A 52,541-nucleotide genomic window follows, 5' to 3' on the forward strand; every position below is an offset into this window, starting at 1 on the left:
CGCGCCACGTCGACGAGGTCGTCGAGCTGCTGCAGACGCTGCGCAACGGCTGGCAAGGCCTGCAGGCGCGCCATGGCTGAGGCGCAGGCGATGGACCGTCTGGGCGCCGCGCTGCGCCAGGCCGCCGACAGCGGCGACTGGGACGCGCTGGCCGCAGCCGACGCCGCCACCGCGGCGCTGCTGCGCGAGCGCCTGGCGCGGGGCGCCAGCGACGACGCCGCCGCGCTGGCACGGCTGCGCGCCGCCCACGCCCACGCCCAGCGCCGCTGCGCCGAAGCCACGGCCGAGGTCGGCCGGCGGCTGCTCGAACTCGCCCGCCAGCGCGACGCCGCGCGGGGTTATGCGGCGCTGGACGCCGAGGAGGCCGCATGATCGTCGACACCCTGCCGGCGGCGCCGGCCGTCACCCCTGCCGACACGCCGGTGCGCCCGGCCGCCGCGCCCGTCACCCCGGCGGCGGCCCCGGCCACGCCGGGCGAGGCCGCGCCGGCCCTGCCGGCCTGGAACGACGCGCTGCTCGCTGCGGCGCTGGCACCGGCCATGGCCGCCGACGCGCCGGCCGTGACCGACGCCGCTGCGCCGGAGCACGACGACAGCCCCGACGCCGCCGAAGCCGCGCCCGCCGACTGGGCCGGCGCCCTGCAGGTCGACGTGCTGGCGACGCTGTGGCGTGCGGTGCAGGCGCCGCAGCCGGCCGCACCGACCGACGGCAGCACCGCGGCAGGCGCCACCTCCGCGGTGGCCGCTGCCGCGACCGAGGCGCTCGCCGCGCCGGCCGCGGCGCCGCTCGTGCCGCCGCCGGCCGTGCCCGTCGCCAGCGCCGCCGCGCCCGCGTCGCCGGCCGTGCAGCCCGAGTCGCTGCCCTCGACGCCCGCCGCGAGCACGGCCGCGAGCACGGCCGTGGCCGACATCGCCCGGCCGCCGGCGGCCGCCACCCCGGCGCGCAACCCCGAGGCCGCGCCGGCGATCGACGCCGCCGACCTCGCCGCGCTGGCCGCCCAGGCCCCGGCCGCCGGCCGCGGCCCGGCGGCGGCGCCCGATGCGGCCCCGGCGCTCAAGCTGCCGGCCTCGCGCGACGCCTGGAACCAGCCGCTGGTTCAGGCCCTGGGCGAGCGCCTGCGGCTGCAGCTCGGCCACGGCGTCGAGCAGGCGACGATCCGCCTCGACCCGCCCGAGCTGGGTTCGATCGAGATCGTCGTGCGCCGCGAAGCCGGCGTCGTGCACGTGCAGCTCAGCGCCAGCCATCCCGACGTGCAGCGCCAGCTGCAGCAGCTCGGCGAGCCGCTGCGCCAGGAACTCGCCCAGCGCCAGGGCGCCGAGGCCAGCGTCGAGGTCGCGCGCCACGGCGCCGACGCCGACGGCCGCGGTGCGCGCGAGCAGGCGCAGCGCGAGGCCGAGGTCGGCCGCGCGCTGGCCGAAGCCGGCGACGAAGACGCCGCCCCGTTCAACTTCCCGACCCGCAGCCCCGCATGAAGAAGCCTCTCGTCATCGCGCTGGCCGCTGCCGGCGCCGTGCTGATCGCCGCCGCCGGCGGCGCCTGGTGGTGGCATTCCCGCCAGGCCCCGGCCGCGGCCGACGGCAGCGCCGCGCCGGCACCGCGCCACGACGTCGAGTACCGCTACGTCACGCTGGACAAGACCATCGTGATGCTGCGCCCCGACACCGGCGGCAACCACTACCTCGCGCTGGACCTGGTGTTCAAGACGCCGGTGAAGAAGGAGCGCGAGACCAAGGACCACCTGCCGCTGCTGCGCACCATCGTCGTCAAGGCGATGTCGGCGCACACGGTGGAAAGCGCCAACAAGCTCGGCGTCGAGGACTTCACGCGCGAGATCAACGACGCCTTCCGCAAGAGCTACGCCGCCGAGCAGGCCGAGCCGCCGTTCGACGAGGCGCTGATCGCCAAGCTGATCATCGAATGAGCGCGCTGCCCCAACTCCGCTACGACGCGTACGGCGAGCCGCCCGCGGCGGCCGCCGGCGCGCTCGACGAGCAGCGCCTGCTGCTGGCGCATGCGGCCATCGTCAAGCGCGTGGTGCGCCAGTTGCACGCCCAGGTCGGCGGCGTGATGGGCCGCGAGGACATGGAGCAGGTCGGCCTGATGGGCCTCTTGGAGGCGCTGCGCCGCTACGGCCCGCCCGACGAACGTTTCCCGGCTTTCGCCGCGGCGCGCGTGCGCGGCGCCGTGCTCGACGAGCTGCGCCGCCAGGACTGGCGCCCGCGCAGCGTGCGCCAGGAAAGCCACCGCGTGCGCGACGGCGTGCGCGAGCTGCGCCGCCGCCTGGGCCGCGAGCCCAGCGACGGCGAAGTCGCCGCGGCGCTGGGCATGACGCTGCAGGCGCTGCAGGAGGCGCAGCGCGCCGAGAACGCCGAGGAGCTGGCGAGCTTCGACGAGCTCGTCGCCGAGATGGCCGAGATCCCGTCGGACCAGCGCTCGCCCGAGGACGCCTACGTCGCGCGGCGCAGCCTGGAGCAGGCGCTGCGCAGCCTGGACGAGCGCGAGCAGCGTGTCGTGCAGCTCTATTACGAGTTCGACCTCGGCCTGCGCGAGATCGCCGCGGTGCTCGGCCTGACCGAGGCGCGCGTCTGCCAGATCAACAAGGGGGCGCTGCGGAAGATGAAAGTCTTCCTGCAGGCCGCCTGACAGCGAAAGACCGTCATGCAATCGATCGTCGGCGTCCTCATCATCCTCGGCTGCGTCTTCGGCGGCTTCATGCTGCACGGCGGGCGCTTCGAGGTCATCTGGCAGCCGGTGGAGCTGCTGATCATCGTCGGCGCCGGCGCCGGCGCCATCGTGCTCGGCAACCCGCGCCACGTGCTCGCCGAGATGTGGCTGCAGGTGCGCAAGGTGATGCTGCGCAAGAAGCACGGCGACGAGTTCCACCGCCAGCTGCTGCTGCTGATGTACGAGCTGCTGCAGACCGCCGCCGGCGGCCTGAAGGCGCTGGACGCGCACGTCGAGGCGCCGCACGAGAGCGAACTCTTCAAGCGCTACCCGCTGGTGCTGCACGAGCCCAAGCTGCTGCACTTCATCGTCGACAACTTCCGCCTGATGGCGATGGGCAAGATCAACGCCCACGAGCTCGAGGGCGTGCTCGACCAGGAGCTCGAGGCGATCCACGAGGAGCTGTCGCAGCCGGCGCGCTCGCTGGCCAAGATCGGCGAGGCGATGCCGGGCTTCGGCATCCTGGCCGCGGTGCTGGGCATCGTGATGGCGATGAACGTCGTCGCCGACGGCGCCTCCACCGGCGAGATCGCGGTGCGCGTGGCCTCGGCGATGGTCGGCACCTTCATCGGCATCTTCTTCTGCTACGGCGTGCTCGACCCGATCAGCAACATGATGAAGCAGCTGGTCGACGAGGACCTGAGCGCGCTGGAGTCGGTGAAGGTGGTGCTGGTGACGCACGTCTCGGGCAAGCCGCCGCTGCTGGCCATCGACGCCGGCCGCCGCCTGGTGCAGCTCAACGCCAAGCCCAGCTTCGCCCGCCTGGAGGGCTGGATCGACAAGATGCAGAACCCCGGCGACCCCGACGCCGTGCCGCAGCGCCGAGCCGGAGACAAGCGTGCCCAGCAAGCCTGAAGCCCTGGTCGCCAAGGGCGGCGGCCACGGCGAGACCATCGTCAAGCGCGCCGCGCGCAAAGGCCACGAAGGCGGCCACGGCGGCGCCTGGAAGGTCGCGTTCGCCGACTTCTGCCTGGCGCTGCTGTGCCTGTTCCTCGTGCTGTGGCTGATCGCCGCGCGCGACAAGGAGAAGGCCGAGGACGCGCTGCGCGCCAGCGGCGCCGGGCTGCTGGCCGACGGCGCCGGCGCGCGCCCGGTGGGCATCGGCGACCGGCCCTCGGGCAGCCTGATCGACCGCACGCCGGTGCCCTGGCAGAGCAGCGCCGAGCGCCGCAGCGAGGAGCCCGGCGATCAGGAACCGCTGATCGGCAAGCGCCGGCTGGAGTCGCCCGAGGACCTGCGCGAGCTGCAGCAGACGCTGGCCAAGCTCGGCGAGAAGGCCGGGCTGTCGAACAACCTGCAGAGCGTCATCACGCCGGCCGGCCTGCGCATCCTGCTGCACGACACCGACCGCCAGGGCCTGTTCGAGCTCGGCAGCGCGCGCCCCGGGGCGCGGCTGCAGCAGCTGCTGCAGGAGATGGGGCCGCTGTTCGGGCAGCTCGAGAACCAGCTGCTGATCGTCGGCCACACCGACGCCGTGCCCTATGCCGGCGACGGCATGGGCGCGCTGTCGAACTGGGGCCTCTCCAGCGGCCGCGCGATGGCCGCGCGCACCTGGCTGCGCATCGGCGGCATGCCCGACCGCAGCGTGCTGCAGGTCGTCGGCATGGCCGACAGCGCGCCGCTGGAGCCGGAGAACCCGCGTGCCGCGGTCAACCGCCGCATCGAGATGCTGCTGCTGACCGGCGCCCAGGCGCGCGCCATCGAAACGATGTTCGGCGCACCCGTCTCGCGCGTGCCGCTGACCGAAGGCTCGGACGCTGCCGGCGGCCCGGGCGAGAGCTCGATGCTGCGCCAGCTGCTGCCGGCGCGGCTGGGCACGCGCTGAACGGGACCCGGCGATGAGAACCAGAACGAGAGGAAGCACCATGAGGATCGTCAGCAACGGCGTCGGCCCGGTGGCCCCCGCCGCCGCCACCAGCGCCAGCGAGCGCGTCGAGACCACGAGCGCGGCCGCCCCGGCCGCCGCCGCCGTCGTCGCCCCGGCCGCGGCGCTGGAGTCCGACGTGCTCAAGCCCGCTGCCGCGGCGCTGGCCGCGATGCCCGAGATCGACGAGGCGCGCGTCGCCGAGCTGCGCGACGCGATCGCGCGCGGCGAGATCGGCTTCGACGCCTCCAAGCTCGCCGGCCTGATCCTGCGCTACCACGGGGGCCGCGGGTGACCCGTCGCGACGCCTACCGTCGCCTGCTGGCCGGCATCAACGCCGACCTGGGCGCCTACGCCGCGCTCGCGGACCTGCTGGAAAAGCAGTTCCACGCGCTGCTGGCGCACGACGCCAGGACGCTGCAGGCGCTGGGCGCGCGCATCGAGGCCCTGGTCGCCGACCTGGACCTGCGCCGTGCCGAGCGCGTCGAGCTGGTCGCCGCGCTGGGCGCCGGCGACGCGCCCAGGCCGGTCGAACGCGTGCTCGAGCCGCTGCCGGCGGCCACGCGCGAAGCCGCGCTGCAGGCCTGGCGCACGCTGGAGACGCGGCTGCAGGCCTGCCGCCGCAAGAACACGCGCAACTGCGAGCTGCTGATGGGCCAGCACGCGCACCTGGTGCAACTCAAGGGCGGCGAGGCCGACACCTATGCTCCGGCCTGAAGCCTGGTTCGCCTCGCCGGCCAGCCCGGCCCTGCCGTCCGCCATCGCCCCGGCGGGCGACGGCCTGCCCTCGGCCGAGTTCCGCTCGCTGCACGAGGAGATCGTGCGTTATGTGCGCGACGGCGAGAGCGCCGCCGCCGAGCCGATGACCGCCGGCGCCGCGACTTCGCTGGGCGCCGAGGCGCGCGCGCTGCTGCTGCGCAGCGGCGGCGACGACGACACGGCCGGCGAGGGTGCCGATGCCGAGCAGCGCCGCCGCTTCGTCGAGCAGGTCGCGCCGCTGGCGCGCGAAGCCGGCGCCCGCCTGGGCGTCGCGCCCGAGATCCTGACCGCGCAGGCGGCGCTGGAGTCCGGCTGGGGCCAGCGCCCGCTGCGTGCGGCCGACGGCAGCGACAGCCACAACCTCTTCGGCCTGAAGGCCGGCGCCGGCTACGGCGGCGCCAGCGTCGCCGCGGCGACCACCGAATACGGCGCCCAGGGCGCCTACGCCACGGTCGAGAGCTTCCGCCGCTACGACAGCGCCGCGGAGTCCTTCCGCGACGTCACCCGGCTGCTGCAGAGCCCGCGCTACCGCGCCGTGCAGGGCACCGGTGCCGACGTCGGCGCCTATGCCGCGGGCCTGGTGCAGGGCGGCTACGCCACCGATCCGCGCTACGCCGAGAAGCTGCAGGCCGTCGTTCGCGGCCTGCGCCAGCGCTAACGCGACGAGGACGACATGCTCTCCGGCTCCACCTGCCCCGTTTCCACGACACGCGCCCGGATGACGCTGCCGTTGGCGGTGTTGCGCACCCGGATCGTCTGGCCGCGCCGGCCGGCGTCCAGCGCCTGCCCGGGCACGACGACCTCGACCGATTCGCGCCGGGCGCGGATCTGCACGCTGTCGCCGCGGCGCACCAGCAGCGGCTCGACGAGCACCCGTGGGCCCAGCGGCTGGCCGGCGGCCAGCGAGCGCTGCGCGACGCGGCCGATCGCCTCGTCGGCCTCGGCGAAGAGCTCGGCACCGGGCGTGACCTCGCGGCGCTCGAAGACCACGTCGTCGGCGGCCAGCACGTGCCCCGAGGCCAGCGGCAGCGCCGCCACCGGCAGCTCGGCGCTGAGCCGGGCGCGCACGACGAACACCTGCCCCGGCGCGTCGGAGCCCGGGCAGGACAGCTCGAAGCGCATGCGCGAGGGCATGCGCGTGTCCAGCGCGCGCACCTCGGGCGCGGCGCAGGCCGGCGGCCGGCTGGCCGTCGCCGCGCGCGCCTCGGCCTGCACCTGCGGTTCGCGCCAGCCGGCGCGCTCGGCCTGCTCGAGCAGCAGCTTGCGCGCCGCAGCCGACACCAGCGCCTCGCCCGAAGGCGCGGCCACCGCCGCGGCGGCGAGCGCGGCACCGATCAACAAGGTATTCGTCAAGCGGAGGACATGCATGGCAATCGATTTCACGAAGGCGCTCGGGGTGCACCCGCAGGCGCTGGCCCTGCGGGCCCGGCGCACCGAGGTGCTGGCCTCGAACATCGCCAACGAGAGCACCCCGGGCTTCCAGGCCCGCGACCTCGACTTCGCGCAGGCGCTCTCCCAGGCCGCCGACGAGGCCGGCGACGGCCCGGCATTAGACACCGACGACGCGCTGAAGTACCGCGTGCCGTACCACGCGCGCCTGGACGGCGGCACCGTCGAACTCGGCGCCGAACAGGCCGCGTTCTCGCAGAACGTCTCGGACTTCCAGACCAGCCTGACGTTCGTGAACATGAAACTCAGAGGCCTCGCGAAGGCCATCGAAGGGCAATCGTGAGCTTCCGTCAGATCAGCGACATCGCCGGCTCGGCGATGGCGGCGCAGACCGTGCGCCTGAACACCATCGCCAGCAACCTGGCCAACGCCCAGTCGGCCGCCGGCAGCGAGGCCGAGGCCTACCACGCCCGCAAACCGGTCTTCGCGGCGGTCGCCCACGGCGGCGACGGCGGCCAGCGTGTGCAGGTGCTCGACGTCGTCAAGAGCACCGAGCCGCTGCGCAAGGTGCACGAACCCGACAACCCGCTCGCCGACGAGGAAGGCATGGTCTATTACCCGAACGTCAGCCCGGTCGCCGAGATGACCGACATGATGGCCGCCTCGCGCGCCTTCGAGACCAACGTCGAAGTCATGACGCGCGTGCGCGGCATGCAGCAGTCGCTGCTGCGCATGGGCAAGGAGGGCTGACGCGATGGCCGGCCTCTACACCGACGCCGCGGCCACCGCCACCAAGGCGGGCTCCGGCTCCACCGTCGCCGCCAACGGCAGCACCTCGGACATGTTCACCTCGCTGCTGGTGGCCCAGATCCGCAACCAGAACCCGCTGGAGCCGACCGACGCCAGCCAGTTCGTCACCCAGCTCACCCAGCTCAGCCAGATGGAGTCGCTGCAGACCCTGGCCACGCAGGGGAGCGCCACCGCCGGGCTGATCACCGGGCTGCAGGCGCTGGGCTTCGGCGGCATGGTCGGCCACGAGCTCGGCGTCACCACCGACAAGCTGGTGCTCGACGGCCAGCACGGCGTCGCCGGCCGCTTCGAGCTCGCCGAGCCCAGCAGCACGACGAAGCTGCAGCTGACCTCGGCCAGCGGCAAGACCTACACCGTCGACCTGGGCAGCCAGCCCGCCGGCGAGGTCGCGTTCGAGCTCGACCCCGCGAAGACCGGCGTGCCCGCCGGCAGCTACACGATCGCCGTCGCCACCAGCGGCGGCGAGAAGCCCGCCATCGAGGTGACGGGCAAGCTGAACTCGGTTCGCCTCTCGGCCGCCGGCACGCTGGTGCTCGACGTCCAGGGCGTGGGCCAGACCGATCCCGACGCCGTCACGACCTTCTCCGGCCGCAGCGCCGCCACCGCCATCTGACCTTCCAGGAGACCGCCATGAGCTTCTCGATCGCCCTGTCCGGCATCGCCGCCGTCACCTCCGGCCTCGACGTCATCAGCAACAACATCGCCAACGCCGGCACGCTGGGCTACAAGTCCGGCCGCGCCAACTACAGCTCGGTCTACGCCGGCGGCGAAGCCGTCGGCGCCGAGCTCGGCTCGATCACCCAGAGCATCACCGACGGCGGCAACACCACCGCCACCGGCGGCGCGATGGACGTCGCGCTGTCCGGCCGCGGCTTCTTCACCTCCAAGGACTCCGCCGGCCAGACGGTGTTCACCCGCGTCGGCATGTTCACCGTCGACAAGACCGGCTACGTGCTCGACGCCAACGGCCGCCGTGCCCAGGGTTATGCCGCGACCAACGGCGGCGCGCTCGGCGCCATTGGTGACATCTTGGTGCCCAACGGCCAGATCGCCGCAGCCGCCACGACCAAGGTCAGCTACGTCGGCAACATGTCCTCGGACTGGACCGCGCCGGCGGTGACGCCGTTCGACCCGACCGACTCGCTGAGCTTCAACGGCTCCAACGTGACGCTGGTGCACGACTCGCTGGGCGCGCAGCACACGCTGACCCAGTACTTCGTCAAGGGCACGGGCTCGACGGTGAACGTGCACTACACGCTCGACGGCGCGGTCGTCGGCGGCACCCAGACGCTCAGCTTCGGCACTGTCGGCGAGCTGCTGACGCCGGCCGCGCCGGTGGCGCTGACGCTGGGCACGCCGACCGGCGCGCAGCCGCTGGCGGTGACCGTCGACTACGCCGGCTGCTCGCGTTCGGCCGGCGACGCGACGACGACCAAGAACGAGGCCGACGGCTACGCCTCGGGCACGCTGGTCGGCACCTCGATCGACGCCAAGGGCCAGGTCATCGCCAAGTACAGCAACGGCAAGTCGCAGACCGTCGCCACGCTGGCCATCGCCACGCTGCCCAACGAGCAGGCGCTGACCGCCGTCGGCGACACCAGCTGGGTCGCCAACGACGCCACCGGCGCGCCGCTGTACTTCGCCGCCGGCCAGGGCATGGCCGGCACGCTGAGCACCGGCCGCGTCGAGGCGTCCAACGTCGACATGACCAGCGAGCTCGTCTCGCTGATGTCCTCGCAGCGCAACTACCAGGCCAACAGCAAGGTCCTCTCGGCCGAGAACGAGATGATGCAAGCGCTGATGCAGGCGCTCTGACGGCGGCGGACACGACGTCATGGACGCCTTGATCTACACGCTGATGAGCGGCGCCGAACGTGCGCTGCGCTCGCAGCAGATCCACGCCAACAACCTGGCCAACGCCGGCACCGACGGCTTCCGTGCCGACCTCGAGGCCGCCGACGCGCGTGCCGTGCAGGGCTTCGGCTACGACGCGCGCCACGTCACCGAACTCACCGACACCGTCGTCTCGACGCGTTCCGGCCCGCTGCGCGAGACCGGGCGCGAGCTCGACGTCGCGGTGCAGGGCGGCTACCTCGCGCTGCGCCTGGGCGACGGCGAGGCCTACACGCGCGCCGGCGCGCTGCAGCCCGCCGCCGACGGCACGCTGCAGATCAACGGCCGCGACGTGCTCGGCGAGGGCGGGCCGATCGTGCTGCCGCCGTACGAGCGCGTGGCCATCGGCAGCGACGGCAGCGTCATGGTGCAGGCCGCCGGCGAGACGGCGATGCAGGTCGTCGACCGGCTCAAGCTCGTCGCCCCCGAGGCCGCGACGCTGACCAAGAACGCCGACGGCCTGCTCGTCGCCCGCGACGGCCGCCCGTTCGAGACCTCCGACGCCGCCAGCGTGCGCGCCGGCCACCTGGAGGGCAGCAACGTCTCGGCGGTCGAGGAGATGGTGGCCACGCTGTCGCTGAACCGCGACTTCGAGATCCAGATGAAGTTCTACAAGGCCGCCGACGACATGGTGCAGGCCGGCAACCGCCTCGTGCGCGAGTGACCCCAGAAAGGATGACCCGATGAATCCCGCGATGTGGATCAGCAAGACCGGCGTGCAGGCGCAGGACGCCAAGCTGCAGGCGATCGCCAACAACCTCGCCAACGTCAACACCGTCGGCTACAAGCGCGACCGGGTGATGTTCGAGGACCTGTTCTACCAGGTCGAGCAGACCCCGGGCGCGCAGCGCGCCGACGGCACGACCTCGCCGACCGGCACGATGCTGGGCAACGGCACGCGGCTGCTGGGCACGCAGAAGGTGTTCACCACCGGCAACCTGCAGAACACCGGCCAGTCGCTGGACGTGGCCATCGTCGGCGGCGGTTTCCTGCAGGTCGCGCAGGCCAACGGCGACACCGCCTACACGCGCGCCGGCCAGCTGCAGGTCAACGCCGACGGCCGTCTGGTGACGATGCAGGGCCTCTCGATCGTGCCCGAGATCAACGTGCCCAACGGCTCGAAGGAGATCACGATCAGCGAGAGCGGCGTCGTCAGCGCCATCGTGCCGGGCGCCACCGCGCCCAGCGAGCTGGGCCAGCTGCAGATCGCCGGCTTCGTCAACCCGGCCGGGCTGCGTCCGACCGGCGAGAACCTGTTCGTCGAGACCGCCGCCAGCGGCACGCCGGCCGTCGGCAACCCCGGCAGCGACGGCCTGGGCAAGCTCAAGCAGGGCTCGCTGGAGGCGTCCAACGTCCAGGTCGTCGAGGAGATGGTCGAGATGATCGCCGCGCAGCGCAGCTACGAGATGAACACCAAGGTGCTCTCGGCCGCCGACAACATGCTGCAGACGCTGGCGCAGGCCGCACGATGAGAGCCGCCGCCGTCGCCCTCGCCGCGGCCGTGCTGTCGGGCTGCGCCGCGGTCTCGCCGCCGCAGGCGCCGCTGGTGCCGGCCGGCGACCCGATGCCCGCGCCGGTGCGCGCGCGCGGCCAGGCCGGCGGCGTGTTCGTCGCCGACTCCGCCTGGACGCTGCACAGCGACACGCGCGCCTTCCGCGTCGGCGACGTGCTGACCGTGGGCCTGGACGAGACGACCCAGGCCAGCAAGACCGCCGGCACCCAGTACGGCAAGGAAAGCAGCACGACGGTCTCGCCGCTGGTCGTCGGCGGCAAGTCGCAGAAGACCGGCGTCGAGTTCGGCGCCGACCGTTCGTTCAAGGGCAACGCCACCAGCACCCAGCAGAACGCGCTGACCGGCTCGATCACCGTCGTCGTGCTCGAGGTGCTGCCCAACGGGCTGCTGCGCATCTCGGGCGAGAAGTCGCTGTACCTGAACCAGGGCGAGGAGTTCGTGCGCCTGGCCGGCTACGTGCGCGCCGGCGACATCGACACCGACAACCGCGTGTCCTCGCAGCGCGTGGCCAACGCGCGCATCGTCTATTCCGGGCGCGGCACGCTCGCCGACGCCAACAGCGCCGGCTGGCTGACGCGCTTCTTCAACAGCCCCTGGATGCCGTTCTGACCATGACCCTCCGCGCCCGATCCGCCGCCTGGCTGCTGGCCCTGGCCGCCACCGTCGCCGCCGCCGCGCCCGCGCGCACGCCGCCGCAGGAGGCGCCGACGCGGCCGCTGCGCAGCCTGGTGCACGTCGAAGGCGTGCGCGAGAACCAGCTCGTCGGCTACGGCATCGTCGTCGGCCTCAACGGCTCGGGCGACAGCACCCAGGTCAAGGCCGCCGGCCAGTCGGTCAGCAACCTGCTCAAGCAGTTCGGCGTCAAGCTGCCCGAACGCACCGAGAGCAAGTCCAAGAACGTCGCGACGGTGATGGTCAGCGCCGTGTTCCCGCCGGGCTACCGCAAGGGCCAGCAGATCGACATCACCGTGTCCTCGCTGGGCGACGCGAAGAGCCTGCGCGGCGGCACGCTGCTGCTGACGCCGCTGCGTGCGGCCGACGGCGAGGTCTACGCGCTGGCCCAGGGCAACGTCGTCGTCGGCGGCGTCAGCGCTGCCGGCGCCAGCGGCTCCAGCGTCACGATCAACACGCCGACCTCCGGGCGCGTGCCCAACGGCGCCACCGTCGAACGCGAGATCGAGACCGATTTCGACGCCGGCGGCGCCGTGCGGCTGAGCCTGAAGCGGCCCAACTTCGAGACCGCGACGGCGGTCGTCGAGGCCATCAACCGCCGCTGGGCCGGCGCCGCGACGACGCGCGACGGCACCACCGTCGAGGTCGCCGCGCCGCGGGACCCGACCGAACGCGTGGCCTTCGTCGCCGCGCTCGGCCGCCTGCCGATCGCCACCGGCGCCGAGGTGCCCAAGGTGGTCTTCAACTCGCGCACCGGCACCGTGGTCATCGCCGAAGGCGTGCGCGTGCGGCCGGCGGCGGTGTCGCACGGCGCGCTGCGCGTCGTCATCTCCGAGACGCCGCAGGTCAGCCAGCCGACGCCGTTCTCGCGCGGCGGCGAGACCGCCGTCGTGCCGCGCAGCGACGTCCAGGTCGACCAGCAGGGCGGCGGACGCATGTTCCGCTGGCCGGCGTCGACCAGCCTGCAGACCATCGTCGACGTCATCAACGCCACCGGCGCCACGCCCGACGACGTGATGGCCATCCTGCAGGCGCTGGACGAAGCCGGCGCCATCGACGGCGAACTGGTCGTCATCTGAAGAAGGAGCCGACGATGGACGCGATCGACCCGCTGCGCCGCAGCCTGGCCGCCGAGCTGCCCGAGGCGGCGCCGGCCCCGGCGATCGACGCCGCGACCCGCGCCCGCGCCGAGAAGGCGGCGGTGCAGTTCGAGGGTTACATGATCGGGCAGATGCTCAAGCAGGCGCGCAGCGGCCTGCGCGAGCTGAACGACGACGAGAGCCGCAGCCGCATCCACGACGACATGCAGGACATCGCCGACCGCGCCGTCGCCGATGCGATGGCCGGCAGCCGTGCCTTCGGCATCGCCGACGCGCTGCTGCGCCAGGTGCTGCCGCCCGAGCCGCTTAAGCCGCAGGCTCCGGCCGTCGCCCAACCTGCAGGACAGGGCCATCCGGCCCGACCCGCCAACCAAGACCCCCGATGAGCCTCATCAGCATCGCCCTGTCGGGCACCCAGGCGACGCAGATCGCGATGGCCACCGTCGGCCAGAACGTCGCCAACTCGATGACCGACGGCTACACCCGCCAGGGCACGCTGCTGGTCGCGCTGGGCACGACGCGTGTCGGCGTCTCGGCGGGCGACGGCGTGCAGGTCGGCTCGCTGCAGCGTTTCAGCGACGGCTACAAGAACCTGCAGCTCTGGCAGGCGGCCTCCGAACTCGGCCGGCGCGAGTCGGCGCAGCCCTACCTGACCCAGCTCGAGCGCGTGATGGGCGACGAGGCGGGCGGCATCGGCGGCGGCATCGACGAACTCTTCGCCGCCTTCAACGCCGCCAGCGTCGAGCCGACCTCGACGCCGCTGCGCCAGCAGGTGCTGAGCGCCGCCGACGGGCTGTCGCAGCGCTTCGTCAACCTGCAGCAGATGCTGGCCAACCAGCGTTCGGCGATCGAGCAGCAGCGCGGCACGCTGACCTCGCAGGTCACGACGCTGGCCGGCGGCATCGCGACGCTGAACAAGCAGATCGCCGCGGCCCAGGCCTCGGGCAGCAACGCCTCGGCGCTGCTCGACGAGCGCGACCGCAAGATCGACTCGCTGTCCTCGCTGGTCGCGGTGCAGGTCGTGCCGCAGTCCGACGGCAGCAGCAGCGTCTCGCTGCGCAACGGCATGCCGCTGGTCGTCGGCGGGCGCGCCGCGGCGGTGGCGATGGACCACGGCACGCCGCCGGCGGTGACGCTGTCTTTCGCCAACCAGGACTACACGGTCGGCGACGACGTGCTCGGCGGCCAGCTCGCCGGGCTCGGCGAGTACGTCGGCAAGGTCTTGAAGCCGATGTCCGACAGCGTCGCCTCGCTGGCCTCGCAGATCGCCTCGGCGGTGAACACGACGCTGGCCACCGGTTTCGACCTGTCGGGCAACCCCGGCCAGCCGCTGTTCCAGTTCGATGCCGGCACCGGCCGCATCGCCGTCAACGGCACGCTGACCGCCGACCAGCTGGCGTTCTCGTCGGACGCCGCCAAGCCCGGCAACAGCGACGTGCTGCAGACGCTGATCGGCCTGCCCAACCAGAGCGTCTCGCTGCCGCTGCTGGGCTCGGTGCAGCTGCGCGACGCCTGCTCGCAGCTGCTCGGCGACCTCGGCAGCCGCAGCGCGCAGAACAAGGCCGCGCTGACGACGGCCGAGACGGTGCGCGACCAGGCCGAGCAGAACTGGAAGTCGACCAGCGGCGTCAACCGCGACGAGGAGGCGGCCAACCTGCTGCAGTACCAGCAGATGTACCAGGCCAACCTGAAGGTGATCGCGGTGGCCGGCGAGCTGTTCGACGCCGCGCTGCAGATGTTCTGACGGACGCGGAGACGACGATGCGCATTGCCAGCAACCAGTTCCACGGCACGATGACACGCGCGCTGCAGCAGGCCGATTCCCAGGTCGGGTCGCTGCTGGAGCGCATCGCCACCGGCGAGCGCCTGGCCGTGCCCTCCGACGACCCGGTGGCCGCGGTGCGGTTGTCGCGCCTGTCGCGCGAGCAGTCGGCGATCAAGCAGTACCAGGACAACATCGGCGCGCTGCGTTCGCGGCTGCAGCAGAACGAGGCGCTGCTGGGCTCGCTGAACTCCGACCTGCTCGACGCGCGCGACCAGCTCGTCTGGGCCGCCGACGGCGCCAACACGCCCGACGACATCCAGGCGATGAGCAGCACGCTCACCTCGCTGCGCGACAGCCTGCTCTACACCGCCAACAGCCGTGACCAGGAAGGGCGCTACATGTTCTCCGGCACGCTGAGCACCACCGCGCCGATCGCCTACGACGCCTCGCAGCCGGCCGGCAGCCGCTACAGCTGGGCCGGCAACGGCGAGACGCAATGGGTCGTGGTCGGCAACGGCGTGCGCCAGCCGGCCAACGTCTCGCTGACGACGATGGCCGGCCTGCTGAACAAGCTCGACCTCGCCGCCGCCACCGCCGACACCGGGCCGGACGTCAGCGCGCCCGCGGTGCGCGCGGTGTTCGCCGGCGCGCTGGACGGCATCGACGTCGAACTCGGCAAGGTCAGCGGCCTGATCGCCCGCCAGGGCGGGGCGATGAACCTGCTGCAGACGCTGGGCGACAACCATGCCGACGTCAGCCTCGCCAACGAGGAGGCGAAGACCGAGTACGGCGCGCTGGACTATGCCGACGCCGCCGTCCGCCTGGACGGCTACAAGAGCGCGCTCGAAGCGACGCAGAAGTCCTATGCCAAGGTGGCGGGGCTGTCGCTCTTCGACGTGATCTGAACGCGGGAGCGACGCGCAGGTGCAGGTCCAGAACACGATCCCCGGCGCCCAGCCGACGCGCGGCGCTCGCCGCGACGAGGCCGGTGCCGCCACGGCGGCGCGTGGCGCGGCGACGTCGGCCTCCGGCGACTCGACGCCGGCCGCAGCCCCGGCCGCCGCCGAACGCGAGGCCGCGCCGCTGCGCGCCGCGCGCCAGCGCGAGCAGGGCCTGTCCAACCGCACCGTCGCCGGCGCGCAGCGCACGCTGAACTACCTCGACGAGCTGCAGCAGCGGCTGAAGGTGCTGCAGGAGCGGTTGTCCCGGCGGGGCGCCGACGGCGCCTCCAAGGCCGCGACCGACGGCGCCCAGGACGATCTGCAGGACGCGCTGGCCGCCGCCGCCGAGGCCTGGCAGGCGCGGCGCGACGAGACCTCGGGCTTTCTCGACGACGCGCTGCGTTTCGACGCCGACGGCCGTTCGCGCGTGCGCTTCCGCATGCGCGGCCTGAGCAGCGCCGCGCTGGACGGCGGGCGTGCCGAGACGCTGTCGTTCCAGACCCGCAGCGCGCGCCGCACGCTGAGCGTCGTGCTGCCCGAAGGCGGCGACGCCGAGAGCGCCGTGCGCCAGCTCGACCGCACGCTGGCACCGGCCGGCGTGCGCGCCTCGATGGACGCCGGCGGCGAGCCGGTGTTCAGCGTCGCCGAAGAACAATGGGCCACGCTGCAGACCTCGCTGAGCGTCAGCGGCGGCGGCATCCGCTACCCGGCCGGCCAGTCGCAGCCGGTGCGGCTGCAGCGCCAGAAGGAGGCGCTGGACCCGGCGCAGTGGGGCGTCGCCGACAGCGAACAGGCGCGGCGCACGCTGCGCGAGGTCAGCCAGGCGCTGGAACGCGTGCAGCGTGTCGCCGAGTCGCTGCGCCGGCTGCTCGCCAGCGAAGCCTCGGCCACGGCGCAGGACGGCGACTGGGCCAGCCAGTTCGCCGGTGACCTGAACCTGGCGCTCAACAGCGCCAGCTACGAGACCTATGTCGCGATCGCACCGGCGCTGGGCGGCATCAGCCGCAGCCGGGTCGTCGAGCTGCTGAGCCTGGGCTGAGCTCTTTAATGCTCTGCAGTTATAAGCAGAGTCATTTTGTTTCGTTGTGCGCATGAACGGCTTGGGCGAGCATGCACTCGACCCAAAACGAACACCGGCTCCACGAGCTGAGGACGACACGACGATGAGCGAACAGAACCCGCGCGCCGGCTGGCGCTTCGAGACCCTGTCGGTGCACGGTGGCTACAGCCCCGACCCGACGACCAAGGCCGTCGCGGTGCCGATCTACCAGACGGTGGCCTACGCCTTCGACAACGCGCAGCACGGTGCCGACCTGTTCGACCTGAAGGTGCCGGGCAACATCTACACGCGCATCATGAACCCGACGACCGACGTGCTCGAGCAGCGCGTCGCGGCGCTCGAAGGCGGCATCGCCGCGCTGGCGCTGGCGTCGGGGCAGGCGGCCGTCACCTACGCCATCCAGACCATCACCGAGGCCGGCGACAACATCGTCGCCTCCAGTGCGCTCTACGGCGGCACCTACAACCTGCTGGCGCACACGCTGCCGCAGTTCGGCGTCACGACGCGTTTCGCCGACGCCAACGACCCGGCCAGCTTCGAGCCGCTGATCGACGCCAGGACCAAGGCCATCTTCGTCGAGTCGATCGGCAACCCGGCCGGCAACGTCACCGACGTCGCCGCGATCGCCGCCATCGCCCACCGCCACGGCGTGCCGGTGATCGTCGACAACACCGTGCCCAGCCCCTACCTGTTCCGCCCGATCGAACACGGCGCGGACATCGTCGTGCACTCGCTGACCAAGTACCTGGGCGGCCACGGCACCAGCCTGGGCGGTGCGATCGTCGACTCGGGCAAGTTCCCGTGGGCGAAGTACCCGGAGCGTTTCCCGCGCCTGAACACGCCTGACGTCAGCTACCACGGCGTCGTCTACACGGAAGCGCTGGGCCCGGCGGCCTACATCGGCCGCGCGCGGGTCGTGCCGCTGCGCAACACCGGCGCGGCAATCTCGCCGTTCAACGCCTTCCAGATCCTGACCGGCATCGAGACGCTGGCGCTGCGCATGGAGCGCATCAGCGACAACGCGCTGGCCATCGCCCAGCACCTGGCCCAGCACCCCAAGGTGGCCTGGGTCAACTACGCCGGCCTCGAAGGCCACCCCAGCCACGCGCTGATCCGCCAGAACTACGGCGGCCGCGCCTCGGGCCTGCTGACCTTCGGCCTGAAGGGCGAGCCCGGCCAGGGCCGCGAACGCGGCGCACGTTTCCTCGACGCGCTGCAGCTGTTCACGCGGCTGGTCAACATCGGCGACGTGCGCTCGCTGGCCACGCACCCGGCGTCGACCACGCACCGCCAGCTCGCGCCCGAGGAACTGGCCAAGGCCGGCGTGTCCGAGGACACGGTGCGGCTGTCGGTCGGCATCGAGCACATCGCCGACTTGCTGGCCGACCTGGACCAGGCGCTGGCCGCCGTCTGAGCGTCTGCTGACACCGCCGCGGCCCGCTCCGGTGCCGCGGCGTTTTTCTTCATGCATGCAGCGTCCTTGCTCACGCGAAATCCTGCGTGGCCTGGGCGCCGCCGTGCCCCGATCCTGAGTTCTTCGCCTTCTTCCGGAGCTCCCTGATGTCCCCGATCTCCCGCCGCCGCCTGCTGCACTGGAGCGCCGCCGCCGTCGCCGCGCCCGCCTTGGGCAGCGCCCACGCCAACGCCGCCGCGTTCCCGGCCAAGCCGGTGCGCATCCTCGTCGGCAACACCGCCGGCAGCGGTGCCGACGTCGCGGTGCGCATCGTCGCGCGCCAGCTGCAGGACGACTGGCGCCAGCCGGTGACGGTGGAGAACCGCACCGGCGCCGGCGGCCTGGTCGCGGCCGAGGCCACTGCACGTTCGGAGGCCGACGGCTACACGCTGTCGCTGTCGCAGGAAGGCGCGATCACCATCGCCCCGGCGCTGCAGGGCAAGCTCTCCTTCGACCCGCTGAAGGACCTGGCGCCGGTCGTGCACCTGGCCGACAGCGACTACGTGCTCGTCGTCAACGCCGCCACCGGCTGGCGCACGATCGCCGAGATGGTCGCCGCGGCGAAGAAGCGCCCCGGCGCCTACAGCTACGCCTCGGCGGGCGTCGGCTCGCTGCACCACCTGGCTTTCGAGCTGCTGAAGATCGAACGCGACTTCTTCTTCGTGCACATCCCCTACCGCGGCGGCTCGCAGGCGGTGGCCGACGTCGCCTCGGGCCAGGCGCAGGCGATGTGGGTCTCGGTGACGGCGGCGCTGCCGCACATCCAGTCGGGCCGGCTGCGTGCGCTGGCGATCGGCGGCGCGCAGCGCAGCCCGCTGCTGCCGGCGGTGCCGACCGCCCAGGAGTCGATCCCGGGCTTCCGCGTCACGAGCTGGTTCGCGCTGTTCGCGCCGGTGCGCACGCCGGCGCCGGTGGTCGAGCGCATCGCGCACGACGCCAGCGCCACGCTGCGCCAGCCGGCGGTGCTGGAGGCGCTGCGCAAGCAGGGCATCACGCCGGTCGGCGGCACGCCGCAGCAGCTGGCGCAGCTGGTGCGGCGCGACTACGAGCGTTACGCCCGGCTCTCCGACCGCGTGAAGCTGGCCAGCGACTGAACCTGGCGCGGAGCACTCGGCCACCAGACGGTGGCCGTCTGCGCCAGCACCGCGAGCGCTGCACGCCGGATGTCGGCGTCGACGATGCGCGCGCAGGGCTCGGCCGGCATCGGACGACGCGGGCAGGGCAGGCGCTGCGGCAGCACGGCGACGAAAGGCATGAGGCTTCTCCTGGTGTGTGCCCTCACGATAGGGCGCCGGTCGCCAGGCCGCCACGAAGCCTTCGTCGTTTGTTTATCCGGCCGGCGCATGGCCGGCCGGGGCCCCGATGCGTGGCTCAGCGGCGGCCGGCCACCGGCCGCGCCGCGGCCAGGCGCTGCAGCACCGCCACCAACTGGTCGATCTCCTCGCAGGTGTTGTAGAAGGCCAGCGAGGGCCGCACCGTGGCTTCCAGACCGAAGCGGCGCAGGATGGGCTGCGCGCAGTGGTGGCCGGTGCGCACCGCGATGCCTTCGCGGTTGAGCGCCTGGCCGACCTCGTCGGTGCTGTAGCCGGCGAGCACGAAGGACAGCACGCTGGCCTTGTCGCGCGCGGTGCCGATCGGCCGCAGGCCGGGCACCTCGGCCATGCGGCCGGTGGCGTACTCGAGCAGCCCGTGCTCGTACTTCGCGATGTTCTCGATGCCGAGGCGCTCGACGTACTCCAGCGCCGCGCCCAGCCCCACCGCGTCGGCGATGTTGCCGGTGCCGGCCTCGAAACGGGCCGGCGGCGGCTGGTAGACGATGCGCTCGAAGCTGACGTCGGCAATCATGTTGCCGCCGCCCTGCCAGGGCGCCAGGTCCTCCAGCACCTCGCGGCGGCCGTAGAGCACGCCGATGCCGGTCGGCCCGAAGACCTTGTGGCCCGAGAAGACGAAGAAGTCGGTGTCCAGCGCGCGCACGTCGACCTTCAGGTGCGACACCGACTGCGCGCCGTCGACCAGCGTGCGGATGCCGGCGCGGCGCGCGATGGCGACGATCTGGTCGACCGGCACCACGGTTCCCAGCGCGTTGGAGACCTGCGTCACCGCGACGATCTTCGTGCGCTCGTTGAGCAGCCGCTGGTACTCGTCGAGCCGCACCTGGCCGCTGTCGTCGACCGGGATCACGCGCAGCTTGGCGCCGCGTTCGTCGGCCAGGCGCTTCCAGGGCACGATGTTGGCGTGGTGCTCGAGGTGCGAGACGACGATCTCGTCGCCCGGCCCGACGTGGCGGCAGCCCCAGGCGGCGGCGACGAGGTTGATGGCCTCGGTGGCGCCGCGCACGAAGACGATCTCCTCGGTCGACGCGGCGCCGATGAAGCGGCGCACGGTCTCGCGCGCCTGCTCGTAGGCGTCGGTGGCGCGTGCCGCCAGCGCATGCGCGGCGCGGTGGATGTTCGAGTTCTCGTGGGCGTAGAAGTGCGCCAGGCGGTCGATGACGGCCTGCGGCTTCTGCGTCGTCGCGGCGTTGTCCAGCCAGACGACGCGGTGGCCGTTGATGCGCTCGTTGAGCAGCGGGAAGTCGCGCCGCACGGCGTGCACGTCCAGCGGCGGATGGGCGTCGGCGAAGCCCGGGCGGCCGGCGGGGGCCGCCGGAGCCGCTTCGGGCACGAAGTAGTAGCGCGGCGAAGCGCTGGCCGGCGCGGCCGGTGGCGTCGGCACCGCGTCCAGCCGCGGCACGGCGGCCGCGGTCGGCAGCTGCCAGGGCAGGGCGCGCAGCGCCTCGAAGGCCGGGTCGGCCGTCGGCGTCGCCGCCGGTGCCGCTTCGGCGGCCGGGAAACCCAGCGCCTCGGCCTCGGCGAAATGGAAGGGCGCCGCCGGCGCCTGCGGCACCGCCAGCAGGTGGCTGCCGACGCGGCCGTCGTAGGCCGGCGCGGCCGACAGCGGCACGTCGGGCACGCCGTTGCCGGCCTGCGCATGCGGCAGCCGTGCCGGCGCCGAGGCGCCGATGTTGGCGGCGCTCTGCGGCGAGGTCGGCACGAGGTTGGCGCCGGGCGGCAGACCGCCCGGCACGGCGGCCGGCGTGGACGGGCCGTAGCTGCCCGGCGGCGGCGTCAGCCCGGCCGGATGCGGCCGCTCGGGCAGCGGCACGCCGCCGGTGGCCGGCACCGTGGCCGCGCCCGGCCAGCTGCTGAAAAGTTCGCCGGCCAGACGCGCCAGCAGCGCCGGGTCGGGCAGGCCGGGCGGCGGCGCCGCGGCCGGGATCTCGGGGGTCGTCATCAGGAAGGGGTGTTTTCTGAGCATGACCGAGGCGCGCGCCCCGATCCGTGACCGCAGCGCATCAAGCGGACGCCGCGGCCGGGCTTTGCCCGGTCGCTGGCGTCGCCCCCTCGAGGGGGAGCGCCGAAGGTGCTACGGGGGTGGGTCATCGGTAGGTATCAGGGTAGGCGTGGTACTTGCCGACTTCGACGTCCTCCAGCACCGCCAGCGCGTCCTCGGTCTGCACCGCCAGCGAACAGTACAGCGAGATCAGGTAGGAGGCGATCGCGTTGCGGCTGATGCCCATGAAACGCACCGACAGCCCGGGGCTCTGTTCGCCCGGCAGCCCCGGCTGGTACAGGCCGACGACGCCCTGGCGCTTGTCGCCCACACGCAGCAGCAGCACCTTGGTCTTGCCGTCGGCGACCGGCACCTTGTCGCTGGGCACCAGCGGGATGCCGCGCCAGGTGAGGAACTGGCTGCCGAACAGGCTGACGGTGGGCGGCGGCACGCCGCGGCGCGTGCATTCGCGGCCGAAGGCGGCGATGGCCAGAGGGTGCGTCAGGAAGAACGCCGGTTCCTTCCAGACCTTGCTCAGCAGTTCGTCGAAGTCGTCGGGCGTCGGCGCGCCGGTCAGCGGGTACACCACCTGGTCGGGGTGCACGCTGGCGAGCAGGCCGTAGTCGGGGTTGTTGATCAGCTCGCTTTCCTGCTTCTCCTTGATCGTCTCGATCGTCAGGCGCAGCTGCTCCTTGATCTGGTCGTGCGGGCTGCTGTAGAGGTCGGAAACGCGGGTGTGCACGTCCAGCACGGTGCTGACGGCGTTGAGGAAGTACTCGCGCGGCTGGGTCTCGTAGTCGACGAAGGTGGTCGGCAGCTCGGACTCGTCGCGCTTGGCGCACAACACCTGCACGTCCTGCGGGTTGCGCACCTTGTTCAGGCGGTAGATGCCGGCTTCGACCGGCACCCATTGCAGCAGATGGGTCAGCCAGCGCGGGCTGATGGTCGCCAGGATCGGCGCGGTCTTGGTGGCGTTGGCGAGCTGGCGGGCGGCGCTGTCGCCGAGAGCCAGTTGCACGGGCGCGGTATCGGCCATGGAAAACGTGTCCTTGTCAGGTTGGATCGCCGCCGCAGTCTCGGCAAGCGCGCTGCGGGGCGGCAACCGGCTATAGGCGGCGATCGCCTCGCGCCACGAGCCAGCGCAAGGCGCAGCCCGGCAGAATCGCCACATGAACCGACGCTCGTTCCATGCCTGGGCCGCGCTCGCGCTGGCCGCCGCCGGCCGCCCGGCTGTCGCGCTCGAAGCCGGCGACGCCGACGCCTTCGGGGCCATCGAACGGTCGGTCGCCGGGCGCCTGGGCGTCTGGGCCTACGACCTGGAGACCGGCCGCAGCCTCGGCCACCGCCAGGACGAACGCTTCCCGATGTGCAGCAGCTTCAAGTGGCTGCTGGCCGCCGCGGTGCTGGCCCGCGTGGACCGCGGCCAGGAGCGGCTGGAGCGCCGCATCGTCTTCGGCCGCGAGGCCTTGCTGGAGTACGCCCCGGCCACCTCGCGCCGCGCCGGCGGCGCCGGCATGACGGTCGCCGAACTCTGCGAGGCCGCGGTGACGCTGAGCGACAACACCGCGGCCAACCTGCTGCTCGACACGCTGGGCGGCCCCGCCGGCCTGACGGCCTGGGTGCGCACGCTGGGCGACCGCACGACGCGGCTGGACCGCCGCGAACCCGATCTCAACGAAGCCCGTCCCGGCGACGAACGCGACACGACGACGCCGCAGGCGATGGTGCTGGCGCTGCGCCAGGCGCTGTTCGGCGGCGGCCTGTCGCGCCGCGGCGGCGACCTGCTGCTGCAGTGGATGGTGGCCTCGACCACCGGAGCCAAGCGCTTGCGCGCCGGCTTCCCGGCCGACTGGCGCATCGGCGACAAGACCGGCACCGGTGCCCAAGGCACGACCAACGACGTCGCCGTCGTTTGGGCGCCGGGCCGCGCGCCGCTGCTGCTGGCGGCCTACCTGACCGAGAGCCAGGCGGTGATCGAGGCGCGCGAGGCGGCGCTGGCGCGTGTGGCGGGGCGGGTGAAGCTGGGGCTGATCGGCTGACTGATCAGTCGGCCGCATCCAAGCTGAAGCCATGCCTTGGGGCCGGCTACCGGCCTTCATCTTTCTTGCTCATGCCGTCGTCGACTCGCGCGCTCGGGCCCGGGGTCCGAGCGTAGCCTGCGGCGATTCGAATCGGATACCGATGGGAGAGACGATGGATCTGGTCGAGGCACTGAAGAGCTTCAACCGCAAGGAACGTTTCTGGTTGATCCGCAACGCGCTCGGGCCCGCCAGCGAAACGCTGGACGAGGCTTTTCGTCGCCGGCTGCAGCAGGCCGTCGGCGTTGAGGTGCCCGCCACCGCGTGGTGGGCAATGGACTACCACCTCGACTGGTTGGTGGGTGCGCTGACGATGCTCGCGCGAGGCGACGCGGCCTTTGCGTCGCACCCGAACGACCACCGTCTGGTGTGCGGCAATCAGGAGGACATGGACCTCGTCGTGGCTTTCGACCGCACCCTGGTGCTGATCGAGGCCAAGGGGGACACGGCCTGGTCGAACGAGCAGTTCCAGGGCAAGGTCAAGCGGCTCGAAGGTCTTCAAGCGGCGGGCCTGATGCCGTCGCCGCTGCGCCTGTTCTTCGTGTTGACCTCGCCGCGGCCACCGGTCGGTCTGGTGCCGAAAGAGGGCACGCGCTGGTCGCCGTGGATGTGCGACGACCACGAACGCCCCTTGTTCTTCCCGCTCGAGATGCCGACCGAGTTCTGGAAGGTCACGCGCTGGGACGACGAGCGCCAGCAGCCTTCGTTCGCGGGCACGCGATGGAAGATCGTGCCGTCGCGGGGCAGTGCCTGATCCGGTGCGCCAGGGGTTTCCGCAGCGGGCGCGTCGCTGCGCTCAGTCCGTCGGATCCCAGACCAACTGCCCGCGCCCGCCGTCCTCCAGCGCCGCCTTCAGCGCCGGCGCCTCGTCTTCCGGCAGGCTGAAACCGAGCTGCACCTCGTCGCCGTGCTCCACCTCGTCCAGCGTCGCGCCGGCCTGGGCGAGCTGGCGGCGCAGCCAGCCTTCGAGCGCGTAGGGCAGGCGGCAGCGCAGGTGCGCCAGCCGGCGGCGCGGCAGCTTGACGGCGCCTTGCAGCGCCGTCGCCACCGCGTCGGTGTAGGCGCGCACCAGGCCGCCGGCGCCGAGCTTGGTGCCGCCCCAGTAGCGCACGACGGTGGCCAGCACGGCGTCCAGGTCCTGGTGGCGCAGCACCGCGAGCATCGGCAGGCCGGCGGTGCCGCCGGGCTCGCCGTCGTCGACCGCCGCACTCTGGCCGCCGGCCAGCAGCGCCCAGCAGACGTGAGCGGCCTGCGGGTGTTCGGCGCGCAGCGCGGCGACGAGGGCCTGCGCCTGCGCGCGGTCCTCGACCGGCTGCACGCAGCAGATGAAGCGGCTCTTCCTGATCACCAGTTCGGCGTGCGCCGGGCCGGCCAGCGTGTGGGGCATTCGGCGATTGTCGGTGCGCTCCATACTGGCGCGTCGCGATGCCGGAAGGAGCCGCTGCGATGACCCTGTCCCCCGCCCGCATTGCGGCCATCGTGCTGGCTGCCGCCTGCACCGTGGCCACCGCCGCGCCCGGCGCGGTGCTGCCGCTGCACTACGGCGCCAACACCATCGCCTGGCCAGGCGCGCCGGGACCGGCCATCGCCTTCCTGGCGCGGCGCGACAACTTCAACGCCCACGGCTTCGACGTGCTGACCTTCTACGTCGAAGACACGAAAGGCGGCGAAGGTGATGCGGCGTGGCATGTGATGCCCTTCTACGACGGGCTGAAGGAAGCGCTGGAGCTGCACGCCAGCGGCGGCGCCGACTGCCTGCTGCACGACTTCCGCGTGATCGCGGAAGGCGCTTCCGGGTTGCGTGTCGTCGTCGCCGAGCGCGACCCGGGGCCTGACTTCGTGACGCCGGGGCAGGTCAGCTTCCGCTTCTATGCGCTGCAGCACAACACCGAGCAGTACGCCGGCTGGCCGCCGCACTACTTCGAACGCGTGGAGACGCGGCGCAGCGAGCGCCGCTATTGCGACGTCGGCGAAGCGCTGCAGGCCGAGCTCGGGCTGGGCGGTCGCTGAGCTGCGTTCAGCGGCTGGGCGGCGGCATCAAGTCCGCCTCGTCCCCCGCCGGATGCGGCGTGCCCTCGCGATCCATGCGCACCACGGCGCGCCGCAGCGAGCGCACGCCGTCGCGGCCGATTTCCATGCGCAGCACCCAGCCGGTGTTGTTCTCGAGCTTGTCGAAGCCGTCGAAGACGAAGTTGCCCAGGCTGTAGACGATGGGCCGGCCGCGGTGGAACTCGACGTCCTGCACGATGTGCGGGTGGGTGCCGACGACGGCGTCGGCGCCGGCGTCGATCATCAGCCGGGCCAGCGCGCGCTGGCGGTCGTTGGCCGTCGGCCGGCCTTCCTCGCCCCAGTGCATGAACGGGATCACCAGGTCGGCCATCGCCCGCGCGCGGCGGATGTCGAGCACGACCTGCTCGTCTTCGCTCCAGGCCACACCCGGGTGATCGTGGCCGGCTTCGAAATAACGCGGGAAGTACTCGTCGTAGCCCAGCAGCGCGATGCGCAGCCCGCGGCGTTCGACGACCAGCGGCCGGTGCGCCTCGGCGAGGTCGTGGCCGCCGCCGAAGTACGGCAGGCCGTTGGCGCGCAGCGCGCCCAGCATCTCGGCGAAGGCCTCGCGGCCGAAGTCGCCCGAGTGGTTGTTGGCCAGCGAGACCACGTCGACCTGGCGGCGCAGCAGCGCCAGCACGCGCGGGTCGGCGCGGAAGGTCCAGGGTTTGTCGTCGGCTTTGCCGCCGCGCGCGACCACGCATTCGAGGTTGGCGATGCGCAGGTCGGCGCCGGCCAGCAGCCGGGCCGTCGGCGCGAACGGGTTGCCGCCGCGGCGCAGCACGCGCCCGGGACCGTCGGCGAGCATCACGTCGCCGACGAAGACCAGGCTGACCGTCGGCTGCGGCTCGGCGCGCACGGCCCCGGCCCAGGCGCCGGCCAGCAGCGCGGCGTTGAAGTCGCGGCGGTTCATCGTGCGGCCTCAGTGCCCAGCGCGCAGCCGTAGACCAGTTCGCGGCCCAGGCGCGAGGAATAGACGTGGTTCCAGCCGGTGAGGGCGGGGATCGCCGTGCCGGCCGGGAAGGGCGGCCGCAAGACCACCTCGTGGATCAGCACCGGCGCGTTGTCCACCGCCATGTCGTAGGTGTAGAGCGAGACCGAGTCGACGCGTTCGGGCGTGCCCAGCACCACGGCCTTGAAGCGAAAGCGCGTGCCGACGTCCTGCGCCGCGACGGTGTACGGGTCGGCGACCGGGCGGGCCTCGACCTGCATCGTCGTGCTGACGTAGCGCAGTTCGCAGCGCAGCAGCGGCGCTTCGGCGGCCGGCGGTGTCTGTGCCACGGCACCTGCGAGGCCGGTGGCCGCCGCGATGCCACACACCAGGCGTGCGATGGGGACGGCGCGGGCCGCGGGCGGGGGCGGGAACATCTGCATGCCGGCGACTGTAAGGCGCGCGGCGCCGCGGCGGCGAAGTGCCCGCCGGCCCGGCCTGACCCTGCCGAAACGAGGGTTCTCCCGGCCCCCCCGCAGCCTGTTCCGGTCACCGGCGCCACACTGGCCGCCTCGCCGCCGCCACCCGCTCATGTTCGGACTCACCGCCCTCGAACTGGCCCGCATCCAGTTCGGCTTCACCGTCTCCTTCCACATCGTCTTCCCGGCCATCACCATCGGCCTGGCCAGCTATCTGGCCGTGCTGGAAGGCCTGTGGCTGTGGAAGAAGGACGTGGTCTACCGCGACCTGTACCACTTCTGGTCGAAGATCTTCGCCGTCAACTTCGCGATGGGCGTCGTGTCGGGGCTGGTGATGGCCTACCAGTTCGGCACCAACTGGAGCTACTTCTCGGCCTTCGCCGGTTCGGTCACCGGGCCGCTGCTGGCCTACGAGGTGCTCACCGCCTTCTTCCTCGAAGCCGGTTTCCTCGGCGTCATGCTCTTCGGCTGGAAGCGCGTCGGCCCCGGGCTGCACTTCGTGTCGACGATCATGGTCGCACTGGGCACGCTGATCTCGGCGACCTGGATCCTGGCCTCCAACAGCTGGATGCAGACGCCGCAGGGCCACGAGATCGTCGACGGCGTCGTCGTGCCGGTGGACTGGCTGGCGGTGATCTTCAACCCCTCGTTCCCGTACCGGCTGGCGCACATGACGGTGGCGGCCTTTCTGGCGACGGCGCTGTTCGTCGGCGCGTCGGCGGCCTGGCAGCTGCGCCGCGGCCACGACAACCCGCGTGTGCGCACGATGTTCTCGATGGCGATGGGCATGCTGATGTTCGTCGCCCCGCTGCAGGTCGCCGTCGGCGACCTGCACGGCCTGAACACGCTGGAGCACCAGCCGGCCAAGGTGGCGGCGATGGAAGGCCACTGGCGCAACGGCCCGCCTGGCGAAGGCGTGCCGCTGGTGCTCTTCGGCTGGCCCGACATGCAGGCCGAGGAAACGCTCTACCGCGTCGAGATCCCCCGCCTGGGCAGCCTGATCCTGACCCACAGCCTGGACGGCCAGTACCCCGGCCTGGCCGAGTTCGCGCCCGAGGACCGGCCCAACGCGACCATCGTCTTCTGGTCCTTCCGCGTGATGGTCGGTCTGGGCCTGCTGATGCTGCTGCTGGGCGCCTGGGCCGCCTGGCGGCGCTGGCGCGGCCGGCTCTACGAAGGCGGCGCCTTCCTGCGTTTCGCGACCTGGATGGGCCCGGCGGGCGTGCTCGCCATCCTCGCCGGCTGGTTCACCACCGAGATCGGCCGCCAGCCCTGGGTGGTCTACGGCGTGATGCGCACCGCCGACGCGGTGTCGCACCACTCGGCGCAGGTGATGGGCACGACGCTGGCGGTGTTCGTCGTCATGTACTTCGCCGTCTTCGGCATCGGCCTCAGCTACATGCTCAAGCTCGTCGCCAAGGGGCCGCAGCCCGGCGAGGACGAGAACCCGCCGCAGGACCCGGGCCAGGCGCCGCGGCCGGCGCGGCCTTTGTCGGCCGGCCCCGACCACGTCGACCCGACCTGAGGAGCGCGCCATGGACATCGACCTGCCGCTGCTGTGGTTCCTGGTCATCGGCTTCGGGCTGATGATGTACGTCGTGATGGACGGGTTCGACCTGGGCATCGGCATCCTCTTCCCGTTCGTGCGGGACCGCGAGGAACGCGACGTGATGGTCAACAGCGTCGCCCCGGTCTGGGACGGCAACGAGACCTGGCTGGTGCTCGGCGGCGCCGGGCTGATGGCGGCCTTCCCGCTGGCCTACGCGGTGGTGCTGAGCGCGCTGTACCTGCCCTTGATGGCGATGCTGGCCGGACTGATCTGGCGCGGCGTGGCCTTCGAGTTCCGCTTCAAGGCCGACGACGCGCACAAGCCCTTCTGGGACCACGCCTTCGCCTGGGGCTCCTACGTCGCGACCTTCTCGCAGGGCGTGGCGCTGGGCGCCTTCATCGGTGGCTTCGAGGTGAAGGACGGCGGCTACGCCGGCGGCGTCTTCGACTGGCTGACGCCGTTCAGCCTGTTCACCGGCGCGGCGCTGGTGCTGGCCTACGCGCTGCTGGGCATCGGCTGGCTGGTGATGAAGACCGAAGGCGCGCTGCTGCAGCGCATGCGCGAGCTGGGCCGGCCGGTGACCTGGGCCGTGCTGGCCGCGCTGGCCGCCGTCAGCCTGTGGACGCCGCTGGCGCACCCGGGCATCGCCGAGCGCTGGTTCTCGCTGCCCAACCTGCTGTTCTTCCTGCCGGTGCCGCTGCTGGTGGCGCTGGTCGCCTGGCGGCTGCTGCGTGCGCTGCCGCGCAGCCACTCGGCGCTGCCTTTCCTGCTGTCGCTGGCGCTGCTGTTCCTGGGCTACAGCGGGCTCTTGATCAGCCTGTGGCCCAACGTCATCCCGCCGGGCATCTCGATCTGGCAGGCCGCGGCGCCGCCGCAGAGCCTGGGCTTCGCGCTGGTCGGCGCGCTGGCGATCATCCCGTTCATCCTCGGCTACACCGCCTGGTCCTACTACGTGTTCCGCGGCAAGGTGAAGATCGGCGAGGGCTACCACTGATGGCCGAGTCCCTGCGCGCGCGCCATCTCTGGCTGCGCCGGCTGGGCTGGCTGCTGCTGATCTGGGCGGCCAGCATCGCCGCGCTGGGCGCGGTGGCGCTGGGCTTGCGGCTGCTGATGGGCTGGGTGGGAATGACGGCGTAAGCCGTCAGATCGAGCGCATCAGACCGCCGTCGACACGAAGATTCTGGCCGGTGATGTAGGCGGCGTCGTCAGATGCGAGGAAGGCGATCGTCGCGGCGACTTCCTCGCTGCTGCCGTAGCGCTGCATCGGCACGCTGTCGCGGCGCGCCTCCTGCTCGGGCAGGCTGTCGATCCAGCCGGGCAGCACGTTGTTCATGCGCACCTTGTGCGCGGCATGCTCGTCGGCGAAGAGCTTGGTGAAGGCGGCCAGCCCGGCGCGGAAGACGGCCGAGGTCGGGAACATCGGGCTCGGTTCGAACGCCCAGGCGCTGGAGATGTTGACGATCGATCCGCCGCCTTGCCTGAGCATGTGCGGCGTCACCAGACGGGTCGCACGGATCACGTTGAGCAGGTAGACGTCCAGCCCGGTGTGCCACTGCGCGTCGCTCAGCTCGAGCACCGGTGCCCGAGGCCCGTGGCCGGCGCCGTTGACCAGCACGTCGATGTGTCCCCAGCGTGCGATCGCCAGATCGACCAGGCGCTGCAGGTCCTCGTTCGACTGGTTGGACCCGGTGACGCCGATTCCGCCCAGTTCCGCCGCCAGTGCCTCGCCCTTGCCCGACGAGGACAGCACGCCGACCTGGAAGCCGTCGTGTGCCAGCCGGCGCGCCGCGGCCGCGCCCATGCCGCTGCCGCCGGCAATCACGAGGGCCACTTTCTGCTGTGACATCACCATGCTCCTCAGGTGCCGAGGCGGCTTTCGGCCGCCGTGCGCGCGGTGCCCTGGGTGTTCACCATGCGCTCGACCGCGGCCTGCAGGCGTGCGAGCAGCGCGTAGTCGCGCCGCTCGAGCGCACCGTCGATGCCCCCGCGTGCCTTGGCGACGAAGTCGATGCGCTCGCCGTCGCTGGCCATGTCCACCGGCTCGCCGGTGGCGGCCGAGATCTTCATCGTCATGCCGAGGAAGGGCGTGCTCTCGTCGAGCGACATCTTGCCGCTGCGGATCTGCTGGTTCATCCAGTCGAACAGCTGCTGCCGCGTCATGCTGGTGAAGTCGGGGCGGTCGTCTTCACCCGCGGCCGGTGCGGCCGCCGGCGCAGCGGCCGTCGTGTTGGTGGCCGCGGCCAGCATCGAAGCGAACGAGGACGCGCCGCCGGCATTCGTGGCGGTGCCGCCCGTCGGCTGCGTTTGGGGCGGCATGCTGTAGGGGGCTTGGATCTTCATCGGGTCACGTTCTGACGGAGATGGCCACGAGTATCCGCCCGGCCGCCCGAGCTGTCGCCAGTGCCCCGCCATGCGCCCGGCGCCTGCCGACATGCGCCCTTCTTCGTTGGCCGGCCGGGCAGGCGCGGCTAAGGTTCAGGTGCCGATCCGTATCGGCTGTCTCGTCGTCTCAATCGTGGGCTCCGTGGGGAAACCCCGGTGACTTGACCCCGCTGCCCGCGCGGCAGCGGGGTCTCTTTTCGCCCCGCCGAGTTCGACCTTTAGATCGCCGCCAGCGCGCGCGCCAGGTCGGCGCGCAGGTCTTCGACGTCCTCGATGCCGACCGACAGCCGCACCAGGCTGTCGCCGATGCCGAGCGCGGCGCGCGTCTCGGCCGGGATCGTCGCGTGGGTCATGATCGCCGGGTGCTCGATCAGGCTCTCGACGCCGCCCAGGCTCTCGGCGAGCGCGAAGATGCGTACCGCCTCGAGGAAACGCCGCGCGCCGGCGAGGTCGGTCGCCAGGTCCAGCGAGATCATGCCGCCGAAGCCCGACATCTGGCGCCGCGCCAGCGCGTGCTGCGGGTGCGACTCCAGCCCGGGGTAGTGCACACGCGCCACCTGCGGCTGGGCCTCCAGCCAGCGCGCCAGCGCCAGCGCGTTGGCGTTGTGGCGCTCGACACGCAGCGCCAGCGTCTTCACGCCGCGCAGCGCCAGGAAGCTGTCGAAAGGCCCGGCGATCGCGCCGACGGCGTTCTGCAGGAAACCCAGACGCTCGCGCACCGGCGCCAGGCGCTCGTCGCGGCCGACGACGGCGACGCCGCCGATGACGTCGCTGTGGCCGTTGAGGTACTTGGTCGCCGAGTGCACGACGAGGTCGAAGCCCAGCTCCAGTGGCCGCTGGTTGAACGGGCTGGCGAAGGTGTTGTCGGCGGCGGCGAGCAGGCCGTGTTCGTGGGCGATGGCGGCCACGGCGCGCAGGTCGGCGAGTTTGAGCAGCGGGTTGGTCGGCGTCTCGGCCCAGACCAGGCGCGTGTTCGGGCGGATCGCGCGGCGCAGCGCCTCGGGGTCGGCGAGGTCGACGTAGCTGAACTCCAGCCCCGCGCTCTGGCGCCGCACCTTGTCGAAGAGGCGGAAGCTGCCGCCGTAGAGGTCGTCGCCGCTGACGACGTGCGAGCCCGCCGGCAGCAGCTCCAGCACGGTGGCGATGGCCGCCAGCCCGCTGGCGAAGGCGAAGGCCTGGGCGCCGCTTTCGAGGTCGGCGACGGCGCGTTCCCAGGCCCAGCGCGTCGGGTTGTGCGAGCGGCCGTAGTCCAGGCCCTGGTGCACGCCGGGGCTGCTCTGCACGTAGGTCGAGGTGGCGTAGATCGGCTGCATGATCGCGCCGGTCGACGGGTCGGGGTGCTGGCCGCCGTGGATCGTGCGCGTGGCGAAGGCGAGCGGGCGGTCGGCGTCGGGGGCGGTGGTGTGGCTCATGCGGCGGCGGTGGACGCCAGCAGCTGCCGGCGCAGGTGGTTGAGCAGGTCGAAACGCGTGACCAGGCCGTGGAAGCCGGCTTCGTCGGCGACGATGGCCACGAGGCCGCGGTCGAGCACGGCGCGCAGCTCGGCGATCGAGGCGCTTGCGGGCAGCGTCTGCGGCGCGGCGGTCATCGCATCGCGCACCGGGCGCTGCAGCGCCTGCGGCCCGGTCTGGGCGGCCACGAGCAGGTCCGATTCGTCGAGCACGCCGACCAGCCGCCCCTCGGCCAGCACCGGCAGCTGCGAGACCTCGGCCAGGCGCATGCGCTGGAAGGCGACGAGCAGCGTGTCCTCGGGCGCGACGGCGACGACGCCGCCGTCTTCGTAGCGGCGCGAGATCAGGTCGCGCAGGTCGCCGAAACGCGGCCGCGCGAGCAGGCCCTGGTCGATCAGCCACTGGTCGTTGTAGACCTTGGACAGATAACGCGTGCCGGTGTCGCAGACCAGCGTCAGCACGCGTTTGGGCGTCGTCTGCTCGCGGCAGTAACGCAGCGCCGCGGCCAGCAGCGTGCCGGTGGACGAACCGCCGGGGATGCCTTCGCGCGCCAGCAGCTCGCGTGCGGCGCCGAAGCTCTCGGCGTCGGGGATCGAATAGGCGCTCTTCACCGAGCCGAAGTCGGCGATCGCCGGCACGAAGTCTTCGCCGATGCCTTCGACGGCCCAGGAGCCGGCCTGGCCGACGTGGCCGGTCTTCACGTAGTCGGCGAGGATCGAGCCCACCGGGTCGGCGAGCACGAACTCGAGCTCGGGCTGCACCTTGCGGAAGTAGCGCGACAGCCCGGTCAGCGTGCCCGAGGAGCCGACGCCGACGACGATGGCGTCCAGGTCGTGCCCGGTCTGGGCCCAGATCTCCGGGCCGGTGGCGGTTTCGTGGGCCAGCGGATTGGCCGGGTTGTTGAACTGGTCGGCGAAGAACGAGCCTGGGATGCCGGCGGCGATGCGTGCCGCCAGGTCCTGGTAGTACTCGGGGTGGCCCTTGCCGACGTCCGAGCGCGTGACGTGCACCGTCGCGCCCAGCGCCTTCAGGTGCAGCACCTTCTCGGTGGCCATCTTGTCGGGCACGACGAGCACCACCTTGTAGCCCTTGGCGCGTGCCACCAGCGCCAGGCCCAGGCCGGTGTTGCCGGCGGTGGCCTCGACGACGGTGCCGCCGGGCTGCAGCCGGCCGTCGCGTTCGGCGGCTTCGATCATCGCGACGCCGATGCGGTCCTTGATCGAGCCGCCGGGGTTCTGCGACTCGAGCTTCAGGAACAGCGTGCAGCAGCCGGTGTCCAGGCGCGTGACGCGCACCAGCGGGGTGTTGCCGATCAGGTCGAGCACCGCGGGGCGCGAGGCGCTCTCGCGCGCGGCGCGGGGGAGTTCGGGGGAACGGGACATCGGGCGTGCCGGAGCGGCCAAAAGCTGAGCAGTCTGGCCGGCAAGCCGCGTGCCGCCAAACGCGTTCGGCGCATGAGCTAAGCCGCTGCCCGCAGATGGCGCGCTTGCTCGTTCGGCGCATATCGAGCGGCGTATCCATTCGTTGGGCGCTGGCTCGGGGCTGCCTACGCTGGCATCCGCCGTCTATCGCCGTCATCGCCCCGGGCGGGGCCGCGGCCGGCGGCCGAAGGAGAACCGATGAACGCCGTTGCCGAACTGCCTGCGTCCGTGGACGCCCACCCCGTGCTGCAGCGTGCGCGCCAGGACGCGCGCGCCGAAGGTCTGCCCTATGCCGGCGTCGTGCCGCCGCAGGACGCCTGGGCGCTGGTGCAGGCCGGTCTGGCGCAGCTGGTGGACGTGCGCACCGCCGAGGAACGCAAGTTCGTCGGCCAGGTGCCGGGCAGCCTGCACGTCGCCTGGGCCACCGGCACCGCGCTGACGCGCAACCCGCGTTTCGTGCGTGAACTCGAAGCCCGGATCGGCGGCAAGGACCCGGTGGCGCTGCTGCTGTGCCGCAGCGGCAAACGCTCGGCGGCGGCCGCCGAAGCTGCCGCGGCCGCCGGCTTCACGAACGTGTTCAACGTCGGTGAAGGCTTCGAAGGAGAACTCGACGCCGCGCAGCAGCGTGGCCACGTCAATGGCTGGCGCCGGCGCGCGCTGCCGTGGACGCAAGACTGACCGCGCCGCCGAACGAACGCATTCGACCGTCAGAGGAACTTCGCGATGACCCGCATCTACGACGACAACTCGCTGTCCATCGGCCGCACGCCGCTCGTGCGCCTGAACCGCATCACCGACGGCGCCGGCGCCACGGTGCTGGCCAAGATCGAGGGCCGCAACCCGGCGTATTCGGTCAAGTGCCGCATCGGCGCGGCGCTGATCTGGGACGCCGAGAAGCGTGGCCTGCTCGGCCCGGGCAAGGAACTGGTCGAGCCGACCAGCGGCAACACCGGCATCGCGCTGGCCTTCGTCGCCGCGGCGCGCGGCATCCCGCTGACGCTGACCATGCCCGAGACCATGAGCCTGGAGCGCCGCAAGCTGCTGCTGGCCTACGGCGCCAAGCTGGTGCTGACCGAAGGCGCCAAGGGCATGAAGGGCGCCGTCGCCAAGGCCGAGGAGATCGCCGCCAGCGACCCGAAGTACGTGCTGCTGCAGCAGTTCCGCAACCCGGCCAACCCGGCGATCCACGAAGCGACGACCGGCCCCGAGATCTGGGAGGACACCGAGGGCGCGGTCGACGTCGTTGTCTCGGGTGTCGGCACCGGCGGCACGATCACCGGTGTCTCGCGCTTCATCAAGAAGGCCAAGGGCAAGGCCATCACCTCGGTGGCCGTCGAGCCCGCGGCCAGCCCGGTGCTGAGCCAGGTGCGCGCCGGCGAGGAAGTGAAGCCCGGCCCGCACAAGATCCAGGGCATCGGCGCCGGCTTCGTGCCCGAGGTGCTGGACCTGTCGCTCGTCGACGTCGTCGAGCAGGTGACGAACGAGGAGGCGATCCACTTCGCGCGCCGGCTGACGCGCGAGGAGGGCATCATCTCGGGCATCTCCGGCGGCGCCGCCGCGGCGGTGGCGGTGCGTCTGGCGCAGCGCCCCGAGCACGCCGGCAAGACCATCGTCGTCGTGCTGCCCGACTCGGGCGAGCGCTACCTCAGCTCGGTGCTGTTCGAAGGCGTGTTCGACGCCAGCGGCCTGCCGCCGGCCGAAGCCAAGGCGGCCTGAGCATGGCCGCCCCGCACGACGACGCGGTCGCCGAACGGCCGGCCGCGGTGACGACGCACGCCCCGCCGACGCGCGCGGTGGCGGTCGAAGACGCTTCGCTGGACCTGGCCGGCATCGTCGCCGGGCTGCGCGCCGCACGCACGCGCTGGCGCAGCGCGCAGCAGCGGCCCGAGGAACACGGCCACCGCGAGCTGCCGTCGCGCGAGGCGCTGGCGGCGATCGTCGACGGCCTGCGCGGCGCGCTGTTCCCGCTGCGCCTGGGCCCGCAGGACCTGCGCCAGGAGAGCGAGGACTACTACGTCGGCCAGACGCTGGACCGCGTGCTGGGCTTGCTGCTGCAGCAGGCCCGGCTGGAACTGCGCTACCAGGCGCGCCTGGGCCGCGGCGACGAGGACGTCGACGCGCGTGCGCTGGCCATCGTGCGCGCCTTCGGCGCCGCGCTGCCGCGGCTGCGGGCGCTGCTGGACACCGACGTGCTCGCCGCCTTCCGCGGCGACCCGGCGGCGCGCAGCGTCGACGAGGTGCTGCTGTGCTATCCCGGCGTGCAGGCGATGATCCACCACCGCATCGCGCACGAGCTCTACGGCCACGGGCTGACGCTCCTGGCGCGGCTGGTGTCCGAACGCGCGCACGCCGAGACCGGCATCGACATCCATCCCGGCGCGACGATCGGCGAAGGTTTCTTCATCGACCACGGCACCGGCGTCGTCATCGGCGAGACGGCGCAGATCGGCCGCCAGGTGCGGCTTTACCAGGCGGTGACGCTGGGCGCCAAGCGCTTCGCCACCGAGGCCGACGGCAGCCTGCAGCGCGGCGGCGCACGCCACCCCATCGTCGAGGACGAGGTCGTCGTCTACGCCGGCGCGACCATCCTCGGCCGCATCACGGTCGGCCGCGGCTCGGTCATCGGCGGCAATGTCTGGATCACGCGCGACGTGCCGGCGGGCAGCCGGATCACGCAGGCGCTCACACGAGAGGCAGGAAACGATGACGGCATCGACGGCGCTGGCATTTGAGGCGCGGCACCTGCCGCACGAAGGCGTGGCCGAGCGTTTCGGCCGCACCGTGCGCCGGCTGCGCCAGGCGCGCGGCTGGTCGCAGGAGCTGCTGGCCGCACGCGCCGAGCTCAACCGCACCTACATGGGCGAGATCGAACGCGCCAGCGCGATGCCTTCGCTGCAGACCGCAGCCAAGCTGGCGCAGGCGCTGGAGGTGCCGCTGGCCGAGCTGATCCAGCGCTGCGAACCGCAGCTCGGCTGAGGCCCGCCGGCTCCCCCTCGATGGCGCACCCGGCTCCCGGGATCCGCACTACAGTGCGAGCAGGGGAGGCAGGATGGTCGCGTGGAGATCGTGGGCCGGCTGGGCCCTGTGCGCATGTCTGGCGCTGTGCACGGCCCACCGGCCGGTGCAGGCCGCGGCCGTCGGCGATCGTGTCGAGGCCGGCGACGTCGTCGCCGTCGGCCTGCTCGAACGTTTCCCGCCGTTCCACGAGTGGCGCGCCGATCAGGCGGCGCCCGCCGGCATGGACGTCGACCTTCTGGCCGAGATCTCGCGCCAGACCGGCCTGCGCTTTCGCTACGAACGTTTCGTCGAGTACCCGGCGCTGCTGAAGGCGCTCGCCGACGGCCGCATCCGGCTGGCGACGGCGATCGCGCAGACCCCCGACCGGGCGCTGACGCTGCGCTTCACCCGGCCCTATGCCTCGGTGCAGCAGGCTTTCGTCGGCCCGGCGGCCATCACCTCGGTGCCGGCCACGCCCGATCTGTCGGGGCGCCGCGTGGCGGTCACGCGCGGCTACGTCGCCGAGATCATCGCCGCCGAGCGTTTCCCGTCGGCCGCACGCCCGGCCTACGCCACCGTGCAGCAGGCGCTGGACGCGGTGCAGCGCGGCGACGCCGACTTCGTCTTCGAGGCCTTGCCGACGCTGCGGGCGCTGATCGCCGAGCGCCCCGACGCCGGCCTGGCGGTGCTGCGCAGCTACGGTTTCCCCGAAGGCCATCTGCGCCTGGCCGCCGACCTGCGCGACGCCGCGCTGGTGCGCCAGCTCGACGCGACGATCGCCGCGCTGGACCCGGCGTTCACCAAGGCGCTGCGCGAGAAGTGGCTGCCGCCCGCGCCGCTGGCGGCTGCCGCGGCCGCCCCGGCGCTGGACGTGGCGCCGCTGCGCGTGGGCTACCTGCCGGGCGACCTGCCGTTCACCGCCGAGGTGCGTCCCGGCGTCGCCGACGGCCTGGGCATCCGCATGATGACCGAGGTGGCGCGCCGCGCCGGCCTGTCGATCGCCTCGTTCTCGCCGATGGACCTGGCCAGCGGCCTGCAGGCGCTGGCCGACGGCCGGCTGGACGTGATGCTGGGCCTGACCGACATCGCCGAGCGCCGCGCGCGCATGACCTTCGTCGGCCCCTACCGCGCCAATCCGCTGGTGCTGATCAGCCGCCGCCAGTTCTCGGTCTGGGACCTGCAGCAGCTGTCGGGCCAGCGGCTGGCGATGATCCGCGGCTACTTCGGCACGCCCTACGTGCGCGCCGCCTATCCGAACGTCGACATCGTCGAATGCGCCGGCTTCGACGACTGCCTGGCGATGGTCGAACAAGGCCGCGCCGAGGCCTCGCTCTACGGCCTGCAGGGCGCCTACGCGCGCCTGGGGCCGCGTGCCGGCAGCACGCTGCACATCACCGGCACCGTGCCCGGCCTGTACGACGAGCACAACCTGGGCGTGTCGCTGGCGCGCGCGACGCTGGCGCCGCGGCTGCGCGACGCGCTCAACGCCGTGCTCGCCGAGGACATGCCGCGCATCGAGCGCGAGTGGGCCGAGGCCGAGCAGCAGGACCGCGTCGACTGGGCGCGCGTGCGTCTGTCGGCCTACGCCGCGGCCGCGGTGCTGGCCGCGATGGCGCTGGCCTGGTGGTGGCACAGCCGCGCGCTGCGGCGCGAGATCGAGCGCACCCGGCGCGCGCGCCAGGAAAGCGAGCAGTACCTCGCCTTCCTCGCGCACGAGGTGCGCAACTCGCTGCAATCGGTGAGCGGCGCCGTCGCACTGCTGCGCGGCTCCTCGCCGGGCCCGGCCGAGCAGCCGCTGCTGGACGTGCTGGGGCGCTCGTCGCGCGCCACGCTGGGCCTGCTGAACGCGCTGCTCGACCGCCACCGCCTGCACGAAGGGCAGCTGGCGCTGGAACTGCGGCCGGAGTCGCTGGAGCGCTGCCTGCGCGAGGCCGCCGAGGAGACGCGGCCGATGGCCCAGGCCAAGGGGCTGGCGCTGAGTTTCGAACGCCGCACGCCGCTGGACGGCTGGTGGCGGCTAGACGCGCTGCGCCTGCAGCAGGTGCTGCGCAACCTGCTGGTCAACGCGGTCAAGCACACCGACGCCGGCCAGGTGCGGCTGTCGGCGGGCCTCGAGCCCAGCGAGCGCGGCGAGCGCTGGCGCCGGCTGGTCGTCGCCATCGCCGACACCGGCGCCGGGCTGACGCCGGCTTCGCGCGAGCGTGTCTTCGAGCGTTTCCACACCGAAGGCGGCGACCGCCCGGGCAGCGGCCTGGGGCTGGCGCTCAGCCGCGACCTCGTGCGCGCCTTTGGCGGCACGATCGAGGTGCAGAGCCAGGCCGGCCAGGGCGCGACCTTCACGCTGGGCTTCGACATCGAGGCCGCCGACGCCCCGGCGCCGGCGCAGCCCGGGCAGGTCGACCGGGTGCTGGTCGTCGAGGACTCGCAGGTCTACGGCCTGCTGCTGCGCCAGGCGTTCGAGAACCGCGGCGTCGCCGTCGTGCTGGCCGAGACGCTGCAGGCCGCGCGCGCGGCGCTCGTCGCCTCGGTGGCCGGTGCCGGCGAGACGGCGCCGGCGCTGGACCTCGTGCTCTGCGACCGCTACGTCGGCGACGGCGAGGCCGGCGAGCTGCTGCGCTTCATGCGCGAGGCGGTGCGCCCCGGCGTGCGCCTGCCGCCGGTGATCTGCATGTCGGCCGAGCTCGAACCCGGCACGCGCGAACGCCTGCTGGCCGAGGGCGCGCACGAGGTGCTGCTCAAGGAGAGCGACGTCAAGGCCTTCGTGCAGCGGGTGCTGGCGCGTGTGGGGCGCTTCGCCGATACGGGCTCCTAGCCCGGCACCAGCGCATCCGCCGCTCCGATCCCCCGACTGTCGGCATCGTTCACGAATACCGCTGCTCTGTATCTGGCGTCCTCCCGCTTGCCGATGTTGCGACTGCTCGCGTGCCGTTAGCGTCGCCGCCTTCTGGACACGAAGGGACGGGAGCCTGTGCTTGTGATGAGAGGAACGGGAAGTGCAACGTGCCGTCATCGGGTCGGCGCTTGCATCGTGCTGGCGTCGATGACGCTGGCGACCATTTCGGCGCATGCCGCCACGCAAGACCTGCTTCGCAGGCCGGTGATGATGGGCAATGGCAAGGGCAAACTGCCGTACCCGCGTCCTCGTGTCGCCGACATGGCCGAGGCCTGGCAGCTGTCGCGATCCCTGGAGACCTTCGAGCTGCCGGTGCCGCCCAGCGCCGATCGCAGCCGTGTCTGGCGCCGCTTTGTTTCGTACGGCTGGCCGGCACCCCGTCTGGTGCCGGCTTCGTCGGCCGGTGATGGCGAGAGCGCGGTTGCGTACGATCCGTTCGCTTGGATCGAGTACTGGCGGCGCACGCAGGTGGAGCCGGCCCCGGGCGCCTCGACGGAGCGCATGTTTTCGGCGGCGCAACGCCGCTTCCTCAACTGCGAGACGGGCTGGCTGTCCGAGGGGGGCGTTCTTTACTTCGCCTCGCTCGACACGACGGGGCCCGCCTATCGGGTCGACAAGGTGGGCGTCCTCTCGTCCATCCGCATGGTCGAGTGGCTGGTGCACGACCCGGAGTACGTCGCCGAACTGCGCACGATCTGCGGTCCCGTGCTCGCGGCCTTTCACGGCGAACAAGAGGCGCGCCGGCGAATCGACGAACTGCTGGCCCGTGCCGCCGGGCAGGCGGCCGCTTTCGGCCTGCCCGAGCCGGCTTCCCCGCCGCTCCCTGCGCCGGCCGGGCCGGTAGCTGATGCCAAGGCGCGCATCCGCCTGTTCCAGCAGAACGGGCTGACCGGGGGCCTGACGAACGAGGCTGCGTGTCGCTCGGACGATGCGGCCGAGCAGGGCGGAGGGACCCTGACGGGGATGCTGGCGTCCCTGTTCCATGTCGCTTCCGACACCCGCATCGGCATGCCCGAGACCGCGACCACGCGCCGGCTGTCCGAACGCAGCCGTGCCGGCTCCAAAGCCTATTTCGTCGAACGCGAGATCACCGCCTGGGCGCCCGTGACCGTGGATTACGACCCGGACCACGGTGCTTCCGGTTCGAGCTGCACGCGGGGCATCGTGACCTTCGTCCCCGAGGCGGGCGCCGACTACGAGGCGCACCGGGACTCGATGGACTTCTGTCTGGTGTCTGTCGATCGCATCCTCCCCGACGGCAGCTTGCGGCCGGTCGCGGTGCAAGTTGCGGCGCCCCGGTGTCCACCGCAGGCGTCGAAGTAGCCGCGCAGAGTCGACCGGCGCGGCAAGCGGTCGTCGCCGGCTTGGGGCCGGCCCTGATGCTCAGCGCCGCAGCGAGTCGACCAGCGCGCCGCGCAGCGTCGCCTCGAAGCTCTGCGCCTTCATGATCTGCGCGCTGTTGACGGTGGCGTTGATCGTCGTGATGTGCTGGATGGCCTGGTTGTCCAGCGTGTTCTGCACCACCGCGCCGCCCACCGGCACCGAGATGCCGCCGCTCGTCAGGTAGCTGTTGCCGGGGCCGTTCTGCACCAGCGACACGCCCGGCAGCACCACCGGGCCGGACGCCGCGCCGGCGGCGAGCTGCAGCGTGGTCGTCGTCTTCAGCACGCCGTTGATGTAGACCGCGCTCTCGATGCCGAAGGCGATCGCCAGCCCGTCGTTCGTCAGGAAGCCGCCGCGGATGCGGTCGAGCTCGGCGTCGGCCAGGCGCAGGCCCGGCGCCGCGGGCTCGGCGACGGTCTGCGCGCAGGCCGGCTGCGCCAGGGCCAGCAGGCCGGACAAGGCGGCGGGCAGCAGGGCGCGCGGGGACAGCAGGGCGGGCATGCCGGTCTCCGCTCAGAAGTCGGACGAGCCGAGCTTGGGGAGCACCAGCGCGCCGAGCCCGTCGCGGTTGACGCCGTCGGCCATCGGCGCCTGCGCCACCAGCCCCCAGTCCGACGCGGCGTTGAACGAAGCGCGGTCCTTGTGGCTGGTGATGACGAACAGCACGCCGTTGACCCAGCTCGCCTCGAAACGCTCGCGTGTCGTCAGCTTGAGGCCGCCGGAGGGGTCGCCGATCAGCATGCGCTCGCCGCGCACGCCCTTGATGACGACGAAGTGGTTGTAGCCGCTCTCGTTGACCAGGGCGATCGCCGGCGCGCCGAAGCCGACGAGGCGGTCGATCGTCGCGCGGTAGCCGTTGGCCTCGTAGCCGTGGGCCTCCAGATAGCGCTTCATGTCCAGCAGCGAGAAGCCCTCGCGCCGGATCTTGTCGGCATCGCCGTGCACGAACATCTCCTCGAACACCGCCTGCTCCGGGACGGCACGCCCGTAGTGGAAGCTGAGCAGCGTCGACAGCGCGGCGGCGCCGCAGCTGTAGTCGTACTGCTGGCGCACCATGGCGCCGAAACGCCGCTCCTTCAGGCTCTGCACCGGCACCTGGTAGGCGCCGCTGATCTGCACCGGCAGCTCGACGCTGCCGGCGCGGGCAGCGGCCGCGGCCAGGCCGATCCAGGCGGCGAGCACGAGCGGGCGGATGCGGGTCATGGCGGCGGCCTCACTTGAGCTGGATGTTGAGGATCGTCGCGTTCTGGATCAGCACGTTGTTGCCGGTGTTCTGCACGACCATCGGCACGCCACCGGCGTTGGCGAACGAGCCGTCGGTGATGTAGTTGGCGCCGGTGCTGACGTTGACCGCCTGGTTCTCCGCCACCTGGCCCTGCAGCAGCATGTCGTTGTGCACCTCGGTGCCGCCGCGCCGGTTGGCCAGCGCCTCGTCGTCCAGCGGCTCCAGGCCGCCCAGGCCGGCCGCAGCCTGCGTCGCCGCCGGCGTTCCGGGCGCCGCGGCCGGTTCGGCGGCGGCTGCGCCGCCGGCGAGCGCGGCGCACAGCACGACGCCGAGGGCCGGTCGCGTCAGGGGAATCTTGCACATGGGAACTCCTGTGGACCGCATCGGGTGCCCGGGGCGCGTGCCCCGGGCACCCCGTCGGCTTAGGGGCCGACGGCCAGGTTGGCCTGGACGTTGATGCTCTGCTGCACCAGGTTGGAGACACCCGTCGACTGGGCGATCGTCGTGATGCCGGCCGCGCTCTGCGCCGTCGAGCCGATGCTGTTGGACATCGACCAGCTGCCGGCGTTGACGCTGTTGCTGCCGCCGGCGCCGCCCGCGCCCCCGACCGCACCGTTGCCCGCACCCGCGGCCAGCGTGCCGGCGTCGGCCGCGCCACCCAGGCCGCCCGTGCCCGAGCCGCCGGAGCCGCCCGCACCGCCGGTCGCGCCGGTGGCGCCGTTGCCGGCGGTCGCGCTGCCGTTGGAGGCCTGCGTCGACGAGCCGCCGTTGGTCGCGCTGCCGTTGCTGGCCGAGCCGCCGTTGCCGCCGTTGCCGGCGGTGCTGGTGGCGCCGGCGCCGGCACCGCCGGTGGCCGTCGTCGTGCCGCTGGTCGCCGTCACCGTGCCGCTGGTGCCGCCGGCTGCGCCGCCGGTGTTGCCGGCCGCACCGCCGGTGCCGGTCGTCGTGCCGGCGCTGCTCGTCGTCGTGCCGCCGGAGCTGGTGGCCGCACCCGCGGTGTTGGTGGCGCTGCCGCCGGTGCCGGTGGCCGCGCCCGCGGTGCTGGTCGAGCTGCCGCCGGTGCCGGTGGCTGCACCACCGGTGCCGGTGGAAGCGCCGGCCGTGCTCGTCGACGCGCCGCCGGTGCCGGTGGCCGAGCCGGTGGTCGCGCTGCCGGCGCCCGCCGTCGAGGTGCCGGAGCCGGCCGTGCCGGTGCCTGCGCCAGCGGTGCTGGTGCCGGCCGCGCCGGTGCCGGTGCCCGCACCCGCGGTGCCGGTGCCGGCCCCGGCGGTGCTGGTCGCCGTGCCGGTGCTGGTGCCCGCGCCAGCGGTGCTGGAGTTGGCGCCGCCGGTGCTGCTCGCGCTGCCGGTGTTGCTGCCGGTGGAGGCCGTCGCGCTGCCGCTGGTCGAGGTGCTCGAGCCCGCGGTCGCGGTGCCGGTCGCCTGGCCGCCCGTGCCGCTGGCCGTGCCGGTGGCAGCGCCCCCGGTGTTGGTCGCGGTGTTGGTGCCGCCGGCGGTGGCGCTGCCCGAGCCGCTGCCCGCGCCGCCGGAGCCGGTGGCCGCGCCGGCCGTCGCCGCGCCGCCCGTGCTGGTGCGCGGGCCGCCGGCGCCGTTGCCGATCGAGGCGTTGCCGCCGCCGGCCGCGGTGCTCGCGCTGGCGCCGCCGCCGGTGCCGGCTCCGGCACCGATCGCGCCGGGGTTGGCCGTCTGGCCCGAGGCCGCCAGGCCGCCTGCCGAGCCGTTGCTGGCGCTGCCGGCACCGCCGGTCGAGCCGTTGGTGGCTGAGGCGCCGCCGCTGGAGCTGCCGCCCGAGCGCGCGCCGGCGCTGCCGGTGCCCTGCGTGTTGCCGGCCAGGGCGCCGCCGCCGCTGCCGCCGGCCGCGCCGCCAGTGCTCGCCGTCGGGCCGTTCTGGCCGGACGACGCGCCGCCCGAGGCCGTGACCCCGCCGCCGTTGCCGGTGCCGGCGCCGCCCGCGGCCGTCGAGCCGCCGCCGTAGCCGGTGGCGCCGCCGCCGCTGGCGGTGGCGCCGCCGCCGGTGCCGCTGGCGCTGCCGCTGCTGCTGCTGTTGCTGCCGCCGGCGCCGCCGCTGCTGGCGGTCGACGAGTTGGCGAGGCCGCCGTTGGACGACGAACCGCCCGCGGCGCCGCTGGTGCTGGCGCTCGTGCTCGAGTTGCCGCCGCCGGTGCCGGTGGCCGCGCCGCCGTAGCTGGCGCTGCCGCCGGCGCTGCCGCCGGTGCTGTTCGACGAGGTCGTCGCCCCGCCGCCGTTGCCGCTGGCCAGGCCGCCCGCCGTGCTGACCGCACCGCTGCTGCCGTTGGCCGCGCCGCCGTTGGCGCTGACGGCGCCGCCGCTGCCGCCGGTCGTGCCCAGCGTGCTGCCGCCGAAGCCGCCGGCGCCGGCCGTGGCGCTGCCGTTGGTGGCACTGCCGTTGGTCGACGCGCCCGCGGAGGCGCTGCCGTTGTTGGCCGAGCCGCCGGCGCCACCCGCGCCGCCGGCGCCACCCGCGCCGCCCACGGCTCCGGCGCCGGTGCCGCCGTTGCCGCCGACGGTCGTGCCGCCCTGCACGCTGCCGCCGGTGCCGGCGCCGCCCTGGCCGCCGGCCGCGCCGTTGGCGTTGCCGGCGTTCGTCGCGATGTTGCCCAGGCCCGAGACGTTGTTGTTGGTCACCGTGCCGCTCAGCGAGCTGGTGGCGGTGGCCGAGCTGCTGTTGTAGGAGCCCGAGGTCGAGTTGGTCGCGCTCGCGCCGTTGTTCGCCGCCGCCGAGCCGGCGGCGGTGGCCGAGGCCAGACCGGCGTTGTCGCGGTTGGAGCCTTCGCTCTTGTTGTTGCCCTGGTCGGCGTTGCTGGTGTTCGTCGACTTGTTGTTGTTCTGGTCGCTGTTGTTCGTCGACTTGTCGTTGTTGGCATCGGTCGTTTGCGTCGCCGACGAATAGTCGTTGGCTTGCGGCCCGGTGCCGCCTTGCGTGGACTCCGACGATGCCGACGCCGACGAATCGCGGATGTCGGTATTGCTGGGGCTGGCTGCCGCGACGCCATAGGCGGCGGACAGGGCCAATGCAATTGAAGACGCCAAAAGCGTTTTGTTCATATGCTTTTCCTCGTTGGAAATTGATCGGGTGTTTCGAATCGGGAGCTGCGCGCTGGCCGCGACGTTCCCTTGTTCGTCTGCGCCGGGTGGCGATTGCCAGATGTGTTCATGAGGTCAATGTCGCTTCCCCCTTGTCTGTTGATTGGCAAATAGACGGTCTCTCCGAACGCCCGGGAAGGGCGCGGAAGCCTGGGTTCATGACGGATTCGCGGGCGCAGGACGCCACCGGCCTGGCGACCGGAGGCGCTGCTGATCCTTTTGAAATCAAGGCCCTGCGAGCGGCCGACGCGGTGGTCGGCGCACGCGCTGGGGCTCAGCCCGTGGCGTAGGGATGCCGCATGCCTTCTCTCCTCGATGCGGTGAATTCGCAAGTCGACGTCATCTGCGGGACGGTCTCCGCTTGCGTGTGCTGAAGGTAGGAGAAAGCAAGTGAGTTGCAACCCCCGTGACTCGGTGGCTAATTCGGTTGTTAGGGAAGTGGCCGATGCTTGTCATTCATTGCGCTGCGATTTGGTCAAACTTACTGGCGGCATTGAACGCGGCGGAAGCTCGCCGCCGAGGTCGTAACAAAACGCAAGGAGAGCGTCTTGATTCAGTTAATTGACCGCCCGCGACGCTGTTCGCTGATCGGCGGCACCGTTCTGGTGCTGTGCGTGAGCCCGGTACGTGCCTTGAGTCAGTCCGCCGCTGCGGCCGACTTACCGGAGCCGGCGCCGGTCCAGGGCCAACCCGATCCCATGAATGAACTGCGCCGGCGCATCGAGACGCAGCAGCGCCAGCTGGAGCTGCTCAAGCGCTCGCTGGCCGAACAGGAGGCCGGCCTGGCCGAGTTGCGGCGCGCCCTGGCCGATGCCGCGCTGGCCGGCTACCGCGGCGGCACCGGCGAGCCCGCGGCCGACGCGGCATCGGGTGCGGCGCCGCCCGCCACCGCGCAGGCCCAGGCGGCGCCGGTCCCGGGCGCGACGGTGCCGTCGGCGGCCGCACGTGCCGACGTCGTCAACACGATCTTCGATCAGCCCGGCGTGCTGACGCCGCGCGGCCGCTACTCGCTGGAGACTTCGCTTCAGTACGCCTACTCGTCGAGCAACCGCGTCGCGCTGGTCGGCTACACGGTGATCCCGGCGCTGCTGATCGGCCTGATCGACATCCGCGAGGTGCGGCGCACGACGCTGACGGCGGCGCTCACCGGCCGCTACGGCCTCAGCAACCGCTTCGAGATCGAGGCCAAGCTGCCCTGGGTGTACCGGTCGGACTCGAGCGTCGGCCGCGAGTACCTGCAGGGCTCGGCGACCGAGTCGCGGGTCTTCGACGCCCGCAGCCACGGCATCGGCGACGTCGAGTTCAGTGCGCGCTACCAGTTCAACGACGGCGGCATCGAAAAGCCGTATTACATCGGCAGCCTGCGGCTGAAGACCCGCACCGGCACCGACCCGTTCGAGGTGCTGACCTCCAAGACCGTCGTCGGCTTCCGCAACGACGGCATCCAGACCGAGCTGCCCACCGGCTCGGGCTTCTACGGCCTGCAGCCGGCGCTGACGGTGCTGTATCCCACCGACCCGGCGGTGTTCTTCGGCAGCCTCAGCTATCTGCACACCTTCAGCCGCAGCGGCATTTCGCGCCGCACCGACCAGGGGCCCGAGTGGCTGGGCCGCGTCTCGCCCGGCGCGATCCTCGGCTTCAACTTCGGCATGGGCCTGGCGCTCAACGAACGCAGCTCGTTCAGCATCGGCTACGACCATTCGTCGGTCGGCCGCACGCGGGTCAACGGCCGCGCGTCGGACGCCTCGGTGCGCGTCGAACTCGGCACGCTGCTGCTCGGTTATTCGCTGCGCCTGAGCCCGCAGCGCACGCTCAACGTCTCGCTGGGCGCCGGGCTGACGCGCGACACGCCCGACCTGACGCTGACGGTGCGCGTGCCGACCAACTTCTGAGCCCCCGCGGCGGGCCGGGTTGTGCCGCGCCCGCAGGCGGGCTTGCGCTAGAGTCGCGCCCGCTTCCGCAGCCCGCGGAGGCGGCCACAGGACGACCTCGATGGACCGGTTCACAGGGGACGGCCCCACACGCAGGAGTGCGTATGAACTGGATCCGGACGATGTCGCCCACCACCCGCCGCGTGGTGCAGGCGGTGCTCTACGAAGTCGGCGCGGTGGCCTTCGTCGGCCCGGCGCTGGCCTGGGGCTTCGAGCAGTCGATGAGCTCTTCGCTGGCGCTGGCGGTGCTGATGTCCGCCGTCGCGCTGGCCTGGAACTACGTCTTCAACGCGCTGTTCGAGGCCTGGGAGTCGCGCCAGCCGGTCAAGGGCCGCTCGGCCTGGCGGCGCCTGGTGCACGGCATCGGCTTCGAAGGCGGGCTGGCGCTGTGGCTGGTGCCGCTGGCGGCCTGGTGGCTGCAGACGACGCTGCTCGCGGCGCTGCTGGCCGAACTCGTGCTGCTGGCCTTCTTCTTCGTCTACGCGGTGGCCTTCACCTGGGCTTTCGACCGCGTCTTCGGCCTGCCGCGTTCGGCCGGCGGGGCCTGAGCTTCAGGGCTCGCCGACGAAGGGGTTCACGGCTTCGTATTCGGCCTGGGTCTTGCGCCGGTGCTCGCCGGCCAGCGACACCGACGCCAGTGCGCGGTCGGCGTAGACCTCCGAGCGCAGCGGCCAGCGCCGCGCGGCGTCGAACAGGCCGGGCATCAGCTCGTAGCTCGTCGGCTCGCCGCCTTCGGGCACGTCGCTGAACCAGAGGTGCGAACCGCAGCGCGGGCAGAAGGCGCGTTCGGCGAACGACGAGGAGCGGTAGCGCGTGACCTCGCCGCTCACCGTCACCGCCGAGGCCTCGGCCTCGAAGCAGAGGAACAGCCCGCCCGACCAGCGCTGGCACATGCGGCAGTGGCAGGCGCCGACCTGTTCCTCGTGTTCGCCGGCCAGGGTGATCGTCACCGCGCCGCAGAGGCAGCGGCCGGTGAGGGCAGTGGTGGAGGGTGATGGCATGGTGCGGCTCCTGAGCGTCGCGCGGGGCGGCAAACGGCGCGCCGGGATCTTGCTGCCAAAATGCCGCGCCTGTCGTCCCCACGAGCCCGCATGCCGCTCCTCGTCGATTTCGCCCGTCTGGCCCTGGCATGCACCCCTCTCGTCGCCGCCGCCTCCGCGCTGGCCGGCGCCACGCCGTCGCCGGATGTCTCGATGCTGGCCGGCGCCTGCGTCAACTGCCACCGCAGCGGGCCCGCGGCGGCCACGCCGTCCAGCATTCCCGCGCTGCAGGGCTACACCGAGGAGCAGCTGCGCCTTCGGCTCACGGCGCTGCGTTCCGGCCAGGTGCCCGACGCCACCGTGATGCCGCGCCTGATGCGGGCGCTCGGCGACGACGAGATCGCCGCGCTGGCGCGCTGGTTCGCCCAGGGGCCGGCACGATGAGGCCGCTGTCCCGTCGCGGCCTGCTGGGCCAGGCCGCCGCGGCCGGCGCCACGCTGGCGATGCCGGCACTCGTGCGCGCGCAGGGCGCTTCGGCGCGTGTCGTCGTCGTCGGCGGCGGTTTCGGCGGCGCCACCGCGGCGCGCCAACTGAAGCGGCTGGCGCCCCAGGTGCAGGTGACGCTGGTCGAGCCGGCGAGCCGTTTCTACACCTGCCCGTTCAGCAACCACTACCTCGCCGGGCTGCGCGACTGGGACAGCCTCGGCCACGGCTTCGATGGCCTGCGTGCCGCCGGCGTCGAGCTCGTGCAGGCGCTGGCCGAGGACGTCGACGGCGCGGCGCGCACGCTGACGCTGTCGACCGGGCAGCGCCTGGCCTGGGACCGCCTCGTGCTGTCGCCCGGCGTCGAGATGCGCTGGGGCGCGCTCGAAGGCTACGACGAAGCCGCCGCCGAGCTGGCGCCGCACGCCTGGAAGGCCGGGCCGCAGACGCAGCTGCTGCGCCGGCAGCTGCAGGCGATGGACGATGGCGGCGTCTTCGTGATGGCCATCCCCGACAACCCGTTCCGCTGCCCGCCGGGGCCTTACGAACGCGCGGCGCTGGTGGCGCACTACTTCAGGCAGCACAAGCCGCGCGCCAAGATCCTGCTGCTCGACGCCAAGGACAACTTCTCGAAGAGGGCGCTGTTCCAGCAGGGCTGGAAGGCGCTGTACGGCTCGATGATCGAGTGGGTCGGCCAGTCCGACGACGGCCAGGTGATGCGCGTCGACGCCAAGGCACGCAGCGTCGAGACCACCTTCGGCCGGGTCGTGAAGGGCGCGGTGCTCAACGTCATCCCGCCGCAGAAGGCCGGGCGCATCGCCGAGCGGGCCGGCGTCACCGACGCCAGCGGCTGGGTGCCGGTCAAGGCCGAGAGCTTCGAGAGCCGGCGTGTGGCCGGCATCTACGTCGTCGGCGACGCGACCGTCGCCGCGCCGATGCCCAAATCGGGTTTCGCCGCCAACATGCAGGGCAAGATGGCGGCCGCGGCGATCGCCGCCGAGTTCGCCGGCCGCGCGGCGCCGCCGGCGGCCTACGTCAACACCTGCTACAGCCTGGTCGGGCCGGATTACGGCATCTCGGTGGCCGGCGTCTACCGTGCCGAAGGCGGCCGCATCGTCGAGGTGGCCGATGCCGGCGGCGTCAGCCCGCTGGACGCCGGCCCCGCCTTCCGCGCCGCCGAGGCGCGCCACGGCGCCGCCTGGTACGAGGCCATCAGCGCCGACATCTGGGGCGCCTGAACGCGCCGCCGGACCACCACCGAACCCCGCAGAGGAGACCCGCATGAAACGACGCAACTTCCTGATCACGCCGCCGGCCGCCGCGCTGGCCGGCATCGCCGCGGTGCAGGGCCCGGCGCTGGCCGCGCCGGCCATCGTGACGCCGCAGTCGACGATCCTGCCGCGCGAAGGTGCCAGGCCGCGCATCGTCATCTGCGGCGGCGGCTGGGGCGGGCTGACCGCCGCGCGCTACCTGCGCGAGCTGATCCCGAACTCCGACGTCGTCGTGCTCGAGCGCAACGCGACCTTCTGGTCCGGGCCGATGAGCAACAAGTGGCTGCTCGACATCGTCGGCACCGACTTCGTCAACCACGACATGCTGCGGCCGGCCAACACCTACGGCTACAAGCTGCTGCAGGCCGAGGTCAGCGGCTTCGACCGCGAGCGCCGCCGCGTGCTCACCGCGCACGGCCAGGTCGAGTACGACTTCCTGATCCTGTCCGGCGGCATCCGCAACGACTACGAAGCCTGGTACGGCAACGACCGCCGCGCCATCGAGCACACGCGCACCCACTTCCCGTCGGCCTACATCCCGAACGCCGAGATGTTCGCGCTCAAGCGCAAGGTGCAGGAGTTCAAGGGCGGCACGCTGGTGATGACGTTGCCGCCGCCGCCGCACCGCTGCCCGCCGTCGCCGTACGAACGCGCCTGCCTGATCGCCTGGCACATCAAGAAGCACAAGATCCCCGGCAAGATCGTCATCCTCGACCCGAAGCCGCGCATCGCGCCGATCGGCATGGGCTACAAGGCGGCCTTCGAGGAGCTGTACCCGGACATCATCACCCACGTGCCCAACGCCAAGGTGCAGGAGGTGGACCCGTTCGCCAAGCGCATCAAGACCGCGGCCGGCGAGTTCCGCTTCGACGACGCGATCCTGATGCCGCCGCACCAGGCGGCCGACATGGTCTGGAACGCCGGCCTCATCGGCCAGGACGCGGCCGGCAAGCCCACCGGCTGGGCCGACATGCACCCGCGCCTGTTCCACGCGCGCAGCGACGACCGCGTCTACTTCGTCGGCGACCTGATGGGCGCGATCTCGGACCAGTTCGGCCACTACCCGAAGAGCGGCCACGTCGCCAACTACGTCGGCCGCATCGTCGCGCAGAACATCGCCGAGCGTGTCGCCGGCAAGCCGGTCGTCGCGCGCCTGCCCGACAACCTCTGCTACATGATGGTCAACGCCGATCCGCAGGAGGAGATCTCGGTGAAGTTCGAGTACGAGGTCGACGCCACCGGCAAGGTCATCCAGACGCAGATCGACATGGACGTGCGCAACCAGGAGATGGTCCAGGAGGACTTCGGCTGGATCCGGCAGAAGTTCCAGGACTTCCTGGCGATCTGAACGATGAAACGACGCGACTTCGTTCTGCGCGGGGCCTCGCTGGGCGGCGCGCTAGCGCTGCCGGCGGCCGCCGGTGCCGCCCCGGGCGCCGCGCCGGCCGGGCTGCTGGCACCCGACCCGGCGGGTTTCCGCCAGGCCGTCGAGAACTTCGTCGGCGGCGCCACCGTCGTCGAGGACGGCCTGCTGCTGGAAGTGCCGGCGCTGGGCGACAACCCGGCCGCGGTGCCGGTCAAGGTGCGCGTCACGCGGGCCATCACCGAGCAGCTCTATTGCGAGGAGATCGTCGTGCTCGCCGACCTGAACCCGGCGCCGCTGGCCTGCCGCTTGCGCTTCACGCCGGCCACCGGCACGGCCGAGGCGGCGTTTCGCATCCGGCTGAGCCAGAGCCAGACCGTGCACGCGCTGGCGCGCATGAGCGACGGCCAGGTCCTGGCCGCGCGCCAGGCGGTCGAGGTCGGCTCCAGCGGCTGCGGCATGTGAGGACGCCCTGATGGCCGCCCCCCCGCGAATCTGGATCAGCAACCCCCGCCCGGCGCCCGGCGAGATCGTGCGCGTGCGCGCCCAGGTCGAGCACGTGATGGAAAGCGGCCTGCGCGCCGACCCCGAGGGCCGGCTGCGGCCACGCGACATCGTGCGCCGTTTCGAGGCGCGGCTCGGCACGACGCTGCTGCTCATCTGGGAGCCCGGCATCGCCATCGCCCAGAACCCCTACATCGAGTTCACCTTCGTCGCGCGCCACGGCGGCGAACTGCTGCTCAGCTGGGCCGACGACCGGGGCGCGACGCAGGAGGTGCGCAGGCCGATCGAGCTGAAGCCGGCCGGCTGAAGGTTCAGGCCCAGTCGCTGAGCCGCGGCTTGCTCGGCGCGTCGGGCCGCGCGCGCCCGGGCGTCGTCGGCGTGCCGCAGACCACCCAGGCCACCAGCCGTTCGCCCGGGCCGCAGAACGCGGCCTGAACGGCGGCGTCGTGCACCGAGTCGCCGCTGAGCAGCTTGGCGCCGAATCCCATCAGGTGCAGCGCGTCGAGCAGGTTCATCACGGCCGCGCCGACACTCATCCACTGCTCGTGAGGCGGCACTTCGGCGACGTCTTCGCGAACCTGGGCGACGACGGCCAGCAGCACCGGCGCCTTGGCCGCGTGGTGCGGCGCGCGTTCGACTTCGGCGGCCGGCGCACCGCGCCGCGTCGCGGCGGCGGCGAAGAGTTCGCCCAGCCGCGCACGCTGCCCGGCGCCGACGAGCACGAAGCGCCACGGCGCCAGGCCCAGGTGGTCGGGCGCACGCGCCGCGAGCGCGACCGCGTGTTCGAGCTGGGCGCGTGTCGGCCCTGGCGC

The 52,541-nt window shown here is 72.6% G+C and carries 60 protein-coding genes (2 of these 60 running past the window's edge); 43 read left to right on the plus strand and 17 right to left on the minus strand.

Annotation, left to right across the window (positions count from 1 at the left end):
• The 10 genes in view from fliS to RGE_RS09640 are tightly spaced (at most 40 nt apart) and all read left to right on the plus strand, a layout consistent with a single transcriptional unit that may run on beyond the window.
• Positions 1-80, plus strand: partial view of a flagellar export chaperone FliS gene (fliS, locus tag RGE_RS09595; RefSeq protein ID WP_014428172.1) — the final stretch only. The gene continues 307 nt to the left of window position 1, outside the view; the window shows 80 of its 387 coding nt (coding positions 308-387); its start codon lies beyond the left edge, outside the window; it ends in the stop codon at positions 78-80.
• A complete protein-coding gene (locus RGE_RS09600; protein WP_014428173.1) occupies positions 73-372 on the plus strand; it encodes a hypothetical protein in 300 nt (99 codons plus the stop codon). Before fliS ends, RGE_RS09600 begins: the two co-directional genes overlap by 8 nt.
• On the plus strand, positions 369-1,472 hold the full coding sequence (locus RGE_RS23150) for a flagellar hook-length control protein FliK (RefSeq protein ID WP_014428174.1): 1,104 nt from the start codon (positions 369-371) through the stop codon (positions 1,470-1,472). Before RGE_RS09600 ends, RGE_RS23150 begins: the two co-directional genes overlap by 4 nt.
• Complete coding sequence (locus tag RGE_RS09610; RefSeq protein WP_014428175.1) at positions 1,469-1,921, plus strand: flagellar basal body-associated FliL family protein; 453 nt, start codon at positions 1,469-1,471, stop codon at positions 1,919-1,921. The genes RGE_RS23150 and RGE_RS09610 overlap by 4 nt, the downstream gene beginning before the upstream one ends.
• Complete coding sequence (locus RGE_RS09615; protein WP_014428176.1) at positions 1,918-2,643, plus strand: FliA/WhiG family RNA polymerase sigma factor; 726 nt, start codon at positions 1,918-1,920, stop codon at positions 2,641-2,643. The genes RGE_RS09610 and RGE_RS09615 overlap by 4 nt, the downstream gene beginning before the upstream one ends.
• A gap of 15 nt (positions 2,644-2,658) precedes the next feature.
• A complete protein-coding gene (gene motA / locus RGE_RS09620) occupies positions 2,659-3,579 on the plus strand; it encodes a flagellar motor stator protein MotA (RefSeq protein WP_014428177.1) in 921 nt (306 codons plus the stop codon).
• Entirely contained in the window at positions 3,563-4,549 is a 987-nt protein-coding gene (locus tag RGE_RS09625; protein ID WP_014428178.1) for a flagellar motor protein MotB, read from the plus strand. The genes motA and RGE_RS09625 overlap by 17 nt, the downstream gene beginning before the upstream one ends.
• 40 nt (positions 4,550-4,589) lie before the next feature.
• Complete coding sequence (flgM, locus tag RGE_RS09630; RefSeq protein ID WP_014428179.1) at positions 4,590-4,883, plus strand: flagellar biosynthesis anti-sigma factor FlgM; 294 nt, start codon at positions 4,590-4,592, stop codon at positions 4,881-4,883.
• A complete protein-coding gene (locus tag RGE_RS09635; protein ID WP_014428180.1) occupies positions 4,880-5,305 on the plus strand; it encodes a flagellar protein FlgN in 426 nt (141 codons plus the stop codon). Before flgM ends, RGE_RS09635 begins: the two co-directional genes overlap by 4 nt.
• A complete protein-coding gene (locus RGE_RS09640) occupies positions 5,292-6,005 on the plus strand; it encodes a glycoside hydrolase family 73 protein (RefSeq protein WP_014428181.1) in 714 nt (237 codons plus the stop codon). Before RGE_RS09635 ends, RGE_RS09640 begins: the two co-directional genes overlap by 14 nt.
• On the opposite strand, the gene flgA is transcribed toward RGE_RS09640, so the two are convergent.
• Positions 6,002-6,700: a flagellar basal body P-ring formation chaperone FlgA gene (gene flgA, locus RGE_RS09645; protein ID WP_232505005.1), complete on the minus strand. Its 699-nt coding sequence runs from the start codon at positions 6,698-6,700 to the stop codon at positions 6,002-6,004. The genes RGE_RS09640 and flgA overlap by 4 nt on opposite strands.
• 13 nt (positions 6,701-6,713) lie before the next feature.
• On the opposite strand from flgA, the gene flgB reads away from it, so the two are divergent.
• The 14 genes from flgB to RGE_RS09715 all read left to right on the plus strand — a co-directional run bounded on the left by flgB (position 6,714) and on the right by RGE_RS09715 (position 19,037).
• Entirely contained in the window at positions 6,714-7,079 is a 366-nt protein-coding gene (flgB, locus tag RGE_RS09650; RefSeq protein WP_014428183.1) for a flagellar basal body rod protein FlgB, read from the plus strand.
• Positions 7,076-7,486 carry a flagellar basal body rod protein FlgC gene (flgC, locus tag RGE_RS09655; RefSeq protein ID WP_014428184.1) on the plus strand — a complete coding sequence of 137 codons (411 nt, stop codon included), beginning with the start codon at positions 7,076-7,078 and terminating at the stop codon, positions 7,484-7,486. Before flgB ends, flgC begins: the two co-directional genes overlap by 4 nt.
• A gap of 4 nt (positions 7,487-7,490) precedes the next feature.
• On the plus strand, positions 7,491-8,159 hold the full coding sequence (locus tag RGE_RS09660; protein WP_014428185.1) for a flagellar hook capping FlgD N-terminal domain-containing protein: 669 nt from the start codon (positions 7,491-7,493) through the stop codon (positions 8,157-8,159).
• A 17-nt stretch (positions 8,160-8,176) separates the two neighbouring features.
• Positions 8,177-9,361, plus strand: a complete 1,185-nt coding sequence (locus tag RGE_RS09665; RefSeq protein ID WP_014428186.1) for a flagellar hook protein FlgE — start codon at positions 8,177-8,179, stop codon at positions 9,359-9,361.
• Between the two features lie 19 nt (positions 9,362-9,380).
• Entirely contained in the window at positions 9,381-10,103 is a 723-nt protein-coding gene (locus RGE_RS09670) for a flagellar basal body rod protein FlgF (RefSeq protein ID WP_014428187.1), read from the plus strand.
• 19 nt (positions 10,104-10,122) lie between these two features.
• Positions 10,123-10,911 (plus strand): flagellar basal-body rod protein FlgG, encoded by a 789-nt coding sequence (flgG, locus tag RGE_RS09675; RefSeq protein ID WP_014428188.1) that lies wholly within the window; start codon positions 10,123-10,125, stop codon positions 10,909-10,911.
• Positions 10,908-11,561 (plus strand): flagellar basal body L-ring protein FlgH, encoded by a 654-nt coding sequence (flgH, locus tag RGE_RS09680; RefSeq protein ID WP_014428189.1) that lies wholly within the window; start codon positions 10,908-10,910, stop codon positions 11,559-11,561. The genes flgG and flgH overlap by 4 nt, the downstream gene beginning before the upstream one ends.
• A 2-nt stretch (positions 11,562-11,563) precedes the next feature.
• Positions 11,564-12,703, plus strand: a complete 1,140-nt coding sequence (locus RGE_RS09685; protein WP_014428190.1) for a flagellar basal body P-ring protein FlgI — start codon at positions 11,564-11,566, stop codon at positions 12,701-12,703.
• Positions 12,704-12,717: 14 nt separating this feature from the next.
• Positions 12,718-13,110: a putative LfgJ protein gene (locus RGE_RS09690; RefSeq protein ID WP_014428191.1), complete on the plus strand. Its 393-nt coding sequence runs from the start codon at positions 12,718-12,720 to the stop codon at positions 13,108-13,110.
• Entirely contained in the window at positions 13,107-14,468 is a 1,362-nt protein-coding gene (gene flgK, locus RGE_RS09695; protein ID WP_014428192.1) for a flagellar hook-associated protein FlgK, read from the plus strand. Before RGE_RS09690 ends, flgK begins: the two co-directional genes overlap by 4 nt.
• Before the next feature lie 17 nt (positions 14,469-14,485).
• The gene (flgL, locus tag RGE_RS09700) at positions 14,486-15,394 is read left to right on the plus strand and encodes a flagellar hook-associated protein FlgL (RefSeq protein ID WP_014428193.1); all 909 of its coding nucleotides are present in this window, start codon (positions 14,486-14,488) and stop codon (positions 15,392-15,394) included.
• Positions 15,395-15,413: 19 nt separating this feature from the next.
• Positions 15,414-16,469 (plus strand): hypothetical protein, encoded by a 1,056-nt coding sequence (locus RGE_RS09705; protein ID WP_014428194.1) that lies wholly within the window; start codon positions 15,414-15,416, stop codon positions 16,467-16,469.
• 124 nt (positions 16,470-16,593) lie between these two features.
• Positions 16,594-17,904 carry an O-acetylhomoserine aminocarboxypropyltransferase/cysteine synthase family protein gene (locus RGE_RS09710; RefSeq protein ID WP_014428195.1) on the plus strand — a complete coding sequence of 437 codons (1,311 nt, stop codon included), beginning with the start codon at positions 16,594-16,596 and terminating at the stop codon, positions 17,902-17,904.
• Between the two features lie 146 nt (positions 17,905-18,050).
• On the plus strand, positions 18,051-19,037 hold the full coding sequence (locus tag RGE_RS09715; protein ID WP_014428196.1) for a tripartite tricarboxylate transporter substrate binding protein: 987 nt from the start codon (positions 18,051-18,053) through the stop codon (positions 19,035-19,037).
• Here RGE_RS09715 and RGE_RS09720 read toward each other — a convergent pair.
• From RGE_RS09720 to RGE_RS09730, 3 genes are all read right to left on the minus strand, one after another.
• A complete protein-coding gene (locus RGE_RS09720; protein WP_014428197.1) occupies positions 18,995-19,198 on the minus strand; it encodes a hypothetical protein in 204 nt (67 codons plus the stop codon). The two genes, RGE_RS09715 and RGE_RS09720, sit on opposite strands and share 43 nt — an antisense overlap.
• Positions 19,199-19,314: 116 nt before the next feature.
• A complete protein-coding gene (locus RGE_RS09725) occupies positions 19,315-21,216 on the minus strand; it encodes a family 2A encapsulin nanocompartment cargo protein cysteine desulfurase (RefSeq protein WP_014428198.1) in 1,902 nt (633 codons plus the stop codon).
• Between the two features lie 145 nt (positions 21,217-21,361).
• Positions 21,362-22,291, minus strand: coding sequence for a family 2A encapsulin nanocompartment shell protein (locus RGE_RS09730; RefSeq protein ID WP_014428199.1), 930 nt, complete (start codon positions 22,289-22,291; stop codon positions 21,362-21,364).
• 133 nt (positions 22,292-22,424) lie between these two features.
• Here RGE_RS09730 and bla point away from each other — a divergent pair, with 133 nt between their 5' ends.
• The gene (gene bla / locus RGE_RS09735; RefSeq protein WP_014428200.1) at positions 22,425-23,294 is read left to right on the plus strand and encodes a class A beta-lactamase; all 870 of its coding nucleotides are present in this window, start codon (positions 22,425-22,427) and stop codon (positions 23,292-23,294) included.
• 154 nt (positions 23,295-23,448) lie between these two features.
• Positions 23,449-24,087, plus strand: a complete 639-nt coding sequence (locus tag RGE_RS09740) for a hypothetical protein (RefSeq protein ID WP_014428201.1) — start codon at positions 23,449-23,451, stop codon at positions 24,085-24,087.
• A gap of 42 nt (positions 24,088-24,129) precedes the next feature.
• Here the strand turns inward: RGE_RS09740 and RGE_RS09745 are convergent, their stop codons facing one another.
• Positions 24,130-24,720, minus strand: a complete 591-nt coding sequence (locus tag RGE_RS09745; RefSeq protein WP_014428202.1) for an IMPACT family protein — start codon at positions 24,718-24,720, stop codon at positions 24,130-24,132.
• Positions 24,721-24,779: 59 nt separating this feature from the next.
• Between RGE_RS09745 and RGE_RS09750 the strand changes: the two genes are divergently transcribed.
• Positions 24,780-25,343, plus strand: coding sequence for a hypothetical protein (locus tag RGE_RS09750; RefSeq protein ID WP_014428203.1), 564 nt, complete (start codon positions 24,780-24,782; stop codon positions 25,341-25,343).
• A 7-nt stretch (positions 25,344-25,350) separates the two neighbouring features.
• Here RGE_RS09750 and RGE_RS09755 read toward each other — a convergent pair whose 3' ends face one another.
• Both RGE_RS09755 and RGE_RS09760 read right to left on the minus strand, forming a co-directional pair.
• On the minus strand, positions 25,351-26,295 hold the full coding sequence (locus RGE_RS09755) for a CapA family protein (RefSeq protein WP_014428204.1): 945 nt from the start codon (positions 26,293-26,295) through the stop codon (positions 25,351-25,353).
• On the minus strand, positions 26,292-26,663 hold the full coding sequence (locus RGE_RS09760; protein WP_014428205.1) for a hypothetical protein: 372 nt from the start codon (positions 26,661-26,663) through the stop codon (positions 26,292-26,294). The genes RGE_RS09755 and RGE_RS09760 overlap by 4 nt, the downstream gene beginning before the upstream one ends.
• A gap of 241 nt (positions 26,664-26,904) precedes the next feature.
• On the opposite strand from RGE_RS09760, the gene RGE_RS09765 reads away from it, so the two are divergent.
• From RGE_RS09765 to RGE_RS23640, 3 genes are read left to right on the plus strand one after another with little or no spacing between them, the layout of a single operon-like run.
• Positions 26,905-28,317, plus strand: a complete 1,413-nt coding sequence (locus RGE_RS09765) for a cytochrome ubiquinol oxidase subunit I (protein ID WP_014428206.1) — start codon at positions 26,905-26,907, stop codon at positions 28,315-28,317.
• A 10-nt stretch (positions 28,318-28,327) separates the two neighbouring features.
• Positions 28,328-29,335, plus strand: a complete 1,008-nt coding sequence (cydB, locus tag RGE_RS09770) for a cytochrome d ubiquinol oxidase subunit II (RefSeq protein WP_014428207.1) — start codon at positions 28,328-28,330, stop codon at positions 29,333-29,335.
• Entirely contained in the window at positions 29,335-29,478 is a 144-nt protein-coding gene (locus tag RGE_RS23640; RefSeq protein WP_014428208.1) for a DUF2474 family protein, read from the plus strand. Before cydB ends, RGE_RS23640 begins: the two co-directional genes overlap by 1 nt.
• A gap of 4 nt (positions 29,479-29,482) precedes the next feature.
• On the opposite strand, the gene RGE_RS09775 is transcribed toward RGE_RS23640, so the two are convergent.
• The 4 genes from RGE_RS09775 to RGE_RS09790 form a co-directional block, all read right to left on the minus strand.
• On the minus strand, positions 29,483-30,187 hold the full coding sequence (locus RGE_RS09775; protein WP_014428209.1) for an SDR family oxidoreductase: 705 nt from the start codon (positions 30,185-30,187) through the stop codon (positions 29,483-29,485).
• 11 nt (positions 30,188-30,198) lie between these two features.
• Entirely contained in the window at positions 30,199-30,681 is a 483-nt protein-coding gene (locus RGE_RS09780; RefSeq protein WP_231384661.1) for a hypothetical protein, read from the minus strand.
• A 260-nt stretch (positions 30,682-30,941) separates the two neighbouring features.
• On the minus strand, positions 30,942-32,135 hold the full coding sequence (locus RGE_RS09785; RefSeq protein ID WP_014428211.1) for a trans-sulfuration enzyme family protein: 1,194 nt from the start codon (positions 32,133-32,135) through the stop codon (positions 30,942-30,944).
• Entirely contained in the window at positions 32,132-33,556 is a 1,425-nt protein-coding gene (locus RGE_RS09790; RefSeq protein ID WP_014428212.1) for a pyridoxal-phosphate dependent enzyme, read from the minus strand. The genes RGE_RS09785 and RGE_RS09790 overlap by 4 nt, the downstream gene beginning before the upstream one ends.
• A 237-nt stretch (positions 33,557-33,793) precedes the next feature.
• Between RGE_RS09790 and RGE_RS09795 the strand changes: the two genes are divergently transcribed.
• The 6 genes from RGE_RS09795 to RGE_RS09820 all read left to right on the plus strand — a co-directional run bounded on the left by RGE_RS09795 (position 33,794) and on the right by RGE_RS09820 (position 40,808).
• The gene (locus RGE_RS09795) at positions 33,794-34,273 is read left to right on the plus strand and encodes a rhodanese-like domain-containing protein (RefSeq protein WP_014428213.1); all 480 of its coding nucleotides are present in this window, start codon (positions 33,794-33,796) and stop codon (positions 34,271-34,273) included.
• 45 nt (positions 34,274-34,318) lie between these two features.
• Positions 34,319-35,311: a cysteine synthase A gene (gene cysK, locus RGE_RS09800; RefSeq protein ID WP_014428214.1), complete on the plus strand. Its 993-nt coding sequence runs from the start codon at positions 34,319-34,321 to the stop codon at positions 35,309-35,311.
• A 2-nt stretch (positions 35,312-35,313) separates the two neighbouring features.
• Positions 35,314-36,327: a serine O-acetyltransferase EpsC gene (gene epsC / locus RGE_RS09805; protein WP_014428215.1), complete on the plus strand. Its 1,014-nt coding sequence runs from the start codon at positions 35,314-35,316 to the stop codon at positions 36,325-36,327.
• Positions 36,299-36,571, plus strand: a complete 273-nt coding sequence (locus RGE_RS09810; RefSeq protein ID WP_014428216.1) for a helix-turn-helix domain-containing protein — start codon at positions 36,299-36,301, stop codon at positions 36,569-36,571. The genes epsC and RGE_RS09810 overlap by 29 nt, the downstream gene beginning before the upstream one ends.
• A gap of 73 nt (positions 36,572-36,644) precedes the next feature.
• On the plus strand, positions 36,645-39,404 hold the full coding sequence (locus RGE_RS09815) for a transporter substrate-binding domain-containing protein (RefSeq protein WP_148280156.1): 2,760 nt from the start codon (positions 36,645-36,647) through the stop codon (positions 39,402-39,404).
• Between the two features lie 228 nt (positions 39,405-39,632).
• Entirely contained in the window at positions 39,633-40,808 is a 1,176-nt protein-coding gene (locus tag RGE_RS09820; RefSeq protein WP_157781803.1) for a hypothetical protein, read from the plus strand.
• A gap of 60 nt (positions 40,809-40,868) precedes the next feature.
• Here RGE_RS09820 and RGE_RS23155 read toward each other — a convergent pair whose 3' ends face one another.
• From RGE_RS23155 to RGE_RS24035, 4 genes are read right to left on the minus strand one after another with little or no spacing between them, the layout of a single operon-like run.
• Entirely contained in the window at positions 40,869-41,369 is a 501-nt protein-coding gene (locus RGE_RS23155; RefSeq protein ID WP_014428219.1) for a hypothetical protein, read from the minus strand.
• Positions 41,370-41,381: 12 nt separating this feature from the next.
• On the minus strand, positions 41,382-42,071 hold the full coding sequence (locus RGE_RS09830; protein WP_014428220.1) for a C39 family peptidase: 690 nt from the start codon (positions 42,069-42,071) through the stop codon (positions 41,382-41,384).
• A 10-nt stretch (positions 42,072-42,081) separates the two neighbouring features.
• Positions 42,082-42,456 carry a hypothetical protein gene (locus RGE_RS23160; RefSeq protein ID WP_014428221.1) on the minus strand — a complete coding sequence of 125 codons (375 nt, stop codon included), beginning with the start codon at positions 42,454-42,456 and terminating at the stop codon, positions 42,082-42,084.
• Positions 42,457-42,515: 59 nt separating this feature from the next.
• Positions 42,516-45,158 (minus strand): hypothetical protein, encoded by a 2,643-nt coding sequence (locus RGE_RS24035; protein WP_148280157.1) that lies wholly within the window; start codon positions 45,156-45,158, stop codon positions 42,516-42,518.
• Positions 45,159-45,895: 737 nt separating this feature from the next.
• Between RGE_RS24035 and RGE_RS09855 the strand changes: the two genes are divergently transcribed.
• Both RGE_RS09855 and RGE_RS09860 read left to right on the plus strand, forming a co-directional pair.
• Positions 45,896-47,089 carry a hypothetical protein gene (locus tag RGE_RS09855; protein WP_014428224.1) on the plus strand — a complete coding sequence of 398 codons (1,194 nt, stop codon included), beginning with the start codon at positions 45,896-45,898 and terminating at the stop codon, positions 47,087-47,089.
• Between the two features lie 161 nt (positions 47,090-47,250).
• Positions 47,251-47,676, plus strand: a complete 426-nt coding sequence (locus RGE_RS09860; RefSeq protein ID WP_043785110.1) for a PACE efflux transporter — start codon at positions 47,251-47,253, stop codon at positions 47,674-47,676.
• A 3-nt stretch (positions 47,677-47,679) separates the two neighbouring features.
• Here the strand turns inward: RGE_RS09860 and RGE_RS09865 are convergent, their stop codons facing one another.
• Positions 47,680-48,129 (minus strand): GFA family protein, encoded by a 450-nt coding sequence (locus tag RGE_RS09865; protein ID WP_014428226.1) that lies wholly within the window; start codon positions 48,127-48,129, stop codon positions 47,680-47,682.
• Between the two features lie 90 nt (positions 48,130-48,219).
• Here RGE_RS09865 and RGE_RS09870 point away from each other — a divergent pair, with 90 nt between their 5' ends.
• From RGE_RS09870 to RGE_RS09890, 5 genes are read left to right on the plus strand one after another with little or no spacing between them, the layout of a single operon-like run.
• Complete coding sequence (locus RGE_RS09870) at positions 48,220-48,552, plus strand: c-type cytochrome (protein WP_014428227.1); 333 nt, start codon at positions 48,220-48,222, stop codon at positions 48,550-48,552.
• Complete coding sequence (locus RGE_RS09875; protein ID WP_014428228.1) at positions 48,549-49,829, plus strand: NAD(P)/FAD-dependent oxidoreductase; 1,281 nt, start codon at positions 48,549-48,551, stop codon at positions 49,827-49,829. The genes RGE_RS09870 and RGE_RS09875 overlap by 4 nt, the downstream gene beginning before the upstream one ends.
• A gap of 43 nt (positions 49,830-49,872) precedes the next feature.
• Positions 49,873-51,210, plus strand: a complete 1,338-nt coding sequence (locus RGE_RS09880; protein WP_014428229.1) for an FAD-dependent oxidoreductase — start codon at positions 49,873-49,875, stop codon at positions 51,208-51,210.
• Positions 51,211-51,213: 3 nt separating this feature from the next.
• A complete protein-coding gene (locus RGE_RS09885; RefSeq protein ID WP_014428230.1) occupies positions 51,214-51,690 on the plus strand; it encodes a thiosulfate oxidation carrier protein SoxY in 477 nt (158 codons plus the stop codon).
• 10 nt (positions 51,691-51,700) lie between these two features.
• Positions 51,701-52,036, plus strand: a complete 336-nt coding sequence (locus RGE_RS09890; protein ID WP_014428231.1) for a thiosulfate oxidation carrier complex protein SoxZ — start codon at positions 51,701-51,703, stop codon at positions 52,034-52,036.
• 4 nt (positions 52,037-52,040) lie between these two features.
• On the opposite strand, the gene RGE_RS09895 is transcribed toward RGE_RS09890, so the two are convergent.
• Positions 52,041-52,541, minus strand: partial view of a nitroreductase family protein gene (locus RGE_RS09895; protein WP_014428232.1) — the 3' portion only. Its footprint extends 57 nt past the window's final position; the window shows 501 of its 558 coding nt (coding positions 58-558); its start codon lies beyond the right edge, outside the window; the stop codon is at positions 52,041-52,043.

Origin of the sequence: Rubrivivax gelatinosus IL144 (assembly GCF_000284255.1) — a bacterium.
GTDB lineage: Bacteria > Pseudomonadota > Gammaproteobacteria > Burkholderiales > Burkholderiaceae_C > Rubrivivax > Rubrivivax gelatinosus_A.

Excerpts from the sequence above, each read along its gene's own strand:
- flgH (WP_014428189.1), top strand. The coding sequence starts at position 10,908 with ATGAGAGCCGCCGCCGTCGCCCTCGCCGCGGCCGTGCTGTCGGGCTGC.
- RGE_RS09730 (WP_014428199.1), bottom strand. The coding sequence starts at position 22,291 with ATGGCCGATACCGCGCCCGTGCAACTGGCTCTCGGCGACAGCGCCGCC.
- RGE_RS09870 (WP_014428227.1), top strand. The coding sequence starts at position 48,220 with ATGCCGCTCCTCGTCGATTTCGCCCGTCTGGCCCTGGCATGCACCCCT.
- RGE_RS09785 (WP_014428211.1), bottom strand. The coding sequence starts at position 32,135 with ATGAGCCACACCACCGCCCCCGACGCCGACCGCCCGCTCGCCTTCGCC.
- RGE_RS09790 (WP_014428212.1), bottom strand. The coding sequence starts at position 33,556 with ATGTCCCGTTCCCCCGAACTCCCCCGCGCCGCGCGCGAGAGCGCCTCG.
- RGE_RS09755 (WP_014428204.1), bottom strand. The coding sequence starts at position 26,295 with ATGAACCGCCGCGACTTCAACGCCGCGCTGCTGGCCGGCGCCTGGGCC.
- RGE_RS09690 (WP_014428191.1), top strand. The coding sequence starts at position 12,718 with ATGGACGCGATCGACCCGCTGCGCCGCAGCCTGGCCGCCGAGCTGCCC.
- bla (WP_014428200.1), top strand. The coding sequence starts at position 22,425 with ATGAACCGACGCTCGTTCCATGCCTGGGCCGCGCTCGCGCTGGCCGCC.
- RGE_RS09865 (WP_014428226.1), bottom strand. The coding sequence starts at position 48,129 with ATGCCATCACCCTCCACCACTGCCCTCACCGGCCGCTGCCTCTGCGGC.
- RGE_RS23150 (WP_014428174.1), top strand. The coding sequence starts at position 369 with ATGATCGTCGACACCCTGCCGGCGGCGCCGGCCGTCACCCCTGCCGAC.
- RGE_RS09815 (WP_148280156.1), top strand. The coding sequence starts at position 36,645 with ATGGTCGCGTGGAGATCGTGGGCCGGCTGGGCCCTGTGCGCATGTCTG.
- RGE_RS24035 (WP_148280157.1), bottom strand. The coding sequence starts at position 45,158 with ATGAACAAAACGCTTTTGGCGTCTTCAATTGCATTGGCCCTGTCCGCC.
- RGE_RS09725 (WP_014428198.1), bottom strand. The coding sequence starts at position 21,216 with ATGACGACCCCCGAGATCCCGGCCGCGGCGCCGCCGCCCGGCCTGCCC.
- RGE_RS09610 (WP_014428175.1), top strand. The coding sequence starts at position 1,469 with ATGAAGAAGCCTCTCGTCATCGCGCTGGCCGCTGCCGGCGCCGTGCTG.
- flgB (WP_014428183.1), top strand. The coding sequence starts at position 6,714 with ATGGCAATCGATTTCACGAAGGCGCTCGGGGTGCACCCGCAGGCGCTG.
- RGE_RS09775 (WP_014428209.1), bottom strand. The coding sequence starts at position 30,187 with ATGTCACAGCAGAAAGTGGCCCTCGTGATTGCCGGCGGCAGCGGCATG.
- RGE_RS23640 (WP_014428208.1), top strand. The coding sequence starts at position 29,335 with ATGGCCGAGTCCCTGCGCGCGCGCCATCTCTGGCTGCGCCGGCTGGGC.
- RGE_RS09880 (WP_014428229.1), top strand. The coding sequence starts at position 49,873 with ATGAAACGACGCAACTTCCTGATCACGCCGCCGGCCGCCGCGCTGGCC.
- RGE_RS09600 (WP_014428173.1), top strand. The coding sequence starts at position 73 with ATGGCTGAGGCGCAGGCGATGGACCGTCTGGGCGCCGCGCTGCGCCAG.
- RGE_RS09740 (WP_014428201.1), top strand. The coding sequence starts at position 23,449 with ATGGATCTGGTCGAGGCACTGAAGAGCTTCAACCGCAAGGAACGTTTC.
- RGE_RS09795 (WP_014428213.1), top strand. The coding sequence starts at position 33,794 with ATGAACGCCGTTGCCGAACTGCCTGCGTCCGTGGACGCCCACCCCGTG.
- motA (WP_014428177.1), top strand. The coding sequence starts at position 2,659 with ATGCAATCGATCGTCGGCGTCCTCATCATCCTCGGCTGCGTCTTCGGC.
- RGE_RS09685 (WP_014428190.1), top strand. The coding sequence starts at position 11,564 with ATGACCCTCCGCGCCCGATCCGCCGCCTGGCTGCTGGCCCTGGCCGCC.
- RGE_RS09720 (WP_014428197.1), bottom strand. The coding sequence starts at position 19,198 with ATGCCTTTCGTCGCCGTGCTGCCGCAGCGCCTGCCCTGCCCGCGTCGT.
- flgM (WP_014428179.1), top strand. The coding sequence starts at position 4,590 with ATGAGGATCGTCAGCAACGGCGTCGGCCCGGTGGCCCCCGCCGCCGCC.
- RGE_RS09830 (WP_014428220.1), bottom strand. The coding sequence starts at position 42,071 with ATGACCCGCATCCGCCCGCTCGTGCTCGCCGCCTGGATCGGCCTGGCC.
- RGE_RS23160 (WP_014428221.1), bottom strand. The coding sequence starts at position 42,456 with ATGTGCAAGATTCCCCTGACGCGACCGGCCCTCGGCGTCGTGCTGTGC.
- RGE_RS09745 (WP_014428202.1), bottom strand. The coding sequence starts at position 24,720 with ATGCCCCACACGCTGGCCGGCCCGGCGCACGCCGAACTGGTGATCAGG.
- RGE_RS09670 (WP_014428187.1), top strand. The coding sequence starts at position 9,381 with ATGGACGCCTTGATCTACACGCTGATGAGCGGCGCCGAACGTGCGCTG.
- cydB (WP_014428207.1), top strand. The coding sequence starts at position 28,328 with ATGGACATCGACCTGCCGCTGCTGTGGTTCCTGGTCATCGGCTTCGGG.
- flgL (WP_014428193.1), top strand. The coding sequence starts at position 14,486 with ATGCGCATTGCCAGCAACCAGTTCCACGGCACGATGACACGCGCGCTG.
- RGE_RS23155 (WP_014428219.1), bottom strand. The coding sequence starts at position 41,369 with ATGCCCGCCCTGCTGTCCCCGCGCGCCCTGCTGCCCGCCGCCTTGTCC.
- RGE_RS09810 (WP_014428216.1), top strand. The coding sequence starts at position 36,299 with ATGACGGCATCGACGGCGCTGGCATTTGAGGCGCGGCACCTGCCGCAC.
- cysK (WP_014428214.1), top strand. The coding sequence starts at position 34,319 with ATGACCCGCATCTACGACGACAACTCGCTGTCCATCGGCCGCACGCCG.
- epsC (WP_014428215.1), top strand. The coding sequence starts at position 35,314 with ATGGCCGCCCCGCACGACGACGCGGTCGCCGAACGGCCGGCCGCGGTG.
- flgG (WP_014428188.1), top strand. The coding sequence starts at position 10,123 with ATGAATCCCGCGATGTGGATCAGCAAGACCGGCGTGCAGGCGCAGGAC.
- RGE_RS09640 (WP_014428181.1), top strand. The coding sequence starts at position 5,292 with ATGCTCCGGCCTGAAGCCTGGTTCGCCTCGCCGGCCAGCCCGGCCCTG.
- RGE_RS09615 (WP_014428176.1), top strand. The coding sequence starts at position 1,918 with ATGAGCGCGCTGCCCCAACTCCGCTACGACGCGTACGGCGAGCCGCCC.
- RGE_RS09710 (WP_014428195.1), top strand. The coding sequence starts at position 16,594 with ATGAGCGAACAGAACCCGCGCGCCGGCTGGCGCTTCGAGACCCTGTCG.
- RGE_RS09855 (WP_014428224.1), top strand. The coding sequence starts at position 45,896 with ATGAATGAACTGCGCCGGCGCATCGAGACGCAGCAGCGCCAGCTGGAG.
- RGE_RS09885 (WP_014428230.1), top strand. The coding sequence starts at position 51,214 with ATGAAACGACGCGACTTCGTTCTGCGCGGGGCCTCGCTGGGCGGCGCG.
- flgK (WP_014428192.1), top strand. The coding sequence starts at position 13,107 with ATGAGCCTCATCAGCATCGCCCTGTCGGGCACCCAGGCGACGCAGATC.
- RGE_RS09765 (WP_014428206.1), top strand. The coding sequence starts at position 26,905 with ATGTTCGGACTCACCGCCCTCGAACTGGCCCGCATCCAGTTCGGCTTC.
- RGE_RS09665 (WP_014428186.1), top strand. The coding sequence starts at position 8,177 with ATGAGCTTCTCGATCGCCCTGTCCGGCATCGCCGCCGTCACCTCCGGC.
- RGE_RS09780 (WP_231384661.1), bottom strand. The coding sequence starts at position 30,681 with ATGAAGATCCAAGCCCCCTACAGCATGCCGCCCCAAACGCAGCCGACG.
- RGE_RS09660 (WP_014428185.1), top strand. The coding sequence starts at position 7,491 with ATGGCCGGCCTCTACACCGACGCCGCGGCCACCGCCACCAAGGCGGGC.
- RGE_RS09750 (WP_014428203.1), top strand. The coding sequence starts at position 24,780 with ATGACCCTGTCCCCCGCCCGCATTGCGGCCATCGTGCTGGCTGCCGCC.
- RGE_RS09890 (WP_014428231.1), top strand. The coding sequence starts at position 51,701 with ATGGCCGCCCCCCCGCGAATCTGGATCAGCAACCCCCGCCCGGCGCCC.
- RGE_RS09860 (WP_043785110.1), top strand. The coding sequence starts at position 47,251 with ATGTCGCCCACCACCCGCCGCGTGGTGCAGGCGGTGCTCTACGAAGTC.
- RGE_RS09875 (WP_014428228.1), top strand. The coding sequence starts at position 48,549 with ATGAGGCCGCTGTCCCGTCGCGGCCTGCTGGGCCAGGCCGCCGCGGCC.
- RGE_RS09820 (WP_157781803.1), top strand. The coding sequence starts at position 39,633 with ATGACGCTGGCGACCATTTCGGCGCATGCCGCCACGCAAGACCTGCTT.
- RGE_RS09715 (WP_014428196.1), top strand. The coding sequence starts at position 18,051 with ATGTCCCCGATCTCCCGCCGCCGCCTGCTGCACTGGAGCGCCGCCGCC.